46 protein-coding genes and 1 tRNA gene (2 of these 47 only partly in view) are annotated in these 57,671 nt (G+C 71.7%); 29 read left to right on the top strand and 18 right to left on the bottom strand.

Annotated elements, in window-relative coordinates:
- The 3 genes from OG607_RS05540 to OG607_RS05530 all read left to right on the top strand — a co-directional run.
- Positions 1 to 761, top strand: the 3' portion of a protein-coding gene (locus OG607_RS05540) for an aspartate aminotransferase family protein (protein ID WP_405719543.1). The gene continues 637 nt to the left of window position 1, outside the view; the window shows 761 of its 1,398 coding nt (coding positions 638-1,398); the start codon falls outside the window, past its left edge; the stop codon is at positions 759 to 761.
- A 71-nt stretch (positions 762 to 832) separates the two neighbouring features.
- Complete coding sequence (locus tag OG607_RS05535; protein ID WP_405719541.1) at positions 833 to 1,420, top strand: helix-turn-helix domain-containing protein; 588 nt, start codon at positions 833 to 835, stop codon at positions 1,418 to 1,420.
- Positions 1,417 to 1,533 carry a DUF6126 family protein gene (locus tag OG607_RS05530; protein ID WP_405719539.1) on the top strand — a complete coding sequence of 39 codons (117 nt, stop codon included), beginning with the start codon at positions 1,417 to 1,419 and terminating at the stop codon, positions 1,531 to 1,533. The genes OG607_RS05535 and OG607_RS05530 overlap by 4 nt, the downstream gene beginning before the upstream one ends.
- Positions 1,534 to 1,553: 20 nt before the next feature.
- Here OG607_RS05530 and OG607_RS05525 read toward each other — a convergent pair whose 3' ends face one another.
- Positions 1,554 to 2,372: a tyrosine-protein phosphatase gene (locus OG607_RS05525; protein ID WP_405719537.1), complete on the bottom strand. Its 819-nt coding sequence runs from the start codon at positions 2,370 to 2,372 to the stop codon at positions 1,554 to 1,556.
- 153 nt (positions 2,373 to 2,525) lie between these two features.
- On the opposite strand from OG607_RS05525, the gene OG607_RS05520 reads away from it, so the two are divergent.
- The gene (locus OG607_RS05520; protein ID WP_405719535.1) at positions 2,526 to 4,634 is read left to right on the top strand and encodes an alpha-galactosidase; all 2,109 of its coding nucleotides are present in this window, start codon (positions 2,526 to 2,528) and stop codon (positions 4,632 to 4,634) included.
- Between the two features lie 79 nt (positions 4,635 to 4,713).
- Positions 4,714 to 5,508 carry an SGNH/GDSL hydrolase family protein gene (locus tag OG607_RS05515; RefSeq protein WP_405719532.1) on the top strand — a complete coding sequence of 265 codons (795 nt, stop codon included), beginning with the start codon at positions 4,714 to 4,716 and terminating at the stop codon, positions 5,506 to 5,508.
- Between the two features lie 12 nt (positions 5,509 to 5,520).
- On the opposite strand, the gene OG607_RS05510 is transcribed toward OG607_RS05515, so the two are convergent.
- Positions 5,521 to 5,886: an ATP-binding protein gene (locus OG607_RS05510; RefSeq protein WP_405719529.1), complete on the bottom strand. Its 366-nt coding sequence runs from the start codon at positions 5,884 to 5,886 to the stop codon at positions 5,521 to 5,523.
- 241 nt (positions 5,887 to 6,127) lie between these two features.
- Here OG607_RS05510 and OG607_RS05505 point away from each other — a divergent pair, with 241 nt between their 5' ends.
- From OG607_RS05505 to OG607_RS05495, 3 genes are read left to right on the top strand one after another with little or no spacing between them, the layout of a single operon-like run.
- Entirely contained in the window at positions 6,128 to 6,952 is an 825-nt protein-coding gene (locus OG607_RS05505) for a helix-turn-helix domain-containing protein (protein ID WP_405719528.1), read from the top strand.
- A gap of 35 nt (positions 6,953 to 6,987) precedes the next feature.
- Positions 6,988 to 7,227: a DUF397 domain-containing protein gene (locus OG607_RS05500; protein WP_405719525.1), complete on the top strand. Its 240-nt coding sequence runs from the start codon at positions 6,988 to 6,990 to the stop codon at positions 7,225 to 7,227.
- 35 nt (positions 7,228 to 7,262) lie between these two features.
- Positions 7,263 to 8,081, top strand: a complete 819-nt coding sequence (locus tag OG607_RS05495; protein WP_405719522.1) for an SAM-dependent methyltransferase — start codon at positions 7,263 to 7,265, stop codon at positions 8,079 to 8,081.
- Here the strand turns inward: OG607_RS05495 and OG607_RS05490 are convergent.
- Positions 8,069 to 8,980, bottom strand: a complete 912-nt coding sequence (locus OG607_RS05490; protein WP_405719520.1) for a carbohydrate kinase family protein — start codon at positions 8,978 to 8,980, stop codon at positions 8,069 to 8,071. The two genes, OG607_RS05495 and OG607_RS05490, sit on opposite strands and share 13 nt — an antisense overlap.
- A gap of 197 nt (positions 8,981 to 9,177) precedes the next feature.
- Here OG607_RS05490 and OG607_RS05485 point away from each other — a divergent pair, with 197 nt between their 5' ends.
- Entirely contained in the window at positions 9,178 to 10,611 is a 1,434-nt protein-coding gene (locus OG607_RS05485) for an RICIN domain-containing protein (RefSeq protein WP_405719517.1), read from the top strand.
- 122 nt (positions 10,612 to 10,733) lie between these two features.
- Here OG607_RS05485 and OG607_RS05480 read toward each other — a convergent pair.
- The 6 genes from OG607_RS05480 to wecB all read right to left on the bottom strand — a co-directional run bounded on the left by OG607_RS05480 (position 10,734) and on the right by wecB (position 17,329).
- Positions 10,734 to 10,815, bottom strand: a tRNA-Tyr gene (locus OG607_RS05480).
- A 2-nt stretch (positions 10,816 to 10,817) separates the two neighbouring features.
- Positions 10,818 to 11,651, bottom strand: a complete 834-nt coding sequence (locus OG607_RS05475; protein WP_405719514.1) for an alpha/beta fold hydrolase — start codon at positions 11,649 to 11,651, stop codon at positions 10,818 to 10,820.
- A gap of 60 nt (positions 11,652 to 11,711) precedes the next feature.
- Positions 11,712 to 13,871, bottom strand: coding sequence for a glycosyltransferase (locus tag OG607_RS05470; RefSeq protein ID WP_405719512.1), 2,160 nt, complete (start codon positions 13,869 to 13,871; stop codon positions 11,712 to 11,714).
- Positions 13,868 to 15,577 (bottom strand): hypothetical protein, encoded by a 1,710-nt coding sequence (locus OG607_RS05465; RefSeq protein ID WP_405719509.1) that lies wholly within the window; start codon positions 15,575 to 15,577, stop codon positions 13,868 to 13,870. Before OG607_RS05465 ends, OG607_RS05470 begins: the two co-directional genes overlap by 4 nt.
- Entirely contained in the window at positions 15,577 to 16,242 is a 666-nt protein-coding gene (locus OG607_RS05460) for a class I SAM-dependent methyltransferase (RefSeq protein ID WP_405719506.1), read from the bottom strand. The genes OG607_RS05465 and OG607_RS05460 overlap by 1 nt, the downstream gene beginning before the upstream one ends.
- Positions 16,235 to 17,329, bottom strand: coding sequence for a non-hydrolyzing UDP-N-acetylglucosamine 2-epimerase (wecB, locus tag OG607_RS05455; RefSeq protein ID WP_405719503.1), 1,095 nt, complete (start codon positions 17,327 to 17,329; stop codon positions 16,235 to 16,237). The genes OG607_RS05460 and wecB overlap by 8 nt, the downstream gene beginning before the upstream one ends.
- A gap of 218 nt (positions 17,330 to 17,547) precedes the next feature.
- Between wecB and OG607_RS05450 the strand changes: the two genes are divergently transcribed.
- From OG607_RS05450 to OG607_RS05440, 3 genes are read left to right on the top strand one after another with little or no spacing between them, the layout of a single operon-like run.
- Positions 17,548 to 18,849, top strand: a complete 1,302-nt coding sequence (locus OG607_RS05450; protein WP_405719500.1) for a glycosyltransferase — start codon at positions 17,548 to 17,550, stop codon at positions 18,847 to 18,849.
- A 20-nt stretch (positions 18,850 to 18,869) separates the two neighbouring features.
- The gene (locus OG607_RS05445) at positions 18,870 to 20,126 is read left to right on the top strand and encodes a nucleotide sugar dehydrogenase (RefSeq protein ID WP_405719498.1); all 1,257 of its coding nucleotides are present in this window, start codon (positions 18,870 to 18,872) and stop codon (positions 20,124 to 20,126) included.
- A complete protein-coding gene (locus OG607_RS05440; RefSeq protein ID WP_405719496.1) occupies positions 20,126 to 21,274 on the top strand; it encodes a glycosyltransferase in 1,149 nt (382 codons plus the stop codon). The genes OG607_RS05445 and OG607_RS05440 overlap by 1 nt, the downstream gene beginning before the upstream one ends.
- Here OG607_RS05440 and OG607_RS05435 read toward each other — a convergent pair.
- Entirely contained in the window at positions 21,261 to 22,697 is a 1,437-nt protein-coding gene (locus OG607_RS05435) for a hydrolase (RefSeq protein ID WP_405719494.1), read from the bottom strand. The two genes, OG607_RS05440 and OG607_RS05435, sit on opposite strands and share 14 nt — an antisense overlap.
- 187 nt (positions 22,698 to 22,884) lie before the next feature.
- A complete protein-coding gene (locus OG607_RS05430; protein ID WP_405719491.1) occupies positions 22,885 to 23,892 on the bottom strand; it encodes an acetamidase/formamidase family protein in 1,008 nt (335 codons plus the stop codon).
- A gap of 164 nt (positions 23,893 to 24,056) precedes the next feature.
- Here OG607_RS05430 and OG607_RS05425 point away from each other — a divergent pair, with 164 nt between their 5' ends.
- The 6 genes from OG607_RS05425 (at position 24,057) to OG607_RS05400 (ending at position 34,082) form a co-directional block, all read left to right on the top strand.
- Positions 24,057 to 24,293, top strand: a complete 237-nt coding sequence (locus OG607_RS05425; RefSeq protein ID WP_329310492.1) for a DUF5302 domain-containing protein — start codon at positions 24,057 to 24,059, stop codon at positions 24,291 to 24,293.
- Between the two features lie 184 nt (positions 24,294 to 24,477).
- The gene (locus OG607_RS05420; RefSeq protein WP_405719489.1) at positions 24,478 to 26,061 is read left to right on the top strand and encodes an acyl-CoA carboxylase subunit beta; all 1,584 of its coding nucleotides are present in this window, start codon (positions 24,478 to 24,480) and stop codon (positions 26,059 to 26,061) included.
- 34 nt (positions 26,062 to 26,095) lie between these two features.
- Entirely contained in the window at positions 26,096 to 27,853 is a 1,758-nt protein-coding gene (locus OG607_RS05415) for a fatty acyl-AMP ligase (protein WP_405719486.1), read from the top strand.
- Positions 27,850 to 31,782: a type I polyketide synthase gene (locus tag OG607_RS05410; RefSeq protein WP_405719483.1), complete on the top strand. Its 3,933-nt coding sequence runs from the start codon at positions 27,850 to 27,852 to the stop codon at positions 31,780 to 31,782. Before OG607_RS05415 ends, OG607_RS05410 begins: the two co-directional genes overlap by 4 nt.
- A gap of 23 nt (positions 31,783 to 31,805) precedes the next feature.
- On the top strand, positions 31,806 to 32,750 hold the full coding sequence (locus OG607_RS05405) for an alpha/beta hydrolase (RefSeq protein WP_405719480.1): 945 nt from the start codon (positions 31,806 to 31,808) through the stop codon (positions 32,748 to 32,750).
- Positions 32,751 to 32,870: 120 nt separating this feature from the next.
- Entirely contained in the window at positions 32,871 to 34,082 is a 1,212-nt protein-coding gene (locus OG607_RS05400; RefSeq protein ID WP_405719477.1) for a PucR family transcriptional regulator, read from the top strand.
- On the opposite strand, the gene OG607_RS05395 is transcribed toward OG607_RS05400, so the two are convergent.
- On the bottom strand, positions 34,068 to 35,597 hold the full coding sequence (locus tag OG607_RS05395) for a carboxylesterase/lipase family protein (RefSeq protein WP_405719475.1): 1,530 nt from the start codon (positions 35,595 to 35,597) through the stop codon (positions 34,068 to 34,070). The genes OG607_RS05400 and OG607_RS05395 overlap by 15 nt on opposite strands.
- A gap of 216 nt (positions 35,598 to 35,813) precedes the next feature.
- On the opposite strand from OG607_RS05395, the gene OG607_RS05390 reads away from it, so the two are divergent.
- Positions 35,814 to 36,473, top strand: a complete 660-nt coding sequence (locus OG607_RS05390; protein WP_405719472.1) for a cutinase family protein — start codon at positions 35,814 to 35,816, stop codon at positions 36,471 to 36,473.
- Positions 36,474 to 36,562: 89 nt separating this feature from the next.
- Here the strand turns inward: OG607_RS05390 and OG607_RS05385 are convergent, their stop codons facing one another.
- Positions 36,563 to 38,314, bottom strand: a complete 1,752-nt coding sequence (locus OG607_RS05385) for a hypothetical protein (RefSeq protein ID WP_405719470.1) — start codon at positions 38,312 to 38,314, stop codon at positions 36,563 to 36,565.
- 225 nt (positions 38,315 to 38,539) lie between these two features.
- Here OG607_RS05385 and OG607_RS05380 point away from each other — a divergent pair, with 225 nt between their 5' ends.
- On the top strand, positions 38,540 to 39,643 hold the full coding sequence (locus tag OG607_RS05380) for an LCP family protein (protein WP_405719467.1): 1,104 nt from the start codon (positions 38,540 to 38,542) through the stop codon (positions 39,641 to 39,643).
- 453 nt (positions 39,644 to 40,096) lie between these two features.
- Here OG607_RS05380 and OG607_RS05375 read toward each other — a convergent pair whose 3' ends face one another.
- A complete protein-coding gene (locus OG607_RS05375) occupies positions 40,097 to 41,188 on the bottom strand; it encodes a maleylacetate reductase (protein WP_405719465.1) in 1,092 nt (363 codons plus the stop codon).
- Positions 41,185 to 42,054, bottom strand: coding sequence for a dioxygenase (locus OG607_RS05370; RefSeq protein ID WP_405719462.1), 870 nt, complete (start codon positions 42,052 to 42,054; stop codon positions 41,185 to 41,187). The genes OG607_RS05375 and OG607_RS05370 overlap by 4 nt, the downstream gene beginning before the upstream one ends.
- Positions 42,055 to 42,140: 86 nt before the next feature.
- Here OG607_RS05370 and OG607_RS05365 point away from each other — a divergent pair, with 86 nt between their 5' ends.
- The 3 genes from OG607_RS05365 to OG607_RS05355 all read left to right on the top strand — a co-directional run bounded on the left by OG607_RS05365 (position 42,141) and on the right by OG607_RS05355 (position 44,339).
- Positions 42,141 to 42,902 carry a pirin family protein gene (locus OG607_RS05365; protein WP_405719459.1) on the top strand — a complete coding sequence of 254 codons (762 nt, stop codon included), beginning with the start codon at positions 42,141 to 42,143 and terminating at the stop codon, positions 42,900 to 42,902.
- 61 nt (positions 42,903 to 42,963) lie between these two features.
- Complete coding sequence (locus OG607_RS05360) at positions 42,964 to 43,806, top strand: NUDIX domain-containing protein (RefSeq protein ID WP_405719457.1); 843 nt, start codon at positions 42,964 to 42,966, stop codon at positions 43,804 to 43,806.
- A 23-nt stretch (positions 43,807 to 43,829) separates the two neighbouring features.
- Entirely contained in the window at positions 43,830 to 44,339 is a 510-nt protein-coding gene (locus OG607_RS05355) for an O-acetyl-ADP-ribose deacetylase (protein WP_405719454.1), read from the top strand.
- Positions 44,340 to 44,355: 16 nt separating this feature from the next.
- Here OG607_RS05355 and OG607_RS05350 read toward each other — a convergent pair whose 3' ends face one another.
- Positions 44,356 to 46,170, bottom strand: coding sequence for a glycoside hydrolase family 35 protein (locus tag OG607_RS05350; protein ID WP_405719451.1), 1,815 nt, complete (start codon positions 46,168 to 46,170; stop codon positions 44,356 to 44,358).
- Positions 46,171 to 46,261: 91 nt separating this feature from the next.
- Here OG607_RS05350 and OG607_RS05345 point away from each other — a divergent pair, with 91 nt between their 5' ends.
- From OG607_RS05345 to OG607_RS05330, 4 genes are all read left to right on the top strand, one after another.
- Complete coding sequence (locus OG607_RS05345) at positions 46,262 to 47,284, top strand: LacI family DNA-binding transcriptional regulator (protein WP_405719449.1); 1,023 nt, start codon at positions 46,262 to 46,264, stop codon at positions 47,282 to 47,284.
- 141 nt (positions 47,285 to 47,425) lie between these two features.
- Complete coding sequence (locus tag OG607_RS05340; RefSeq protein ID WP_405719447.1) at positions 47,426 to 48,871, top strand: alpha-L-fucosidase; 1,446 nt, start codon at positions 47,426 to 47,428, stop codon at positions 48,869 to 48,871.
- Complete coding sequence (locus OG607_RS05335; RefSeq protein WP_405719445.1) at positions 48,868 to 49,992, top strand: hypothetical protein; 1,125 nt, start codon at positions 48,868 to 48,870, stop codon at positions 49,990 to 49,992. Before OG607_RS05340 ends, OG607_RS05335 begins: the two co-directional genes overlap by 4 nt.
- Positions 49,989 to 52,310: a discoidin domain-containing protein gene (locus tag OG607_RS05330; RefSeq protein WP_405719442.1), complete on the top strand. Its 2,322-nt coding sequence runs from the start codon at positions 49,989 to 49,991 to the stop codon at positions 52,308 to 52,310. Before OG607_RS05335 ends, OG607_RS05330 begins: the two co-directional genes overlap by 4 nt.
- A 289-nt stretch (positions 52,311 to 52,599) precedes the next feature.
- On the opposite strand, the gene OG607_RS05325 is transcribed toward OG607_RS05330, so the two are convergent.
- Both OG607_RS05325 and OG607_RS05320 read right to left on the bottom strand, forming a co-directional pair.
- On the bottom strand, positions 52,600 to 53,628 hold the full coding sequence (locus tag OG607_RS05325) for an LLM class flavin-dependent oxidoreductase (RefSeq protein WP_405719439.1): 1,029 nt from the start codon (positions 53,626 to 53,628) through the stop codon (positions 52,600 to 52,602).
- Between the two features lie 84 nt (positions 53,629 to 53,712).
- A complete protein-coding gene (locus OG607_RS05320) occupies positions 53,713 to 55,662 on the bottom strand; it encodes a hypothetical protein (protein ID WP_405719437.1) in 1,950 nt (649 codons plus the stop codon).
- Positions 55,663 to 55,866: 204 nt separating this feature from the next.
- Between OG607_RS05320 and OG607_RS05315 the strand changes: the two genes are divergently transcribed.
- On the top strand, positions 55,867 to 56,235 hold the full coding sequence (locus OG607_RS05315) for a four-helix bundle copper-binding protein (RefSeq protein WP_405719434.1): 369 nt from the start codon (positions 55,867 to 55,869) through the stop codon (positions 56,233 to 56,235).
- A gap of 173 nt (positions 56,236 to 56,408) precedes the next feature.
- Positions 56,409 to 57,671: the 5' portion of an MFS transporter gene (locus OG607_RS05310; RefSeq protein WP_405736573.1), read on the top strand. It continues 225 nt past the right edge of the window; only the first 1,263 of its 1,488 coding nucleotides appear in the window; its start codon is at positions 56,409 to 56,411; the stop codon falls past the right edge of the window.

Here is a 57,671-nt window from a genome sequence, read left to right as displayed (position 1 = left end):
AGGGCGTACATGCCGCGCCGCCCGGCTATCTGCGCGCGGCCCAGGAGCTGCTGCACCGGCACAAGGCGCTGCTGATCGCGGACGAGGTGCAGACGGGCATCGGGCGGACCGGGGACTTCTTTGCTTACCAGCACGAGGAGGGCGTCGAGCCGGACCTGGTGTGTGTCGCGAAGGCGCTGTCGGGCGGCTATGTCCCCGTGGGGGCCACCCTCGGCAAGGACTGGATCTTCAAGAAGGTCTATTCGTCGATGGACCGGGTGCTGGTCCATTCCGCGAGCTTCGGCGCGAACGCGCAGGCGATGGCGGCGGGTCTGGCGACGCTGTCCGTGATGGAGGACGAGCAGGTCGTGGCGAACGCCCGCCGCACCGGGGATCTGCTGCGCACCCGCCTGGCGGCGCTCGTCGACCGGTATGAGCTGCTGCACGAGGTGCGGGGGCGGGGCCTGATGATCGGGATCGAGTTCGGGCGGCCGAAGTCGCTGGGGCTGCGCGGCCGGTGGACGATGCTGCAGGCGGCGCGCAAGGGGCTGTTCGCGCAGATGGTGGTGGTGCCGCTGCTGCAGAGGCACCGGATCCTGACGCAGGTGTCGGGGGACCACATGGAGGTGATCAAGCTGATCCCGCCGCTGGTGATCGGGGAGCGGGAGGTGGACAGGTTCGTGGAGGCGTTCACGGCGGTGATGGACGACGCGCATGCGGGCGGCAGCCTGATGTGGGAGTTCAGCAGGACGCTGGTGAAGCAGGCGGTGTCGAACCGGTAGCGCGGAAAAGGCGTCTTTGCCTGGGAGGCAAAACTTTTGCCTCCCAGGCCGCACCTACGTATACCTGAGACATGACCGAGTCACTGCCCGCCGTCGCCCCGCGGCTGCGCGAGCTGCGCCGTGAGAGCGGCCTGACCCTGGAGGCGGCGGCCGCCCGGGTGGGGCTGTCGCCGGCGCATCTGTCGCGGCTGGAGACCGGGCAGCGGCAGCCCTCGCTGCCGATGCTGCTGGCCCTCGCGCGGGCCTACGCCACCACGGTATCCCAGCTGCTGGGGGAGACCCCGGCGGACCGGGACCCGGTGGTGCGGGCGGCGCGGATGGAGCCCGTGGAGGCCGGCGGGTGGACGTACTGGCAGGCAGGCGGACCGGGGCGGGCGATGCAGCCGCTGCGGGTCCAGGTGCCGTACGGCCACGGCCCGCAGGAGGGGCTGGTGAGGGTCCATCCGGGCGAGGAATGGCTGTACGTGCTCAAGGGGGAGCTGCGGCTGACCCTGGGCGAGGCGGTGCATGTGCTGCCGCCCGGTGACAGTGCGCACTTCGACTCGCTCACCCCGCACCGCATCGCCGCGGCGTCGCGCCCCGGTGTGGAGCTGCTGTTCGTCCATACGTTGCTGCGCAGCGCCGCGGGTGAGCTGTGCTTCGGAAGGAGTCCGTCGTGACGGAGCGAAACGCCCCCATGGGGTTCAAGGTCCGGGCCTTCGTCTACCTCGTGGGGGTGCACTTCTTCGCGGGCTTCTTCTTCCTGATCTTCCACCTGGCCGGCGCCAAGTAGCCCCTGTCGCCGGCCGGTCGTCAGTCCTCCAGGAACAGCTCGCGCAGCCGCTCGCGGCGGGCCGGGGTGAGGCCCAGGCCCTCGGTGAGGTACGCGTCCACGGAGCCCCAGTGGGCCTCGATCGTGTCGAAGGCGGTGGCCAGGTACTCGGCGCGGGCGTCGAAGAGCGGGCTGAGCAGCTCCATGACCTCGGGCGCGGGCCGTCCGGACGGGTCGGCGCCGTCGGCGCGCTTGACGCGGTAGCGGCGGTGGGCGGCATTGCTGGCGAGGTAGTCGGCCATGATGGCCTCGCGCTCGACGCCGAGGGCGAGCAGGATGATCGCGATCGAGGTGCCCGCCCGGTCCTTGCCGGCGGCGCAGTGCAGCAGGGTCGGCACGGACTCCTCCTCGGTGAGGAGGTCCAGCATCCGCCCGTGCTCCTGGGTGCGGTCCATGATGATCCGTACGTAGGCGTCGGTCATCCGCTTGGCCGCCTTGCCGTCGCCGAGGATCTCCCGCAGCGCCTCGACGTCGCCGCCCCGGACGATGCCCCAGAACTCGGCGCCGGAGGCGGGGTCGCTCAGCGGCATGTTGACATTGCGTACGCCGGGCAGGTCGACGTCGGGGCCTTCGAGTTTGATGTCGGAGGCGTTGCGGAAGTCGATGACGGTGTGCAGGCCGAGCGAGGACAGGAACTCGGCGTCGCTTTCGGTGGTGTGCGCGAGGTGACCGCTGCGGTAGAGCCGCCCGTGCCGTACCCGCCGGCCGTCGGCCGTGGGGAGTCCGCCGACGTCGCGGAAGTTGCGTACGCCGGTGAGCTCGGGCTCGGTCGAGCTGGTCTTCGGCGGCTGCTGGGTCACCGGCGCTCCTTTGGGTCGGATCAGGCTCCTGCCGCCCCGACCATACGACAAGCATTCTCGTGCCGTACCAGGTGGTATGTGTTCCGTTGGTCATTGATATCCGCGCCGTGCGCACCGATGATGTTCGAGCGTGATTGGAAAAGGGGAATTTTGATGATTGATGTAGGCGCGGACGGCCGCGTATGGCTGCTCTCGGGCACCGGCAGCAGCTACGCGCTGCGGCTCACCGAGCGGGACGAACTGCTGCACCTCCACTGGGGGCCGCGGATCACTCTCGCCGACGCCGAGGCGCTCGCTGCCGAGCCGCTCACGGCCTATCGCGGCTTCGAGTCGCAGCTCGACGGCCGGGAGGAGTATCCCGTCGAGGGCGGTCCGCGCTTCGTGCGGCCCGCGCTGATCGCGCGCACGGACGCAGTACGCGGCACCGAGTGGGCTTTCGAGGAGTACGAGATCGCCGCCGGGACCGACGGCGAGGAATTGCGGCTGCACTTCCACGACTCCGTCCACCACCTCGACATCACCCTCCACTACCGGCTCCGTGCGGGCACCGACGTCATCGAGCGCTGGACCACCGCCTCCCACGCCGGAGCCCCCGACGCCGCCCCCGTGGAGCTGCTGCGGGCCGACGCGGCCACCTGGAGCCCGCCCGTACGGGACGCCTGGCGGCTGTCGCACCTGCACGGCCGCTGGGCCGCGGAGAGCCAGCTGGCCCGAACCGACCTGAGCCACGGCGAGCACGTCATCGGCAGCCGGCGCGGCCACACCAGCCACACCCACCTGCCGTGGTTCGCGCTGGACGACGGCGACGCGGGGGAGGAGCAGGGCCAGGTGTGGTCCGCCGCGCTCGCCTGGTCCGGGTCCTGGCGGATCGCCGTGCAGCTGCTGCCCGACGGACGGGTCCAGGCCACCGGCGGCGCCGGGCACGACGACGCCGGGCTGGTGCTGCTCGAGCCCGGCGACTCGTACACCACGCCGGTCTTCGCGGGGCTCTGGACGGACGGCGGCTTCGGCGCGTCCAGCCGTGCCTGGCACGCGTACCAGCTCGCGCACGTCATCCCGGACGCCGCGACCTCCCGGCCGGTGCTCTACAACTCCTGGGAGGCCACCTACTTCGAGGTCAGCGAGACCGGGCAGCGCGCCCTGGCCCGCCGCGCCGCCGACCTGGGCGTGGAGCTCTTCGTCGTGGACGACGGCTGGTTCGGGGCGCGTACCAGCGACAAGGCCGGGCTCGGCGACTGGACGCCCAACACAGACCGCTTCCCCAACGGGCTGAAGCCGCTCGCCGACGACGTGCACGCGATGGGCATGCAGTTCGGCATCTGGGTCGAGCCGGAGATGGTCAACCCCGACAGCGACCTGTACCGCGCGCACCCGGACTGGGTGCAGTTCCAGCAGGGCCGCCGCCGCACCGAGTTCAGGAACCAGCTGATCCTGAACCTGGCCCGCGAGGACGTGCGCGAATACCTGTGGGAGCAGCTGGACACCCTGCTGACCAGCGCCCCCATCGACTATGTGAAGTGGGACTTCAACCGCTGCTTCACCGACGCCGGCTGGCCGGGCGAGGCCTATCCGCAGCGGATGTGGGTCGACCACGTCCACGGGCTGTACGCGCTGCTGGACCGGCTGCGCGAGGCCCACCCGGGGGTCGCCTTCGAGTCCTGCTCGGGCGGCGGCGCGCGGATCGACCTGGGTGTCCTGTCCCGTACCGACGAGGTGTGGACCTCCGACAACACCGACCCGTTGGACCGGCTGGCGATCCAGCACGGTTTCAGCCAGATCCACCCGGCCCGGGTGATGTCCGCCTGGGTCACCGACAGCCCCAATGAGCAGCTGAACGGCCGGGTCAGCTCGCTTCGGTACCGCTTCGTGTCCTCCATGGCCGGGGTGCTCGGGATCGGCGGCGACCTGGTCAAGTGGAATGAGGCCGAGCTCGAGGAGGCCCGGGAGTGGATCGCCCGCTACAAGGCGATCCGCCCCCTGGTCCAGCAGGGTGAGCAGTACCGGCTGCGGCCGCCGAGCGAGGAGCTCAGCGCCGTCCAGTACGTCCGCGGCGACGAGACCGTGGTGCTGGCCTGGCTGCGCCACCAGCGGCACGGCGAGCCCCAGCCCGCGCTGCGGCTGCGCGGGCTCGACCCGGCGGCGACGTACACCGACGTGGAGAGCGGCGAGGTCCACCGGGGGGCGGTGCTGCTGCACCACGGGCTGCGCACCGGACTGAAGGGTGATCTTGACGCCGCTGTATTCCACCTTCGGCGGAACTGACCGAGTGGGATAAGTCACTGCACGTCAACCCCTGGTTACGGTGGCGTAGGTCACTTGCCGAGGGGAAGGATGTGCTCCCGTGGGAGACGATTCGAGAACAAATAAAACCGGAGCGATCGGGTCGTACGCGGCGATCGGCGACAGCTTCACCGAGGGCGTCGGCGACCCCGGCCCCGACGGGAACTTCGTGGGCTGGGCCGACCGGCTGGCGGTGCTGCTGTCCGACCGCAGGCCCGAGCACGACTTCCGCTACGCCAACCTCGCCGTGCGGGGCCGGCTCCTCGACCAGATCGTCGCGGAGCAGGTCCCGCGCGCCGTGGAGCTCGCCCCGGACCTGGTGACCTTCTGCGCGGGCGGCAACGACATCCTGCGGCCCGGCAGCGACCCGGACGCGGCCGCCGAGCGCTTCGAGGCCGCCGTCGTCGATCTCAAGGCCGCCGTCGGCACGCTCGTGGTCACCACCGGCTTCGACACCCGGGGCACGCCGGTGCTCGGCCTGCTGCGCGGCAAGATCGCCACGTACAACCTGCACGTCCGGGCCATCGCCGACCGGCACGGCTGCCCGGTGCTCGACCTGTGGTCGCTGCGCTCGGTCCAGGACCGCCGTGCCTGGGACGCCGACCGGCTGCACCTGTCCCCCGAGGGGCACACGCGCGTCGCGCTGCGGGCCGGCCAGGTGCTCGGCCTGGATGTGCCGGCCGATCCGGACCAGGCGTGGCCGCCGCTGCCGGCGCGGGCCCCCGGGGAGGTCAGGCGGGACAACATCCAGTGGGCGCGCGAGTATCTGGTGCCGTGGATCGGACGCCGCCTGCGCGGCGAGTCCTCCGGCGACAACGTGGAGGCCAAGCGCCCGGATCTGCTGCCGCTGGACTGAAGCGGGACCAGGTCACAGGGTCAGCTCTGCCCACACCGTGCGGCCCCGTCCGATGCCGCGGGGCCGTACTCCCCAGGCCCGGGACAGCAGGCCGACCAGGAGCAGTCCGCGTCCGCCCTCCTCGTCGCAATGGGCGGTGCGCTGCTGGGGCTCTGTGGGGCCGTTGCCCTCGTCGGTGACCTCGATGTGCACCCGGCCGTCGGCCAGGCGCAGCTCGCAGCTGATGAGTTCGCTGGCGGTGTGCCGCACGGCGTTGGTGAACAGCTCGGAGATCACCATCTCGGTGTCGTCCCGCACCTCGTCCGCCACCTCCCACTCCCGCAGGATCGTGCGCACACGGCGCCGGGCCTCGGCGACCGAGGCGCCGAGAGCGGGCAACCCGAAGGCGCCACGGCGCTCTAACCGGAGGGGGAGAGCGTCTTGGGAAGCAGCCACGCCGCAACTATGCGTGTGCAGTTGAAGCTTTGGCAAGATGCGATCTGTAAATTACAGAATTGACCTGACAGGCTGTTCCTTGCGCTGATGGCGTGCCACACTTCTGTGCTGTGACGGCAGTTGGAGGGATCGGTTCGTGATCGACGGGCGGCCGGCAGGCGGGGGTGGCCCCACCCTGCTGCGAGTGGTGCTCGGAAAGCGGCTCCAGGACCTGCGGGAGAAAGCCGGCCTGACCTACGAGCAGGCGGCGCAGGCCCTGTACGTCACCCATGCCACGATCCGCCGCATGGAGAAGGCCGAGGTCAGCCTCAAGATCCCGTACGTGGAGAAGCTGCTCCAGACATACGGGGTCACCGACCCCGCCGAGGTCGAGTCCTTCCTCTCCCTCGCCCGCCAGGCCAACCAGCCCGGCTGGTGGCACCGCTACCGGGATGTCCTCCCCGACTGGTTCAGAGCCTTCGTGAGCCTGGAGGGCGATGCCGCCAGCATCCGCGTCTACGAGCCGCACTACGTCCCCGGGCTGCTCCAGACCGAGGACTACGCCCGCGCGGTCCTCAAGGCCGGTCTCCCGCACGCCCCGGACGAGGAGATCGAACGCGGAGTCTCGCTGCGCATGGAACGCCAGGCGGTGCTGGACCGCAAGGACGCGCCACTGCTGTGGTGTGTGCTCGATGAGACGGTTCTGCGAAGACCCATCGGGAGCCCCGGCATCATGCGCGCCCAGATCGCCAAACTGATCGAGGCCGGCGCACGGCCGAACGTACGACTGCAGATCATGCCCTTCGCCGTGGGACCGCATCCCGCGATGTACGGGCCCTTCCACATCTTCCGGTTCCACGTCCAGGAACTCCCGGACATCGTCTACACCGAGAGCCTGGTCGGCGCGGTGTACTTCGACGACCGCGACGACGTCACGACCTTCCTGGAGGCGCTGGACCGGATGTGCGCGCAGGCTGCGCCTGCACAGAACACCGAGGCCATACTCGGTGAGATCCACGGGGAGACCTGACCATGAGCACAAACGGTTCGAACAGCACAAACAACATGAACAAGCGGATATACAACGGCATGCCGGCCGGGGAACTGGGGAACGAAGGCTGGCGCAAGCCGTGGAGCGGCGGCAACGGCGGATCCTGCGTCGAGGCCCTCAAGCTCAACGACGGCCGGGTGGCGCTGCGCCAGTCCACCGACCCGGACGGCCCCGCCCTGATCTACACCAACCACGAGATCACCACCTTCATCCAGGGCGCCAAAGCCGGAGAAGCCGACTTCCTGCTGTCCTGACAGCGTTGTCCTGACCAGAGATACGGAGTAGTTCGTTGAGCGACGAGGGCTTCCCGGTCGAGCAGATCGACACCAGCCGCCCGCACCCGGCCCGGATGTACGACTACTACCTGGGCGGCTGGGACAACTACGAGGTGGACCGGGAAGCCGCCGAGCAGGTCATCGAGCTGTTCCCCTCGATCCGCCCGTCGGCCCGCGCCAACCGCGGCTTCCTGCAGCGCGCCACGCGCTTCGTGACCGAGCAGGGCATCCGCCAGATCATCGACATCGGCACCGGCATCCCCACCTCGCCCAACACCCACGAGACCGCCCAGGCCGTCTCGCCCGAGGTCAGGGTCGCCTACGTCGACAACGACCCGATCGTCGCGGCCCACGCCGGCGCCAGACTCACCGGCGCCGGCAACACCGGCTTCTTCCTCGGCGATGTCCGCGAGCCCGAGACGATCCTGGACCACCCCACGATCCGCGAGCTCATCGACTTCGACCGGCCCGTGGCGCTCCTCCTCGTCGCCGTCCTGCACTTCGTCACCGACAAGGAGGACCCCGCCCGGCTCGCCCGGACCCTGGGCGACGCCCTCCCCGCCGGGAGCTACCTCGTGCTCTCCCACGGCACCGCGGACTTCTTCCCCGACGGCTCCCAGACCAAGGCCGCCAAGGTCTACGAGGGCGCCACCGCCACCGTCAACCTCCGCCCGCACGCCGAGATCCTGCCCTTCTTCGAGGGCTTCGACCTGCTGGACCCCGGCCTCGTCCAGGTGCCGCTCTGGCGTCCGGGCCCCGGCAGCCCGCTCCCGGACGCCGACGAACTGCGCCGGACCGGCACCTTCTACGGCGGCGTCGGCTACAAGGCCTGAGCCAGGAGTTCTGCGTCCGCCAGCGCGGAACTCCCCTCGCCCGTACAGGCGTACGCCCCCGCGACGGCGCCCAGCCGGGCGCAGTCCTCCAGGTCCCGGCCCGCCCGGCGGCCGTACAGGAAGCCCGACACGAACGCGTCGCCCGCGCCGTTGGAGTCCACCACCGGCCCGGGCGGCGCCACCGCCGGCACATGGCGCGGGGTGCTGCCGCCGCCGTCCCGGCTCAGCACATACGAGCCTCCGGCCCCCGCTGTCGCGATCACCGCCTCGGCCCGTCCGTCACGGAGGATGTCCCGCATCACCCCCGCGATCCTCTCCCCGGCCCCGGCCGCGCTGAGGAACACCAGGTCCGAGCGGAGCGCGAACTCCTTGTGGTGGTCCGCCACGCCGTCCCAGTCGTGCAGATCGGTCGAGACGGGGACGCCGAGCTCCTCGATGTCGTCGTAGAGGAATCGCGCGTAGTGCATGATCGACAGGTGCACGTGCCGTGCCCGGCGCAGATGTGGCAGGTAGAACTCGCGCGGCATGCGCAGGTCGAGCGGATCCCGTGCGTCGTAGAACGACATCCGCCGGCCCGAGGCGTCCACGAGGTTGACTGCCCGCCGCGTCCCGGCGGGCGAGATCACGGCCTCGAAGTCCACCCCGCCCTTGGCCAGGTGCTCGCGCACCATCGCGCCGATCCAGTCGTCCCCGATGACATCCAGGAACTTCACCGTCATCCCGAGCGCCCGGCAGCCCAGCGCCTTGTAGCCACCGGTCTGCCCGGGCATCTCCCTGATCGGCGGCGCCCACACCGAATCCGCCACCGGCACCGGCAGCGAGTCGACGCGGACGACGGTGTCGACGCCGGCTCCGCCGACGACGAGCACGTCGTACTGCGGCTGTTGTCGTCCGGTCATCCTGTGCTGCCTCCGTTCCCACCCCGCCGCCGATCCTAGGGGCGGGTGCGGGGCGGCGGGGCCGGACTCAGACGATCCGGTCGAGACCGACGTCTTGTTAGAGGTGTCGGTCGCCCATACCATCCCACACGTCACCTCCAAGTAAGCCCCTTCTTCGAAGGGGTGTGAAATGTCCCGCACGGCATGGGAGGAAACGTATGAGAGCTCGTTCCTGGGCTTGGGTGCTCGCCGTCTGTATCGGCCTGGTCGCCCAGTTCTTCACGGCGGGAGCGGCGCACGCCGCGACCGTCACCGTCACCAACGCGACGCAGTTCACCGACACCGACGGCGACGTGGTGCACGCGCACGGCGGCGGGGTCATCAAGGTCGGTTCCTACTACTACTGGTTCGGCGAGGACCGCAACAGCGACAACACCTTCAAGTACGTCTCCGCCTACCGCTCCACGGACCTGAAGACCTGGGAGTTCCGCAACCACGTCCTCACCCAGTCCACCGACTCCGAGCTCGCCACCGCCAACATCGAGCGCCCCAAGGTCATCTACAACGCCTCCACCGGCCAGTACGTGATGTGGATGCACAAGGAGAACGGCAGCGACTACACCGAGGCCCGCGCCGCCGTCGCCACCTCCAGCACCGTCGACGGCAACTACACCTGGCAGGGCAGCTTCCAGCCGCTCGGCTACATGTCCCGGGACATCACCCTCTTCAAGGACGACGACGGCACCGCGTACATGATCTCGGCCGCCAACAACAACGCCGACCTCCACGTCTACCGGCTCTCGGCGGACTACCTGAGCGTCGAGAGCCGCGTCCAGCTGCTCTTCGCCGGCTCCTCCCGCGAAGCGCCCGCAATGTTCAAACGCAACGGCGTCTACTTCCTGCTCACCTCGGCCGCCACCGGCTGGAATCCCAACCAGCAGAAGTACGCCACCGCCACCAGCATCACCGGCACCTGGTCCGCACTGGCCAATGTCGGTGACTCCACCGCGTACAAGTCCCAGACCGCGTACGTCCTCCCGGTCCAGGGCACCTCCGGCACGTCGTACCTCTACATGGGCGACCGATGGGGCAACTCCTTCGGCGGCACCGTCAACGACTCGCTGTACATCTGGCTGCCGCTGACCTTCCCCACCAACACGACCCTGAGCCTGCAGTACTACCCGAGCATCAGCATCGACACCGCCACCGGCTCCGTGGCCGGCGTCGGCGGGCCCTGGGAGACGCTCAAGGCCCGGCACAGCTCCAAGTGCGCCGACATCGCGAGTGCCTCGACGGCCGACAGCGCCGGTGGCATCCAGTACACCTGCAACGGCGGCCTCAACCAGCAGTGGTGGTTCAAGGACCTGGGCACCGGCTACTACCAGGTGATCTCCCGCAACAGCGGCAAGTGCCTCGACATCACCGACGCCTCGACGGCGAACGCCGCCCGGGTGATCCAGTACACCTGCGGCAGCGGCACCAACCAGCAATGGCAGGTCGTCGACGCCGGGAGCGGGTATGTGAAGCTCGTCGTCCGGCACAGCGGCAAGTGCCTTGACGTGAACGGGGCTTCGACGGCCGACGGGGCCTATCTCATCCAGTACACGTGCGGGACCGGCACGAATCAGCAGTGGACGCGCACCACGGTGTGATCCATCGCGTACACGGCGCGGCCCCTCGCATGCGAGGGGCCGTTCGCCGTGGTGGTTCATCCAGAGATCGGAGTCGGTGACGGAACCGGAATGCTAGGCCGCTGCACCACAGCCCGGCCGGAGCCGGACCGCCGGGATTCGAACCCGGGTCGCTGTTTTTACAGAACAGAAGTATCCGTCGCCTGCGCACCTGGACACGGCCGAGCTTAGCGACCGGTGATCGCCCGCACGAACCAATTAGCGTCGTCCAGCCACGGGAAGTGCCCGGCTCCCGGCTGCACCACGACCTCCCCCTTGGGGAACACCGCCGCGAACTCGGCCGCGACGGCCGGGGTCGGCCCGCTGTCCAACTCGCCCGCGATGATCAGCACGGGTGCGTCGAGCGCTGCCAGCGCGGCCCGGGTCGTGGGCGGGTCGAAGGCGGCCGGATCGGGGTAGAGCGCTTGGGCCTCCTCATTGGACTGGGCGGCGTCCTCGGCGGCGTGGGCCCGCGCGACCGCGTCCCAGCGGCCGTAGTAGAAGGGCACGACGGCATCCCAGTCCGCCTCGGTCCCCTTGCCCGCCCAGATCCTTTCCAGCGCCGCGTACACCTCCGGGAACCACGGCTCGTCCGCCCGCAGCGCGGCCGTCTCACGCCGGTGCTGTTCGGTGAAGTCGATGCCGGCCGCGCGGGCTCGCGGGGTGACCAGGATCAGCGCGCCGACCCGCTCCGGGTACGCGGCCGCGTAGAGCGTGGCCAGATCGCCCGCCGCCGAGTGACCGAGCACGTCGACGCGGTCCAGGCCGAGGTGCGCGCGCAGCGCTTCGACATCGGGGACCAGCCGGTCGCAACGGTACGTAGCCGGGTCTTCCGGTATACCGGAGTCCCCTGTGCCGCGGAGATCCAGCAGCACCAGCTGCCGGTGCGCGGACAGCCCGCCCAGGTCGCCGAGGTAGGCGGAGGCGCGCATGGGCCCGCCGGGGAGGACGATCAACGGCGAACCCTCGCCCCGGAGGTGGTAGGCGAGTTCGGTCCCGTCGTACGAGGTGAAGGTAGGCATGCGGCGATCCTTGGGGACCGCCGGGGCAGAGCGCAATCCGGTTTCCCGGAGGGGAAGAGCCTAGCCGTGGAGCAGCTCGGTCCACGCGGAGCGGACCGCGTCCAGGGCGAAGGAGGAGCGCAGCTGGTCGCGGGCCAGGGCGGCGGAGGCCTCCCAGCCGTCGGCCGCGGTGGCGGCGATCGCGTCGGCCATCGCCGCGGGGGAGTCGTGGATCCAGCGGGGGTCGTAGATGGAGTCGGAGCCGGGCCAGGGGAGGAGGGCGGGGACGGCGCCGGAGGCCATGCCTTCGGCGGGGGAGAGGTGGAAGGACTCGTCGTCGGAGGTGGACAGGACGAAGCCGATGCGGCGGAGCCAGACGGCGACGTCGGGGCCGAAGCCGTCGAAGACGACGGCGCCGTCCAGCAGTGGGGAGGTCTGGACGCGGCGCAGGACCGCGTCGTAGTGGGCGCGCTCCTCCGGCTTGTTCCAGATCCACCAGTACTCCCAGGGCATCTTGGACTTGACGGAGAGCTGCCAGCGCGGATCGCGGGCGCGCAGCGCCTCCAGGACGTCCAGGCCGAGGTCGAGCCGCTTGCGCGAGGGGGCGATGCCGATCATGCCGAGGCGGTAGCGCGCGTCGGGGGTCTTGGGGCGGTCGAGCTGGCGGTCGTCGACCCAGTTGGGGACGACGGTGATCTTGTTCTCGGGCCAGCCGGTGCGCTCGCGGGTGAGGCGGGCGTAGTGCGGGCTGACGCAGATGACCTGGTCGACGGCGTCGATGTCGACCTGCGACGGCCAGTCCGCGTAGAGCTCGAAGCGGTGCAGGCGTACGACCAGGCGGCTGCCGCGCCGCTTGTGGCGGCTGTAGAAGACGGCGGCGGGCCCGCACCACTCGACGACCACGACATCGGCCCAGGCGGCGAGTTCCCGGCCGGCGGCGGGATCGTGTTTGGCGAGGGCCGGCCAGTGGTCGACACGGACCTCCAGGCCGGGGAGGGCCTGGAAGTGCTCCAGCAGCCGGGTGAAGAACTTCAGGTCGTGCCCGGCGACGGCGACCCGCAGGGGGCGGGTGCGGCCGTCGAGGACGGCGGGCCGGTCGGGGAAGGCCCGTTCGAGGTGGCCGCGCAGGCGGTCGGCGGCGCGGTCCAGGGAGAAGTGCGCGGCGGCGTCGCGGCAGCGGGTGGCGGCGAGGCGGAAGTCGGAGGGGGATCCGGCGGCGCGGGCGACGGCTTCGGCAGCGTCGTCGAGAGCGCCGGAACCCGCGACGAAGAGCGGATAGTCGGCGCCCAGGAGGGCCTCGTGGGCGGGGGTGCGGTTGAGGACGACGGGCAGCCCGAGGGTGCCGAACTCCAGGACCTTGGTGGAGAGTTCGAGACTGGCGTCCAGCTCCGGGTGCCGCCAGCCGAGGCCGAGGTCGCAGCCGGCGGCGATCCGCATGGCCTCCTGGCGCGGGGTGCCGCCGTGGTGGACGACGCCGGGCGCGCTGCGCAGGGCGCGTGTCATGCGGTCGTGGAACTCCGGGTGGTGCCGATCGTCGTGGACTTTGTCGCCCACGGTGTGCAGCTCCGCCTTGATGCCCCGTTCCGCGAGCGTGGCGGGCAGCCGGGTCATCTCCAGGGTGTTCCAGCGCGGTGCGAACTTGCCCGTGTAGACCAGCCGTACGGGATCACCCGCCGCGTCATGCGCAGGCAGCTCGAAGTCCGGGACCGGCACGCTCGGCTGGTACAGCACAGCCTTGCCGCAGGCGGCCGGCACCCAGGCCTCGATGAAGCAGCGCAGCTCCTCGGTCTGGCAGAGCAGATGGCGGCAGGCCTGCGCGATCCGGCCCAGCTCCTCGGCGGCCTCGCCGGTCATCTCGGCCGCCGACTGCGGGATGTCGGTCAGATACGCCCAGATCCGGCCGTCGAAATGCCCGTCCGAGACGACCTGCGCCACCAGCTTCCGCCCGCGCAGCACCAGCAGATCGCAGCTCTCCCGCTCGTCCAGCTCGCGCAGCACGCGCGCGGCCCGCACGGGAGAGAGCACCCGGTCCGTACGCACCACCGACACACCCGGCAGCTCCGCCAGCGGGTCCACCAACCGCCCCGTGCGCACCGGCGCCTTGAGCGCGAGCCGGGTCCGGCACCCGGCCAGGGACAGGACCTGGACCATGGACTGGGCCCAGACCGCCGAGCCGTCGATGAGGTTGAGGTCCACGTCGCCGTAGACCAGGGCGTTGACCGTGCGTCGCGTGCGGGTCATCGGAGGGCCTCCTTCGGCACGAGGCCGGGCTGGGCTGCGCCCGAGCACTCCTGCGCGCACATGAGGTCGAGCAGATAGGCGGCGGGCCGGTCCTGGTCCGGATCGGCCGTCCAGTCCGACACCCAGGGGGCGGTCGGGCCGTCGGCGGACGCGCGTACGGCGATGCCGCTCGCGGTGAGCTCCTCGAAGGCCGGCCCGGGCCGGGGGACCAGGACCTCGACGGGCGGGTGGAGCTGAGCGAGCACCTGCTTGATGAGCAGGGCGGTCCCGTCGGGGCCGCGCGGATCGGCCAGCACCGCCACCCGTCGGGCGTCGAGAGGATCGGGAGCGCCCGCGATCCGGGCCAGCTCCGACAGGCGTACGCGGGTGGCCCGGGTGGTGAACAGCTCGCGCAGTCCGGCCGGGTCCATGGCGGCGTGCTCCGGTCGGCCGGGCCGGACGCCGGTGTCGCCGTCGAGGAAGGCGTCCCAGGGGAGGCGGGCGAGGCCCGGCGCGGCGGAGACGGGGGCGTCCCGCCACAGGACCGTCCTGCGGCCCAGGGCACGGGCGGTGGCGAGGACCTCGGCCAGCCGCCGGTCCAGGTCGGGGGCGGCGCCGGTGCCGGTGTGGGCCCAGGGCCCGGAGGCCGCGGCGATGCAGGCGCTGAGCTGAACCACGACGGCGTCCGGATCGGTCCGTTCGGTGACGATCCGGGCGTCGTGCGGGAGCAGCCTGCTGACGGCCGCGTCCACGGCGAAGTCCCGGGCCGTCCGGGCGTCCAGCACCCCGGCGATCACCAACCGGTCGCGGGGCCCGGCGGTGAAGGCGCGGTGTGCCAGGTGCAGCCGGGCGTCGCCCTCGGCGGCCTCCTCGCGGCCGGGCCCGGCCGCGCCCGGCGGGGCCGTCACGGGGCCCCGGCGGCGGCCGCGCCACATCCCGTACAGCTCGCCCGGCAGCCGAGCCGACCCGCGCAGCGGCGAACGGGCCGCGCCGATCAGCACCTGGCCCACCCGCAGCGAGGTCGAGCCCTGCAGCATCGTCACCCGGGTCTCCAGCAGGTCGATGCGCTCCCGCGCCGCCCGCAGGTCGGCTGCCAGCCGGTCCCGTTCGCGCAGCACCTCCGCCGCCTGCCGTGCACCGCTGTTCTGGCGCAGCGTCTCCAGCGCGCGGGCGTCGGCCTCCCGTTCCCGCTCCAGGTCGAGCAGCCGGGCCCGCTGGGATCGGGAGACGAAGTCGGCCAGGACGTACTCGCCGGCGATGCGCAGGGCGGTGGACGTGCCGTCCTGGCCGGGCGCGGGGCGGCCGTCGCCGTCGTGCAGCGGCAGCAGTTGCTCCGTACAGGTGAACGCCATGCCGCCGTGCAGGTGGACGTAGTCCAGGCCGCCCGCGCGCAGTGGCTGGCAGCGGTGGGCGACCAGGGCGTCCATCAGCCGGTGCCAGGGCAGCAGATGGGCCCGGTAGCCGAAGAGGATCAGGCCGCGGCCGCCGGTGCGAAGGCGTCCCAGGGCCGCGAGACAGGCGTCGAGGCCGTCGTGGCGCTCGGGATCGGGGCCGTAGGACAGCAGGGCGAGGGCGCCCTCGCCGATGACCGTCGTGTCGTCGGCGCGGCGCAACGCGGTGCCCTCGGGGAGCTGGAGGTAGGGCTCCAGGGCGATGCCGCCGCCGGTGGTGTCGACGACCTCGGTCACCCCGCCGAGGTGGGGGTGGAGCAGATCGAGGAGGCGCATCAGGAAGTCCTCGTGAAGAGATGGAAGCCGACCCGGTTCTCCCGGAAACCGTACGGCGTGAACCCGCCGTAGTGCAGGCCGAGCGGCTCCACCACGGCCCGGTACTCGGCGGCGGTGCGGTGCAGGATGTAGTCGCCGCGCGGCACGCGCGCGGGCGGATCCTCGTCGGTGACCAGGAGCCGGCCGGTGAGCCGGACGAGGGAGGCGAGGTTGGCCAGCGAGGCCGCCCAGACGGCGTCGTCCAGGATGTGGAAGAGGACGTCCACGCTGAGCACGGCGTCGTAGAGCCAGGCGCTGTGCCATTGCGCCAGCTCGCGGACCGCGTAGCGGGGGCCGCCGCCCTCCTCGCGGCAGTGGGCGACGGCCGCCGGGCTGGCGTCGAAGGCGTCCACGCGGTGCCCGCAGCGGGCCAGGGCGCGGGCGAAATGGCCCTTGCCGCAGCCCGCGTCGAGGACGAACAGCGGGTCGCGGGGGCTGGCGGTGTCGCCGATGAGGCGGAGCAGGGAGCCCACCCGGAGCGCGTAGAAGATCTCGTTGCCCGCCCGGTCGAGGCCTATGTGGCCGCCGGAGGCCAGCTCGTCGTGGCGGCGGTGCCGGGTGTCCCAGTACGCCTGCGTGGACTCCTGAGCGGACTCCCGCGTGGATTCCTGCGTGCGCTCAGGCATGGTCCCTCCGGTCCCTTCGCCAGTCCGTCACGATGCGTGCGATCCGCTCGCCCGCCCGGCCGTCCCACAGCGGCGGGCCCTCGGGGGCCGCGGCGGACCCGTCCAGCGCCTCGATCAGCGCGGACACCAGGCCCTCGGGGGTGACCAGGCGGTTGGTGCCGTGGGTGACCGTCACCGGGCGCTCGGTGTTGGGGCGCAGCGTCAGACACGGCACGCGCAGCACGGTGGTCTCCTCCTGCACCCCGCCCGAGTCGGTGATGACCACCGCCGCCCCGCGCAGCAGCCCCATGAACTCCAGATAGCCCAGCGGTTCCAGGATCCGTACGCGCCTGGCCTCGCCGAGGCCCGCCGCCTCCAGCGCGGCCCGGCCCCTCGGGTGCAGCGGGACGGCCAGCTCGATGTGCTCGGCCGCCTCGCGCAGGGCCTTCACGGCCGCCGAGGCCGCCGAGGGATCGTCGACATTGGCGGGGCGGTGCAGGGTCACCACGCCGTAGCGCTCCGGCAGGCCGTGCGTCTCGCGGGCGGCCCGCGCATCGAAGCGCGGCAGATGGGCCATCAGAGTGTCGATCATCGGATTTCCGACGAAGTGGACCCGGTCCGGGGCCACGCCCTCGCCGGCCAGATGGCCGACCGCCTCCGCGCTCGTCACGAAGAGCAGCTCGGCCAGCTGGTCGGTGAGCCGCCGGTTCACCTCCTCGGGCATCGTCATGTCGAAGCTGCGCAGCCCCGCCTCGACATGAGCCACCGGCAGCCCGAGCTTGGCGGCGACGAGGGCCGCCGCCAGCGTGGAGTTGACGTCCCCGTAGACCATGACCAGCCCCGGGGGGCGGGCGGTCAGCTCCTCCTCCAGGGCCGTCAGCAGCGCGGCGGTCTGCCGGGCATGGCTGCCCGAGCCGACGCCGAGGTCGACATCCGGCTCCGGCAGGCCCAGCTCCCGGAAGAAGATGTGCGACATGCGCTCGTCGTAGTGCTGCCCGGTGTGCACGACGGACTGCGGCTGCCCGGCCGCGCGCAGCGCCGCCACGACCGGGGCGGCCTTGACGAAATTGGGCCGGGCACCGACCACATGGACTACGTGGTCCAGCACGTTGCCTCCCGTTCACCATGCCCACTTAGGGTTGGAATGTGCGCCGACGTACTTTTCGTTCCCTGATTCTTGCCGTCTCCGTGGCGGTCCGTCATGTGCGCGGCGATCCGGTACGGGCGGCCGGCCTGGCTCTGCGCCTCGCTCCGGGACCCCTGCGCGGGCCGGCCGCGCGAGCGCTGGCACGGCTGCCGGAACGGGACCCGCACCAGGTTCGCGGCATGCGCACGACGGGTTACGGGCCGGCGGCGGTGACCGTGGCCCCGCCCGCGCCGCATGCGCATGCCGCAAAACCCGCCGCCCGCCCCGTCCCCGGCCGGGTCCTGCACGTGGTCACCAACTCCCTGCCGTACAGAAACGCCGGATACACCGTCCGTACGCACGCCATCGCCCGCGCGCAGCGCGCGGCGGGCCTCGACCCGCAGGTCGTCACCCGGCTGGGCTTCCCGGTGGCCCAGGGAGTGTGGGACGGCCGCCCGGTGCAGTACGTGGACGCCGTGCCCTACCACCGGCTGCTGCCCGCCCTCATGCCCGCCGCGCCGGCCGCCGCGCTGGCCCGCAACGCGGAGCTGGCGGCCCGTCTGGTGGAGCGGATCCGCCCGGCGGTGCTGCACGCGGCCACCGATCACCCGAACGGGCGAGTGGCTCTGGCCCTGGGCAGGTCGTTCGGGCTGCCGGTGGTCTACGAGGTGCGCGGCTTCCTGGAGGAGACCTGGCTGACGCAGGGTCCGGGGCGCAGCGCCGACTCGGCGTCGTACCGGGAACGGCGGGCCCTGGAGACGTACTGCATGCGCGAGGCGGACCTCGTGCTGACCCTCGGTGAGGCGATGAAGCAGGAGATCGCCGGGCGCGGCATCCCCGAGGAGAAGATCCGCGTCGTGCCGAACGCCGTCGATGACGTCTTCCTGGAGCCGCTGCCCCCGGCCGGGGAGCTGCGCGCCCGCCTGGGCATTGCCCCGGACGAGGTAGTGGTCGGCACGGTGTCCACGCTCGCCCCGCACGAAGGCATCGGCACCCTGCTGGAGGCAGCCGCCGAGCTGCGCCGCCGGGGGGTGCGGCTGCGGCTGCTGATCGTCGGCGACGGGCCGCTGCGGCCGGCCCTGCAGCGGCAGGCCGCGGGGCTGGGTCTGGCGGAGACAGCGCTGTTCACAGGGCGTGTGCCGCATGCGCAGGTGAGGGCTCATCACGCGGTGCTGGACGTTTTCGCGGTGCCGCGCACAGGGGAACGGGTGTGCCATCTCGTGACCCCTCTCAAGCCGGTCGAGGCGATGGCGAGCGGTCTTCCCATCGCGGCAAGTGATGTCAAGGCAATGGGAGAACTGGTGGAAGACGAGGTGAACGGGAGGCTAATTCCGCCCGAAGACCCATTTTCCTGGGCAGACGTGCTCGAAATGCTCCTTTATAGTCCAAATCAACGGCGGACTATGGGCGACGCTGCCCGCACTCGAGTGGCCCGGGACCGGACATGGGCTCACATCGCAGAGCGGACCCGCGAGGCCTACCGCCACCTGGGGGCCGTGTAAAGCGCTCTGGATGGTGCGGCATGACGGTGGATCTCGCAGTCGTGGGCCTCGGATACGTGGGCCTGCCCCTCGCCCGTGAAGCGGCGGCGGTCGGTATGAGCGTCGTGGGCCATGATCTGGACGCGGACGTGGTGGCCGGTCTCAACGCCGGCCGCTCACATGTGGACGATGTCTCCGACGACGACCTCGCGCGCATGCTGGCGGCCGGCTTCACGGCCAGTGCCAGCCGGGAGTGGCTCTCCGAGGCGCAGACCGTCGTCATCTGCGTACCGACGCCGCTGTCCCCGGACGGCGGCCCGGACCTCGCCGCCGTCACCGGCGCGGCCCAGGCCATCGCGGCCGGGCTGCGGCCCGGGGTCCTGGTCGTCCTGGAGTCCACGACCTATCCCGGCACCACCGATGAGATCCTCCGGCCGATCCTTGAGGAATCCGGCCTGCGCGCAGGCACGGACTTCGCGCTCGCCTTCTCCCCGGAGCGCATCGACCCCGGCAACAAGACGCACGGCCTGCGCGACACCCCGAAGATCGTCGGCGGGCACACCCCGGAATGCGCCGCACGCGCATGCGCCTTCTACGGCAAGCTCGTCGACACCGTCGTCCGGGCCAAGGGCACCCGCGAGGCCGAGATGGCCAAGCTGCTGGAGAACACCTACCGGCACGTCAACATCGCGCTCGTCAACGAGCTGGCCATCCTCTGCCGCGAACTGGGCGTCGACATCTGGGACGCCATCAACTGCGCCGCCACCAAGCCCTTCGGCTTCCAGGCCTTCCACCCGGGCGCCGGGGTCGGCGGCCACTGCATCCCCATCGACCCCAACTACCTGTCGTACAAGGTGCGCACCCTGGGCTACGAGTTCCGCTTCGTGGAGCTCGCCCGCGAGATCAACCACCGGATGCCCGAATACGTCGTGCGCAGGGCGCAGGACATGCTCAACGAGGCCGAGAAGCCGCTGCACGGCTCCCGGGTGCTGCTGCTCGGCGTCACCTACAAGCCCGACATCGCCGACTGCCGCGAGAGCCCGGCCGTCCCCGTGACCCGGCTGCTGCGCAAACTCGGCACCGCCGTCGCCTACCACGACCCCTTCGTCCCGGAGTGGGAGCTGGACGGGGAGCGGGTCCCCCGGGTGGGCGATCTGACGGCCGCGCTGCGCGAGCACGACCTGACGATCCTTCTGCAGGACCACAGCGCCTACGACCTGCGGGCCGTCGCCGATGACGCGCGGCTGCTGTTCGACACCCGCGGACGCGTCTTCCGGCCCGATGTGGAGGTGCTGTGATGCGCGTACTCGTCGCCACAGTGGTGCACCACCCCGAGGACGCGCGCATCCTGCACCGCGAGATCGCGGCGCTCCTCGAACACGGCCACCAGGTCACCTATGCCGCGCCCTTCGCCGCGCGCGGCGTACGCCCCCGTCCCCGGCCGCGCCTGGAGAGCGTCGACCTGCCGCGCGCCGTCGGACGGGACCGGCGCACCGCGCTGCGCGAGGCCCGCCGGGTTCTCATCCAGCGAGGCGCGCAGGCCGATGTCGTACTGCTGCACGATCCCGAACTGCTGCTCGCCCTGCCCGGGCTGAGGCGCCGCTGGCGGGCCGGCGGCGGACCCGGGCCCGCGGTCGTATGGGATGTGCACGAGGACACTGCGGCGGCGATCGCCATGAAGCACTGGGTGCCGCGAGCGCTGCGGCCGCCGGTGCGGGCGGTCGTACGGGCGGCCGAGCGGATGGCCGAGCGCCGGATCCATCTGCTGCTGGCCGAGGACGCCTACCAGCGGCGGTTCCGGCGCACCCATCCCGTTGTGCTCAACCTGGCGACCGTCCCTGTCTCGCCGCCCAAGCTGCCGGGCGCGGACCGTGCCGTCTATCTGGGCCAGATCTCCCGGGGCCGGGGCGCCGAGGACCTGATCGCCATGGCCCGGCTGCTGTACCCGGAGGTGCGGGTGGAGGCGATAGGGGCCGCCGACGGCGACGTCCGGGGGCTGCTGGAGGCCGCCGACCGGGACGGGGTGCTCCGCTGGCACGGCTTCCTGCCCAACGACGAGGCCCTGGCGCGGCTCGACGGGGCGCTCGCCGGGCTGTCGCTGCTGCGCGACGAGGCCAACTACCGGCACTCGCGGCCGACGAAGGTCGTGGAGTACATGGCGTACGGCATCCCGGTGGTCACCACCCCCACCCCGCTCGCGGCCGCGCTGGTGCGGGCGAACGACTGCGGCATCGTGGTGGACTTCCGGGATCCGCGCGCGGCCGCCGACGCGGTCCGCCGGCTGCGGGAGAACGCCGGACTCCGGCGCGCCCAGGGCCGGCGGGGCCGTGCGGCCGCCGCGGCGGGGCTCAACTGGCCTGCCCAAGCGGAGGTGTTCGCCGGTCACCTGGAGGGCTGGGCGAGCGCCCAGGCCCTCCAGAGCGACGCGGCGGTCAGCTCACGTTGAGCGCGGTGTCGTCGATGACGAACGAGGTCTGCAGGGTCGAGCCCTCGACGCCGGTGAAGGTGATGGTGGAGGTGGTGCCGGCCAGGGAGGCGAGGCTGAAGCTCTTGAGGACGTAGCCGCTGGCGGCGTTGAGGTTGGAGTAGGTGGCCAGGGTGGTGGATCCGGCGGTGACCGTCAGCTTGTCGTACGCGGTGCTGGTGGTGGTCTCCGCCGTGTCTATGTGCAGGTAGAAGCTGAGCGTGGCGGTGGTGCAGCCGCTCGGGATGGTCACCGACTGCGACAGCGTGTCGGTGTGGGCGGAGCCGTAGCCGTCGAGCCAGGCCTTGTACGAGCCGGTGCGGGCGGCCTCGCTGCTGGAGCTGGTGATGACCCCGCTGGTGGCGGTCCAGGTGGTGTTGCCGGACTCGAAGCCCGGGTTGCCGAGCAGCTGGGCGGCGGTGCAGGTGCCGTCGCCTCCGCCGTCGTCACCGCCGCCGCTGTCGGTGGCGCCGGAGAGCCACTCGGTGGCGTTGAGGGCGAGGGCGGCGTTGGTGGCGCCGGTGTCGTTCCAGCCGTCGTAGAGGGTGTTGCCCGACTGGCCGGTGCCGTCGTCGATGGGGGAGCTGTCGCCCCAGAAGGCGACGCGGCCGCTGCCGAAGGTGCTGGTGGCGAAGAAGGCCCCGGTGTTGCCGGAGTAACCGGTGCGGTAGAGCAGGCCCTTGACGTTGGAGTTGTCGGCGGGCTTGAGGGTGGCCGTCGTGCCGCTGGCGATCAGGGACTTGGTGACGGTGCCGAAGGAGCCGTGCAGCACGGCGTTCGTGCTGTCGCTGATCGCGCTCGGGTAGTCGGAGCTGATGCTCAGCGAGTCGATGGAGAAGCCGAACGGGTCGGTGCTGTCGACGCTGTTGTTGGTCATCAGGTCGTTGAGGATCTCGACCGCGTCCTCGCCGTCGCTGTTGCGGTCGGCGCCGGTGTGGTCGGAGATCATGAAGAGCCCGCCGCCATTGCTGACGAAGTTGATGATGGCCGTCTTCTCGGCCGTCGTGAACAGCGTGTTGGGCTCGGGCAGCACGAAGGTGTCGAAGTTCGACAGGTCGGTCGCGGCGGAGGTGCCGTAGGTGATGGAGCTTCCCGAAGGCAGCGTCTTGAGGCTGTAGTTGCCGGTCTTCTGCAGGGCGACGCCCCACGAGGAGAGGGCGCCGGTCCAGTCCGTCTCGGAGGAGGGCGAGGAGTCCTGGCTCAGCGGGTCGGGCTGGCTGGTGGAGATGATCCAGTCGGCGTTGCCGGCCGTCTCCGCGTGGGCGTTGTCGAACAGCACCCGGTTGGTGGTGGCGGCGCCCGCTGCGGGGGCCGCCTGGATCTGGGCCGCGGCGCCCCCGAGCAGGGTGCCGAGGACGGCCAGCGTCCCGACAACTCTGCGACGGGCCCTGGGTGATACGAGCATCCGTGGTACCTCCGTGTGGGGGAGTGGTAGAGGTAGTGCGGCGATCATTCTGCGCGCGTAGACTCTGCGCTGAGGTTGCCTACGGGTAACGGTGTTTTGAAATGTACATGTCGACCTACGGCCCGGCAACGGGCCTCCGGTCAAGGAAGTCCTAACTCCTGCCCCGCCCGCCCCCGCCGCCTGCCCGTCACAGGAGCGCCGCGGTCTCCCTCAACTGCTGGTGCAGCCCACGGTTCGGGGTCCCCGGCGGCAGCCACGCCTTGCGGAATTTCGCCACCGCCGTGTAGTTGGTGTCGCACACATTGGCCAGCGGCGACTCCACCCCCTGGCTGGCCAGTTGGTACGCATCCATCTGCGACAGCCCGTAGTCGCGGGCCAGCCACTGGACGAGGTCGAGCTGTGCGATCCGGAATGCGTCCTCCAGCGGGCGCGCCGAGCCCGTCGACATGATGTACGCATCCGACTCCAGGCGGGGCCAGGGGGTCGCCAGCCCCTTCAGCAGCTCCACGACCACCACCGTGTTCATGGCGCATTCCACCGCCACCCCACAGGTCTCGCCCTCGCCCTGCCGCGCGTGCCCGTCGCCCAGGCTCAGCATCGCGCCCTCGACGTTCACCCCCAGATAGCAGGTCACGCCGGCCCGCATCTCCGGTGTGTCCATGTTGCCGCCGTGCGCGTCCGGGACCAGGGCGGAGCGCACTTCGAGGTTGGCCGGCGCGACCCCGATGGTGCCGTGCATCGGGTCCATCGGCAGCTCGATGCGGATGTCGCTGTCCCGGGCGGCGAATTCGCACACGCGCCGCTCCCGGTCCAGCTGCCACATCCACACCACCTCGGGCAGCGGCGGCTGCAGGGTCGCCGTCGTATGCGTCGAGGTCAGCGCGCCGAACAGCGGCACGGTGGTGGACGCCGCCCAGTCCCGGGCCGGCTCGATCGACACGAAGTGCACCGCCACCGTGTCGCCGGGCTCGGCCCCCTCCACGTAGAACGGCCCGGTCTGCGGGTTCAGGAACGGGAACTCGCACACCTCGGACACCAGGTCCCGTACTGATCGCACCCGCCCCGCGAAGCAGTCCTCGGTGTACAGGTCCAGCACCGTCCCGGGCGCGATCCGCGCCACGGGCGGCGCGCCGCCGAACGTCCAGGCGTACTCGCCCGGCCCGGGCCGCACGGTGATGATCCTCGGGTCGCTCATTTCCGGTCCGCTCCGCTCTCGTCGTTCTCGTGACTCTCGTCCGCCCGCACAGTATTCAAACGGGCTCGCGCCGATCGCCGGCCTGCAGTCGCCCGGCGGCGGCTGTGAACGGGCCGCCGACGTGCGAGGCTGTCCCCATGACTCACCCAGACCAGGAGGCGGCCATGGAAGCGGAAGCTTCGGACCAGACGCGCGAGGTGCCCGAGGTCGACAACGCGGTGCCCGAGGCGCCCGAGGCGGCGGAGGACGACGTCAAGCGCAAATTCCGGGAGGCACTGGAGCGCAAGCGCAACGGAGGCGCGGCGGCCGCGGCCGGGGGCGCGGGCCGGGACGGCTCGAAGATCCACGGGGCGCACGGGCGGGCCGGCGGGCAGCGCGAGTTCCGCCGTAAGAGCGGCTGAGCCTGAACCCGGCACCGAGCCGCACGCAGGCCACGGCCCCACGTGCCCCTCGGGGCGGGTGGGGCCGTTGTCATGCGGTGACGAAACCAGGGCTCGGGAGGCTCAACTAACCCACAGCGCGGGGTGAATCACCCGGCAGGCATCCCAGGGGCTGCGATATTCGAAAGCCCCTTCGGAGGTGGCTGTGACGAGTATCGCGGAAACGTCCCGTGCGGACAGCACGGCGCGGCGCGTGGACGATCTGGCGCGTCGCCGGGAACAGGCGGGCGCTCCCGGATCGCCCCGGGCAGTGGCACGGCAGCGGGAGCGCGGGCGGCTGACCGCGCGGACCCGGATCGAGCGGCTCATGGACGCGGGGTCGTTCACGGAGACCGATGTCTTCGTACGGGCCAGGCCCACCGGGGATGAGGGGATCCGGCCGTACGGCGACGGTGTGATCACCGGCTACGGCACCATCGACGGGCGCCAGGTCTGCGTGTTCGCGCAGGACGCCACCGTGTTCGGCGGGAGCATGGGTGAGGCCTTCGGCGAGAAGGTCGTCAAGATCATGGACCTGGCGCTGAAGACCGGCTGCCCGGTCATCGGCCTCAACGACTCCGGGGGCGCCCGAATCCAGGAGGGCGTCGCCTCGCTCGCCCTCTACGCGGAGCTGGTTCGCCGCAATGTGCAGGGCTCCGGGGTCATCCCGCAGATCTCGGTGATCATGGGTCCGTGTGCGGGCGGGGCCGCGTACTCGCCGGCGATCACCGACTTCACGGTCATGGTGGACGGCACCTCGCACATGTTCGTCACGGGACCCGACGTCATCGAGGCCGTCACCGGCGAGCGCACCACCGCCGAGGAACTGGGCGGCGCCCGGGCCAGCAACGAGGCCAACGGCAACGCGCACTTCCTCGCCGAGGACGAGGACGACGCCCTCGACACCGTGCGCGACCTCCTGTCCTATCTGCCGGCCAACAACCGTGAGCGGCCGCCCGAATACGCCCCGCCCGCCTCCGCCGACCCCCTCGCCCACGCCGATCCACGGCTGGACGGCCTGGTCCCGGACCGGCCCGGCCTGGCCTACGACATGGGCGACATCGTCCGCGCGGTCGTCGACGACGGCGAACTCCTGCAGGTGCACGAGCTGTTCGCCCCCAACATCCTCTGCGCCCTGGCCCGGGTGGAGGGCAGGTCGGTGGGCGTGGTCGCCAACCAGCCGCTGCACGCCGCCGGAGTCCTGGACATCGACGCCTCCGAGAAGGCGGCCCGCTTCGTGCGCTTCTGCGACGCCTTCGGCATCCCGCTGCTGACCTTCGCCGATGTCCCCGGCTATCTGTCCGGGGCGAGCCAGGAGCAGGCCGGCATCATCCGGCGCGGCGCCAAGCTGCTGTACGCGTATGCCGAGGCCACCGTCCCCAAGGTGACGGTCGTCATCCGCAAGGCCTACGGCGGCGGCTATGCCGTCATGGGCTCCAAACACCTCGGCGCCGACGTCAACCTCGCCTGGCCGACCGCCCGGATCGCCGTGATGGGCGCCGAGGGCGCGGTCAGCGTGCTGCACCGCCGCGAACTCGCCGGGGCCGCGGACCCCGAAGCCCTGCGCGCTCGCCTGATCGAGCGTTACGAGACCACCTACGCCACCCCGTACGCGGCCGCCGAGCGCGGCTACATCGACGCCGTCATCGCGCCGCGCGACACCCGGGCACACATCTGCCGCGCGCTGCGCGCCCTGCGCACCAAGCGTGCCGCTGTCCCCGACCGGCGGCACGGCAACATCCCGCTGTGACCGCTGTGACTGCTGTGACATGAGGAGCCGCCCCATGCCCACGAACTCCCTGACCCTGCCCGGCCATCTGCGGCACTGGGCCGAGACCACGCCCACCCGCCGCGCCTTCACCTTCGTCGACCACCCCACGTACGACTCGCGCGGCGTCCATCGCACCCTCACCTGGCGGCGCCTGCACGTGCGGACCAGGGCCGTCGCCGCCCGGATCGCCCGGACGACCGCCCCCGGCGACCGGGTCGCCCTGCTCTGCCCGCAGGGCCCGGACTTCGTCATCGGCTTTCTCGCCGCGCTGAGCGCGGGCCGCGTCGCCGTCCCCATGTTCACCCCCGACCTGCCCGGGCACGGCGACCGGCTCGCCGCCGTACTCGCCGACGCCCATCCCTCGGCCGTGCTCACCACCCGCGCCCATCTCGACGCCGTACGGTCCTTCCTCGCGGACCGGCGGATACCGGTCCCCGTCCTCGCCACCGACCTCGTCCCGGACGACGAGGCCGACGAGGCAGAGGAGGCCGACGGCCGGCAGCCGCCGGAGCTGGAGATCGGATCCACCGCCTACCTTCAGTACACCTCCGGATCCACCCGGGTTCCGGCCGGCGTCGAGATCTCTCACGCCAATGTCGTGGCCAACGCCCGCCAGGCGCTGACCGCCTACGACGCCGACGAGCAGCCCATCACCACCGTCGGCTGGCTGCCGCTCTACCACGACATGGGCCTGGTGCTCAGCATCGCCGCCCCCGTCGTGCGCGGACTGCTGTCCGTCCTCATGGATCCCGCCGACTTCCTCCAGCGCCCCGCCCGCTGGCTGCGCCTGCTCGCCGCCCACCCCCGCGCCACCAGCGCCGCGCCGAACTTCGCGTACGACTACTGCGCCTCTGCGATCGGCGAGGAGGAGAAGGCCGGGCTGCGCCTCGACGGCGTCCACGCGCTCCTCAACGGCAGCGAGCCGGTACGCCCCGCCACCGCCGAGCGCTTCCACGCCGCCTTCGCCGCGCAGGGACTGCCGGGCACCGCGCACTGCCCCTCCTACGGACTCGCCGAAGCCACCGTCTTCGTGTGCGCCGCCCGCCCCGGCGAACCGCTGCGCCGTTTCGTGCTCGACCGCGAGGCGCTGGCCGCCGGCAAGGCCCTGCCCGTCGCCCCCGGCGACCCGGCGGCCGTCGACCTGGCGGGCTGCGGCGAGCCGGCCGACCAGCGGGTGCGGATCGTCGACCCGGCGCGGAGCACCGCGCTGGGGGAGGGCGAGGTCGGCGAGATCTGGGTCCAGGGCCCCAACGTCGGCCGGGGCTACTGGAACCGGGCCCCGCAGACCCGCTGGGCCTTCCACGCCGGCCTGCGCGGGGCGTCGGGCACCTGGCTGCGCACCGGCGACCTCGGCGTGATGCTGGACGGGCAGCTCGTGGTCACCGGCCGCCTGAAGGACCTGGTCATCGTGGACGGCCGCAACCACTACCCCCAGGACCTCGAAGCCACCGCCCAGAACGCCCACCCCGCCGTCCGCCGCGACCGCCTCGCCGCCTTCGCCGTCGCCCTCGACGACGGCACGGAAGGCCTCGTCCTCGTCGCCGAGCACGGCCGCACTATGGCCGCCGCCGACCGTGCCCCCGAGGAGGTCGCCCGTGCGGTCCGCGCCGCCGTCTCCGGCCGCCACGGCCTGCGCGTCAGCGACTTCGTCCTCGTCCCGCCGGGCACGGTCCCGCGCACCTCCAGCGGCAAGGTGTCCCGGTCGCTGACCCGGACGCGCTATCTGGACGGGGCATACGCTCCCGCCCACGCGGGAGGTGACGCCGCGTGAGGGCCGCAGGCGCCACCGGCGCCGCCGCGCTGCGACGGCTGATCACCGAGCGGGTCGCGTCCTGGGGCGGGACGGCCGCCGCCGAGGTGGCGGGGGGCCGGCCGCTGGTGGACTACGGCATGTCGTCACGGGACGCGGTCGCCCTCACCGGCGAGCTGGCCCGCGCGACCGGGCGGGCGCTGCCCGCCACCCTGCTGTGGGAGACCAGCACCGTGGACGGCCTGGTACGGCGGCTGAGCTCGGCCGAGCCGGCGCCGCTGATCATGGGGGCGACCCTGCCCGAGCCGTCCGACGAGCCGATCGCGGTCGTCGGGATCGGCTGCCGGCTGCCGGGCGGGGTGCGCGGACCGGACGACTACTGGCGGCTGCTCGACGAGGGCGCCGACGCCGTCGGCACCGTACCCGCCGACCGCTGGAAGGACTTCACGGTCCCACCCGGCACCGCCCGCCGCGGCGGCTACCTCGGCTCACTGGACGACATCGCGGCCTTCGACACCGAGTTCTTCCGGATCAGCCCGAGCGAGGCCGCCGCGATGGACCCGCAGCAGCGGATCCTGCTCGAAGTCGTCCACGAGGCGCTGGACCACGCCGCCATCCCGGCCCCCTCCCTCGCCGGGAGCGCGACCGGCGTGTTCGTCGGCATCTCCTCCAACGAATACGGCGGGCTCACCGGCGCCGACCCGGCCGCAGTCGATCCCCGGGCCCCGACCGGCGCGGCACCGAGCATCGCGGCGGGCAGGCTCAGCTACGTACTCGACCTGCGCGGACCCAGCGTGGCGGTCGACACGGCCTGCTCGTCGTCGCTGGTCGCCGTCCACCAGGCCTGCGTCAGCCTGCGCACCGGCGAGAGCGACGTGGCGCTGGCCGCCGGGGTCAACCTTCTTCTGGCCCCGGCCGTCACTGTCGCCTTCGGCCGGGCGGGGGCGCTCGCGCCGGACGGCCGCTGCAAGGCCTTCTCCGCCGACGCCGACGGGATCGGGCGGGCCGAGGGCTGCGCGGTCGCAGTGCTGAAGCGGCTGCCCGACGCGCTGCGCGACGGCGACCGGGTGCTCGCCGTCATCCGGGCCACCGCCGTCAACTCCGACGGCCGCTCCAACGGCCTGATGGCGCCCAACCCGCAGGCCCAGCGCGCCCTCCTGGAAGCCGCCTACGGCCGGGCCGGAATCGACCCCGCCACCGTCGACCTCGTCGAGGCGCACGGCACCGGCACCCCGCTCGGCGACCCCATCGAGGCGGGCGCGCTCGCCGCCGTACTCGGCCGGGGCCGCGACCCGGACCAGCCGCTGCTGCTCGGCTCGGCCAAGAGCAACCTCGGCCACCTGGAATCCGCCGCCGGTATCGCGGGCCTGGTCAAGACCGTGCTCGCGCTGCACCACGACCGGATCCCGCCCTCCCTGCACTGCGACACCCCGGCCCTGGACGACCCCCGGCTGCGCGTCGTCACCGAGCCCGAGCCCTGGCCCCGCTACGGCGGCACCGCTGTGGCCGGGGTCTCCGCCTTCGGCTTCGGCGGCACCAACGCCCACGCCGTACTGGAGGAATGGCAGCAACTCGCCCATCAGCCCTCCCACACCCCCCAGGCCCCCGCCCTCCTGCCCCTCAGCGACGCCGACGCCGGGCGCATCCGCGTCACCGCGGCCCGCATCGCCGACTGGCTCGACACCCCCGACGGCCGCGCCGCCCGCACCGAGGACCTGGTCCGCACCCTCGCCGGCCGCACCGGCCGAGGCCCGGCCCGCGCCGTCGTGACCGCCCGCGACCGCACCGGGCTCGCCGCCTCGCTGCGCGCCCTCGCCGCAGCACGGCCGGACCCCGGCGTCTTCACCGGCGACCGCGACCGCATCGGCCCCGGCCCGGTCTGGGTCTTCTCCGGCTACGGCGGCCAGTGGCCCGGCATGGGCCGCGAACTCCTCGACCGGGAACCGGCATTCGCCGCCGCCGTCGAAAAGCTCGAACCCGGGATCGCCGCCGCCTGCGGCATCTCTCTCCACGAGTGCCTTGAACGCGGCACCGGCCTCGGCCACCTGGCCACCGCCCAGCCCGTCCTGTACGGCATGCAGGTCGCCCTCGCCGAGCTCTGGCGCGCCCACGGCGTCGAACCCGCCGCCGTCATCGGCCACTCCATGGGCGAGGTCGCCGCCGCCGTCGCCTCGGGCGCGCTCGATCCGGAGGACGGCGCCCGTGTCATCGCCGTACGCTCCCGGCTCCTCAGCACGCTCAGCGGCGGGGCGATGGCCGTCCTCGACCTCGACGACACCGAACTGGCCGCCCTGGCCGCGGACTTCCCGGGCGTACACATCGCGGTGCACTCCTCGCCGAGGCAGCAGATCGTGACCGGCGCCGCCGCTGCCGTCGCCCGCCTCGCCGACCACCTCACCGCGCTCGGCCGCGCGGTCCGCACCATGCCCGTCCAGGGCGCGGGCCACTCACCCCAGGTCGACCCGCTGCTGCCGGAGCTGCTCGCCCAGCTGGAGGACATACGCGGGAAATCAGCCCCCGTACGCGGCTATTCGACCGTCCATGACGACCCGCGCGCGGTCCCGGCCTACGACGCCGCGCACTGGGCGGCCAACCTCCGCCGCCCCGTCCGCCTCGCCCAGGCCCTCGCGGCCGCCGCCGAGGACGGCCACACCGCCTTCATCGAGATCTCCCCGCACCCGACTCTCCTCCATCCCCTCGCCGAAACACTCCCCGACGCCCTCGCCCTCCCCACGCTACGCCGGGCCACTGACAGTCCCCTCACCTTCCGCACCCAGCTCGCCGCCCTCCACGCCGCCGGCCACCCCATCCCGCTCCCGCCCGGCCGCGTCATCGACGTCCCCGGACCCAGCTGGCGCCACACCCGCCACTGGTGGACCGACCACCGGCTCGCCCCTGCTCCGGCGCCGACGGCCGCCGTGGCAGGCGGCGCGGGGGAGGCGCCGTCGGCTGTGCGGCGCCTCCTCCACCACGTCTCGGTCGTGACCGGCCACCTGCCGGACCAGCTCGGCCCCGGCACCGCGCTGGCCGGCCTCGGCCTGGACTCGCTGATGGCGACCCGCATCCGCACCGCCGTCGAGGACGAGTTCGGTGTGCGGCTTCCCCTGCGCGACCTCCTTCGCGCTGCCACCGTCCAGGACGTGGCCGACCACATCGCCGCCCTGCGCAGCGGCCCCCTGCGCGTCCTGCGCAGGGGCGGTGACCAGCCGCCCCTGTTCCTCGCGCATGCCGCCGGCGGGCCCAGCACCGTCTACCGGGCTCTCGCCGGGCTGCTCGGACCCGGACAGCCCGTCATCGGCCTGGAGCGGATCGAGGAGGCCGGGACCGTCACCGCCAAGGCGCAGGCCTATGCGCAGGCCATCCGGGCGGCGTACCCGGGCGGCCCCTACCGGCTCGGCGGCTGGTCCTTCGGCGGCTTCGTGGCCCAGGAGACCGCACGGCTGCTCACGGCCGCCGGAGAGCCGGTGGACGCCGTCGTGCTCATCGACTCCGTACGCCCGCTGCCCGTCCAAGGCGACCGGACGCGGGCGCACTTCGAGGGCTTCGCCCAATACGTGGAGCGGACCTACGGCGCACGGCTCGACCTGCCCTACGAGCTGCTGGCCGGGATGGACGAGCGCAGCCGCATCGAACGCGTCCTGCGCATGCTGCAGGAGGCCGCCGACATCCCGCCCGCCGCGCTGGAGCACCAGCGCACCTCCTACCTCGACCTGCGCATCGGCGAGGCGCACACCCCCGGCCGCTACGGCGGCAGGGTGATCCTCTTCCGGGCCACCGAGCCCGCACCGCACACCGTGCGCGACCGGGCGTACGAGCGCGGGGACGACACGCTCGGCTGGGACGAGGTGTGCCCGGACCTGCACGTCGTGCGCATAGCGGGGCACCACCTGTCGCTGCTGGACCCGCCTCATGTCAACGCCATCGCCGACCACTTGAACCGAGCGTTCTGAACCGAGCGTTCTGAGGAGCCGCAATGCACCACCCCACAGCCACCCCTGTCACCCCCTCCAGAAGGACCGTCGCCAAAGCCGCGGCCGCCGCCGGCTTCGCCGCGCTCTTCGGCGCCGCCACCACGGCCCGCGCGCAGGCCGCCACCCAGATCAGCGCGCGCACGCTGGACATCTCCGTCACCTCGGCGGCGCTGGGCCGCAGCGCGCCCGTCCGCGTCATCCTGCCCACCGCCCACGCCACGCAGCCGAACCGCACCTGGCCCGTGCTGTACCTGCTGCACGGCGCACACGACGACTACACCTCCTGGACCCGCGAGACCGACATCGAGGCCTTCACCGAGGGCCTGGACCTCATCGTCGCCATGCCCGACGCCGGCCCCACCGGCATCCCCACCAAGTGGCTCGACGGCACCGACTACGAGACCTTCCAGCTCACCGAGGTCCCCGCCGTCCTGCGCGGCACCTACCGGGCGTCCACCGTCCGCGCCGTCGCCGGCGTCTCCACCGGCGGCTACGGCGCGATGGCACACGCCGCCCGCAACCCGGGGGCCTTCACCGCGGCCGCCTCCTACAGCGGCATCCTCGACACCACCCTGCTCGGAGTGCCGCCGATCGTGGACGCGATCGTCTCCCGGGAGAACCTGTCCGCGTGGTCACTCTGGGGCAACCCGATCCTCCAGCTCCTCACCTGGAACTCCTTCAACCCCCGGGCCCGCGCCACCGGTCTGCGCGGCACCCCGCTGTACGTCTCACAAGGCAGCGGCCTCGCAGGCGGCCTCGGCGACTGGCTTCCCGAGGCCCTGGAGAGCGCGCTGTGGCCCAGCGCCCACAGCTTCACCGCCCTGCTGGGCCTGCTCGGCATCCCGGTGACGACCCACTACTACTCCGGCGGCGGCCACAGCTGGGAGTACTGGCAGAAGGAGTTCACCACGTCCTGGCCGATTCTCGCCGCCGCGCTGGGCGTTTAGCCTGACGTTGTCACCATCGGACAAATGGCGGTGATGGGGCTGTGTGTCCGGTTCGGCATCGTCGCGCCGCTTCTCCCGATAGTGTCGACGGCCCCGCCAAGCGGAAAGGAGCCGTCCGCCATGGTGATTCCCACCCCACAGGGCATCACGAGCGATCCCTTCGCCGCGATACCGGTCGAGCTGGCCGAACTGCTGCGCGCCCAGCTCGAGGATGTCGCGGACGAAGTGGAACGCGAAGTGCGCAGCAGCGTCCCCGAATACGCCCGGCCCGCCGATGACACCTACGTGAGAATGGTCAGAGCCGGCGTCGTCCAGGCCCTGACGCTCTTCGTCGACCTGATCGCCGACCCGCTGCGCGACTGGGAGTCGGTCGCCGCGACGTACTACGAGATCGGCCGCGGCGAGGCCCTCGAGGGCCGCAGCCTCGACGCCCTGCAGTCCGCGCTGCGGATCGGCGGACGGGTGGCCTGGCGCCTGCTGGGCGTCACGGCCGAGGAGCAGAAACTCGACGCCGTGGTGCTGGCCGGGCTGGCGGAGGCGGCGATGGTGACCATCCACGAGGTCGCCGAGGCCGCGACCGCCGGTTACACCGAGGCACAGCTGCGCAGCACCGGCGAGCTGCAGCGGCGCCGCAAGCGCCTGCTCGACCTGCTGCTCGCCGACCCGCCGGCCTCGGCGGAGGCGGTCCAGGATCTCGCGCACAGCGCGCAGTGGCCGATGCCGGGGCAGGTCGCCGTCGTCGCCCTCGCCGCGTCCCCCGAAGGAGACGACGAGGACCGCCTCATGGTCCCGGCCGGTGTCCTGGTCGACATGGACACCCGCCCGCCCCGCCTCGTCGTCCCCGACCCCGAGACCCCCGGCCGCGCGCGGGGCCGCAGCCTCGCGCTCGCGCTGCGCGGCCGCCCCGCCGCGGTCGGGCCCACCGTGCCGCTCGGCGAAGCCGCCGATTCGCTGCGCCTCGCCACCCGTACGCTCGCCCTGATGGGGCGCGGCATCCTGCCGGGGCGTGGCATCGTCCGGTGTACGGATCACCTGTCCACGCTGCTGCTCTACGGGGACGAAGCGCTGATGCGGCGGCTCTCCGAGCAGGTGCTCGCGCCGCTCGAATCGGCGGCGGGCCCGCAGCGGGACCGGCTCGCGGAAACGCTCCTCGCGTGGCTGCAGAGCGGCAGCAGTGTCGGCGACGTGGCCGCGCGACTGCACATCCACCCGCAGACGGTCCGCTACCGCCTCCGTCAGCTGGACAAGCTCTTCGGTGACCGCCTCCGCGACCCCGAGGTCCGCTTCGACCTCGAACTCGCCCTCCGCACGGCGTCCTTACGGCCCGGCTAGCAGCGGCAGAGCCGCGAACACATGGTCGCGCCACAGCACGCGGGAGGCCTCCTCCGGGTACGGGACGACGGCCGGGTCGGTGTCCCAGACGCGGGTGAGGCGCCGGTCGGGGTCGTAGGGGGGCCAGCCGGGGTCGCCGTGGGTGGCGAAGGAGGTCCAGGCGGTGCGTATGCGCTCGGACAGGGCCGCCGCCTCGGGCGGGGGCGTGTCGCCGAGGAGGAGAAGGGAGAAGCCGACGCCGAAGGTGCCGAAGGTGAGGGGGACGTCGAGGCCGTGGCAGGCGCCGAGGATGCCACCCATGGCGGGGGAGGACCAGGTCAGCTCGTACAGGTGGGCACGGCCACCGGCCGAGGCGTGGGCGTGGGCGAGGTGCAGGGAGGGCGCGGAGAAGAGCCAGTCGGAGTGGACGCGTTCGTGGAGCTCGCCGGGGCCGGCGCCGGGGTGGGCCGCGCGAAAGGCGTCGGGGTCGGGCGCGAAGGCGCGCAGCGCCGTGTCCGCCTGTTCGCCGGTGATCCGGCCGAGCTGACCGGCCAGGCCTGTGAAGAGCCGGTATTCGTCACGGGTGTGACCGGTGATCAGCTCGACATCGCGCGCCCATGAGTTGCCCCCGGCGAGGGCCTGCCACGGCGTGAGCGGCAGTACGTCGCCGTCGACGACCGGGGAGAAGGGGCTGGGGGTGTGCGCGACCTGGCCCCAACGTCCCTCGTACTGGAGCATTTTGGCGGCTGTCGCGTCCCCCGCGCCGACCAGCCGGGCCGGGTCGACCCGTGACAGGTCGGTGGCCGTCGGGCGCAGCCCGAGTTCGGCGGCGGCCGCGGTGGCGATGTCGGAGGCCAGCTCGGCCGAGAAGAAGGTGCCGGGCACGCTCTGGGCGATGGCCCGGTGGAAGAGCCCGGCGGCGCGGGGCATGGCCAGGAGTGACGCGAGGGAGCCGGCGCCGGCGGACTCGCCGAAGACGGTGACGCGCCCGGGGTCGCCGCCGAAGGCGGAGATGTTGTCCCGGACCCATTCGAGGGCGGCGACCTGGTCGAGCAGGCCGCGGTTGGCGGGGGCGCCCTCGATGTGCGCGAAACCCTCCATACCGACGCGGTAGTTGAAGGTCACCACGACCACGCCTTCGCCGTGCCGGGCGAGCACCGCCCCGTCGTACGTGGCATCACCGGCCTCGCCCGACATGTACGCGCCGCCGTAGATCCACACCATGACCGGCAGGCCGCCCGCGCCGCCGCCCGAAATCTCCGGCGACCAGACATTCACCGTCAGCCAGTCCGCGTCCCCGTCGGCACAACCCGCCGGGCCCGGCCCGCCCAGCGCGGCGGACTGCGGGGGCGCCGGCCCGAACACGGCGGCCTCGCGCACCCCGTCCCAGCCGTGGGCGGGGCGGGGCGCGGCGAAACGCAACTCGCCCACGGGCGGCTGCGCGAACGGAATGCCACGGAAGACGGCGAGGCCGTCCCGCGTCCGCCCGCGCACAATCCCCCCGGCGGTGCGGACTTCAGGTTCAGCAGATCTCATCGTGGATCTCATCGGTTTTCCCATCCCTGTCATGAAACGCCGCCCACCTGTGACAACTCTGCCAAAGACGGCACGGTTCCCCTACTCAACAACGGAGTGAATTCCGTCATTGCTTTGTCATTCCCTTCGCTAACACCTTCAAATGCGGGGCGGTTAGCGTCGGGCCGTCCATTCGCCGCGCTTGCCATGCGCATTACATTCGGAGGATTCCCCCACATGTTCCCCCACATGAAGAACTCGATAATACGGCTGGCCGTCGCCGCCGCGACCCTGGCCGCCGGCGCCGGTCTGGTCGCGGTGACCGCCCCGGCCGCGTCGGCGGCCTGTGCGGACCTCGACGTCGTCGCGGCCCGCGGCACCTTCGAGCCGGGCACCCTCGGGATCGTCGTCGGCGACCCGGTCTACGCGGCGCTGCAGAAGAAGATCACGGGCAAGAGCCTCACGAGCTACGCCGTCGACTACCCGGCCAGCCTGGACCTGACCTCGGCCGCTCAGGGCAATGCCGACCTGGTCGACCACGTCAAAAGCCAGGCGGCCTCCTGCCCGAACCAGCGCTTCATCCTGGTCGGCTACTCGCAGGGCGCCAATGTCGTGGACAACTCGATCGGCATCAGCAGTGCGGGCGCGGTCGTCGGCAGCCCCATCGTCGCCACCATCCCCGCCGCCCTGGAGCCGAAGGTGGCCGCCGTCCTCCTGTTCGGCAACCCGATCCGGGCTCTGGGCAAGAGCGTCACGGGCACGTACCAGAGCCGCACCATCGACTTCTGCGCGACCGGTGACCCGATCTGCCAGAACGGCGGGAACGACGTCCTGGCGCACCTCACGTACACCAACAGGGCGGATGAGGCAGCCGCCTTCGCCGCGGGCAGGGTGTGACCGGAGCGAAGAGCCGCAAGAGGAGCCGCACAAGGAGGCCCGGGGAGCCGCGACTCCCCGGGCCTCCTTGTGCGGCTCCTGTCCGGACGTCAGTGCTCCACCGCGAACTGCGCCAGATGCGCGGAGACCGTCTCCGGCTCGCCGTTGTTCTGCACCGGCGCGGCGGTCAGCACGTCCAGGTGCTGGTAGCCGGGCGCGACGACCGGGTCGAGGCCGGCCGGCGGGTGGCCCGCCAGCAGGCCGTCGCCGGCGAGCACCGTCAGGTTGGGGTTGGCCGTCAGCCCGTCCGGATGGACGACGAACCTGCTGATCTGCGGCGAGGTGCCGAGCTCGATGTCGGTGACCAGCTTGGTCGGGAAGTAGTCCTCGGTGAAGTCCAGCGGCTGCTCGGACAGGCTGCGGGCGAGCTCCTGGATGTCGGTGACCTCCTTGGAGGCGTCGGTGAAGGGCGTGCCGTCGGCCGAGGTGTAGCCGGGATCGCCGGCGGCGCCCACCTTGTCGTAGTTGCGCCAGGTGTAGAGCGGGCCGTGCGGCAGCGCCGGGATGGCCTTGTACTCGGTGCCGGTGATGGACGAGAGACTGTCGTCGCCGTTCGCGACGGGGAAGTTCTTGTCGGTGATGCTTCCGCCGTCGTAGAAGCCGACGCTGGACTGGATGAAGGACACCGGCACCGAGTTGTCGTCCATGAGCGTGCCGAGCGCGGCCTCGTTGGTGAGCCGGAAGTCCTCGACCGTCGGCGTCCCCAGGAGGAAGGTCGCGGCGTCCTTGGAGAACAGCAGCCGGTTCGTCGTGTCGACATTGGTGTTCGGCGGCACCGACAGAGCGAGATCCGACTCGGCGTCCGGGGCGGTCGTGGCCCACAGCCCGGCCAGGGACAGCAGCGTCATCGTCTCCGCGTTGATCACGGCGGGTGCCGATACCGAGCGCGGCAGCAGGCCGCTGTCCAGACCTGCCTGTACGGCGGCGTAGCCGATGCCGACGTCAGGGATGTCGAGGTCGGCCGGCATGCTGCCCTGCAGGTCGGCGAGGGAGGTGGAGATGGTGGTGTCGAGGGCGAAGTAGCCCGAGCACTGGTTGTATCCGGCGTCGGCGGTGGTGGCTGCCCTGCCGTCGAAGTCCCAGGCGGCGAAGTAGCCTGTGAGGACCCCGCCGAGGGAGTGGCCGCCGCACAGCACCTTCTGCTTGCGCAGGCTCTGGGACGGCAGTTCGGCCGCCAGCAGATCGTATTCGTCGCGGACGGTCTGCTCCAGACCGATCTTCGACAGCCAGCCGATCTGGCTGTTGTCCAGGTAGCCGGCGAAGCTCCTACCCTCCACCGACGTGCCGTTGTAGTAGTAGTCGACCGCCTCGTGCGGATCGCCCGAGTCCAGCCCCGCCTGGATCCCGGTGCGGTCCTCCAGGCAGTTCGAGCGCCGGTCCAGTGCCCAGAACTCGATGTGCTCCCCCTTCTTCGCCGCCTGCACGACGGTGTTGCGGGCGACACTGTCGAAGGCCCCGGCGCCCTCCAGGATGCCCGGATGGGCGACCAGGACCTTGTCGGCGTCGGCCGAGGCAGCCGGGCCCGCGCTGTCGCGGTAGCGCAGATACGACAGCCAGTCGCACCCGGCCGGATGGCTCCCCACGGACGCGGGCAGCGCGATCTTCACCCGCACCACGGATTCGGTCACACCCGTGACCGGTGATTTGGACACGACCGCAGTCTCCACACGCGTGGCAGCGGTCTGCGCCCGCGCGGTGCCGGAGACCCCGGTCAGTGACCCGGCGGCGAGCAGTCCCGCCAGCGCGGCGCTCCGCCATATCCGACGTTGACCTGTCTGACCTCTCTTGCGGCTCTCATTCATCTACCGGACGGTAGGGGCGGGGTGGCCGGGGCGTCAGGCGGCGCTGAGCAGATTGCGCAAGACCCGTCGCGCGCTTGTCACCGACGCACAGCGCGGGCCCCGGCCACAGCCGTCGCACAGCCTCGGACCTGCGCTTTATGAAATCTTCCCAACGTTTATGAGATCTTCCCAAGAAAGGGGGATCGTCGGCGCTGAACGCAACAATCCGCACCTAAGTTCGTCCGCATGACCGCAGACCACAAGGTGCCGACGGGCGACGAACCCGGCGCCGCACCCCGACGACGACGCAGATCCCGCGTCCTCATAGCGTCCGGTGTCGCCCTCGCGTGCGTCCTCGCCGCCGGCGGCGCCGCGGCCGGTATCGCGTACTGGCACCTGGACAACAACATCAAGAGCGTCGACATCAACAGCGCGCTCGGCACCGACCGCCCCTCCAAGGTCACCGCCGGTGCGTCTGCGTCCGCGTCCGCCTCGGCCTCGGCCTCACAGACACCGGTCGCCACCGGGGCGATGAACATCCTCGTCCTCGGCTCGGACTCGCGCAGCGGCAAGAGCAACTCCAAGCTCGGCGGCGGCACCAGCAGCGGCGCCCGCTCCGACACCGCGATGATCGTGCACATCAACAACGCGCACACCAAGGCCACGGTCGTCAGCATCCCGCGCGACACGCTCGTCTACCGGCCGTCCTGCCCCACCTCCAGTGGCGGTACGACCTCTGCCGCCTACAGCGCCATGTTCAACAGCGCCTTCTCGGTCGGCGGCGCGGTCTGCGCGGTCAAGACGGTGGAGACACTCACCAACGTCCGCATGGACCACTACATCGAGATCGACTTCAGCGGCTTCGCCAAGCTCATCGACGCCCTGGGCGGCGTAACCGTCACCACGACCCAGGACATCGACGACGACCAGAGCCACCTCCACCTCAAGGCCGGTACGCACCACCTCTCCGGCACCAAGGCCCTCGCCTTCGCCCGCACCCGCCACGGCGTCGGCGACGGCAGCGACCTCGGCCGCATCAAGCTCCAGCAGCAGCTCATCAAGGCGCTCCTCAAGCAGGTGTCCTCCGCCGACCTCCTGACCAACCCGGCCAAGCTCTACGAGGTCGCGGTCACCGCCACCGGCGCCATCACCACCGACACCGACCTCGACTCCCTGAGCGAGCTCATGAGCCTCGGGTCGAGCCTCCGCGAGATCGGCTCCGACAACCTCACCGCCATCACGATGCCGGTGACCACCGCGCCCTCCGACCCCAACCGGGTCGTGGCCACGAGCGCGGCGACCAAGGTCTGGACGGCGCTGAGGAACGACACGGCCCTGCCCAAGGGCTGACGCCCTGGCCCGGTCGGGGTTGGCGGTTCCGTCCTCAAGCGCCGGACGGGCTGGGTTGGCCGTGGTGCGCCTGGTTGTGTTGTGGGGTCGGTGCCACCATCGGGGATCTCTCCTCGGCGCTCGCGACTCTGGCGCCTTCATGTCGGACCCGGGATCCTCGCTCGTCGCGCTGCGGGAGAACCCCGGCGTGTCCCCTCCCACGTCGATCCCGCGACCGCGCCCCGGTCCGAAGCAAGCGCAGCGCCCGCGAGGACCGCACGAGGGATAGGGGCCCCCGGCGTGTCCCCTCCCGGCCGGACGGCAAGTTCAGCCCGTCCGGCGTTTGAGGACACGCCCGCAGGGCGTTCGGGGGTCCGGGGGCGAAGCCCCTGGCGGGTCCGGGCGGAGCCCGCCACGCGGCGCCAGCCGCTGATCGGGTGCAGCGGGAAGGGGCGGGGTGGGGGGGAAGCCCGCTCACCCACCTGACGGGGGCGGCGGAGCCCCGTCGTACGCGGCGGTGAGGATGGCCTGGAGGTCGTCGGGGGAGGCGGGGCGGGGGTTGGCGTAGGGGGCGGAAGCGGCCAGGTGGGCGGCGCGGGCGATGCCGTCGGGCGGGAGGCCGAGGTCGGCGAGGGAGCGGGGGGCGCCGAGGCGGCGGGCGAGGGAGTGGAGCTCGGCGGCGGGGTCGGGGACGCCGCCGAGGGCGCGGCGGAGGGCGGCCGAGGCGGCAGGGGTGGCGGGGGAGTTGAAGGCGAGGACGTAGGGCAGCAGGACGGTGTGGGTGGCTGCGTGGGGGAGGTTGAACGTGCCGCCGAGGACGTGGCAGAGCTTGTGGTGGAGGCCCATGGTGGTGGCCCCCAGGCAGGCGCCGCAGAGCCAGGCACCGTAGAGGGCCTGGGCGCGGGGCCCACCGGCGGAGCCGGGCGCGCCCGGGGGAGCGGTGATGGCGGGGAGCGCGGCGGCGATGGAGCGTACGCCTTCCTCGGCCATGAGGGAGATGACGGGGGAGGCGTCGGGGGCGTAGAGGGCCTCGGCGGCGTGGGCGAGGGCGTTCATGGCGCTGGTGAGGGAGAGGGCGGGCGGCATGGACAGGGTGAGCTCGGGGTCGTAGACGACGCTGCGCGGCAGGACGCGGGGATCGCGGCCGGTGCGCTTGACGCCGCCCTCGGTGAGGCCCCAGACGGGGGTCATCTCGGAGCCCGCGTACGTGGAGGGCACGGCGATCAGCGGCAGGCCGGCGCGCAGCGCGATCGCCTTGCCCAGGCCGATGGCGGAGCCGCCGCCGACGGCGACGCAGCCGTCGGCGTCGAGCTTGCGGGCCACCTCGACCGCCTCGTCCGCGACCTCGACGGGGACGTGCATCACCGCGCCGGGGTGTACGCCGACGCAGGACCCGCCGAGCGAGTCCGCCACGGCCTGCGCGGTGCCGAGGCCGCGGGCGCCCGAGAGCACCAGCAGCCGGCGCAGGCCGAGGCGCTCGGCCTCCTGCGCCACAGCCGTGGTCGAGGAGCCGGGGCGGAAGACGACCCGCATCGGAAGCGCCTCGTAGACGAAGTCGCCGCTCATGACGAGGCCTGCAGGACGATGTCGAAGTTCGCCAGCCGGAAGGGGTTCGCCACCCCGAACTCGGCCGCCCGCTCCGGGTCGTCCATCGCCGTGAACTCCTCGACCAGGCTCTTCTTCACCGCGAACACCGCGTCCGACTCCAGGTAGGGGCTGCCCGCCACGAAGATGTGCGTGGTGACCGGTGTGTGCCCGGCCGCCCCGGCGATGAAGTGGATGTGCGCAGGGCGGTACGGATGCCGTTCGCTCGCCCTGAGCAGATCGCCCACCGGCCCGTCGGTCGGAATCGGATAGTGCGAGGGCACGACCGTACGGAAGCGGAAGGTCCCGGCGTCATCGGCCGTGAACAGCCCGCGGCCGTTGCCGGGCGGCTGGACATCCGGCTGCTGCACGTCGTAGAAGCCCTGCTCGTTGCACTGCCATACGTCCACCAGCGCCCCCGGCAGCGGCGTGCCGTCGACCGACAGGACCCGCCCGGTGACCACGCAGGGCTCACCCGTGCCGAGCAGGTCGATCGACTCGCCCGGCTCGCGGGCCGGGGACTCCACGACGTGGAAGGGGCCGAGCACCGTGGAGTCGGTGGCGGCGGCCGCCTTGCGGTCGTTGACGGTCTCCACCAGCATCGAGACGCCGAGCACGTCCGACAGCAGGATGAACTCCTGCCGGACGTCGTCGCACGTGTGCCCGGTGGCGGTGAGGAAGCCGATGGCCTGCTCCCACTCCTCGATCGTCGGCTCGATGTCCCGTACGAAATCGTGCAGATGGCGGGTCAGGCTGCCCAGGATCTCCCGCAGCCGCGGGTCCGGGGTGTTCTCGAAGCTCTCGACGACCGCGGCGGTCGCGGTCTCCTCGGTGAAGTCGGTGGCCATCGTGTCTACCTCGTTCGCTTCTCGGAATATAGTTCGAGATTCAACATGTTACGTTGGAAGCAGAGACCACCGAGGCAAGGAGTGACATGAACACCCAGCTGGACATCCGCCGGGCGGACGACCGCTTCCACACCCGTGCCGGCTGGCTCGACTCCCACCACTGCTTCTCCTTCAGCCGGCACTACGACCCCGCCAACACCCACTTCGGGCTGCTTCTGGTCTCCAACGACGACATCGTCGCCCCCGGCACCGGATTCGACACCCACCCCCACCGTGACATGGAGATCGTCACCTGGGTGCTCGACGGGGGCCTGGTCCACCAGGACTCCGAGGGCCACAACGGCGTCATCTACCCCGGCCTCGCCCAGCGTATGAGCGCAGGCACCGGCATCCTCCACAGCGAGAAGAACGACTCCTGGACGCTCACGGGCGAGCCCGAGCACCAGCAGCCCGTCCACTTCGTCCAGATGTGGGTCTTCCCGGACGAGCAGGGCATCAAGCCCGGCTACGAGCAGCTCGACATCAACGACGAGCTCGCCCGGGGCGGCTGGACCACGGTTGCCTCCGGCATGGCCAAGCACCGTGACGTCCGGGCGATCTCCATCGCGCAGAAGCACGCCGCCCTCCAGGCGGCGCGCATGGGTGCGAACGAGACCCTGGTCCTTCCTACGGCTCCGTTCGTCCACCTCTACGTGGCCAAGGGCGAGGCCGCGCTCGAAGGCACGGGCCTGCTGCGTGCCGGTGACTCGGTCCGCGTCACGGCGGCCGAGGGCCAGCGGGTCACCTCCGGTGCGGATGGTGCGGAACTGCTGCTGTGGGAGATGGACGCCACCGTCCAGTTCGGCTGATCCGGCAACGGCCCGGAAACAACTCGCCCCGGCACCAGGGGTGATTGATAGCGTCCGGAGGATGTCCTCACTGCATGCCGGAGTCATCCTCTTCCACGACGGACGGCTTGCCGTCCAGGACCCCTGCAACCTGCCGGGAGCCCCCGTACCGCCGTGCGGCGACCCCGCCGCCACGGCGGTCGACGCGGCCCGCACCGCGCTCGGCTGCGAGATCGAGGTCGAGCCCGAGCCCAGGCTGGAGGTGCGCACCGTTTCCGGTACGCACCTGTACTTCCGGGCTACCGCCGAGCACGCCGGCCGGGCCCGGCTGCTGACCCGCGAGGAGGCCGTCCACCTGCCGATCACCCCCTGGACGGCGAGCGAGGCGATCCTGCGCTCCTGGTCCGGCGATCCGTGGTGGGACGGCCGGCTGGTGCTGGAGGACCCGGACGGGAGGCCGCCGAAGCGGTCGAGGGCGGGCGCGATCGTCATCCGGGACGGCAGGATCCTGCTCATCAAGTACTGGGACCGCCCGCAGGACATGTACGAGATCCCCGGCGGCGGCATCGAGCCGGGGGAGACCCCGCAGGACGCCGTACTGCGCGAACTCACCGAGGAGACCGGGCTGACCGGCACCATCATCCGCGAGATCGCCCAGGTCAACCGCAACCTGTGGGGCGGCTCCCACCCGGGCCACTACTTCCTGGTCGAAGCGGCCGGCGAGATCGGCCCCCGCGCCACGCTCGACCTCGACGTGGAGCAGGCGTCGCCGGTGTGGGTGCCGGTCGCCGACCTGCCCGGCCTGACGCTCTGGCCGAAGCGGCTCGGCTGGCGCATCGCCCACTGGTACCGGCACGGCTGGCCGCGGACGCCGGCCGTTCTGTGCGACTCCCTCAAGGACCTGACCGTGCCCTGCGACTGGTAGCGGGCAGTGGCAGGATCGCGTGCATGGCACACATCACCCTGGTCCGCGGAGACATCACCGAGCAGGCCGTCGACGCGGTCGTGAACGCCGCCAACTCCTCCCTTCTGGGCGGCGGAGGCGTCGACGGCGCGATCCACCGCCGCGGCGGCCCGCAGATCCTCGCCGCCTGCCGCGACCTCCGTGCCTCCCACTACGGCAAGGGTCTGGCCACCGGCCAGGCGGTCGCCACCACCGCCGGCCGGCTGCCCGCGAGCTGGGTGATCCACACCGTCGGCCCGGTCTGGGGCGCTTCCCCGGACGGCCCGGCCCTGCTCGCCTCGTGTTTCGTCCGGTCACTGGCGGTCGCGGACGAGCTGGGCGCACGGACGGTCGCCTTCCCGGCGATCTCCACCGGCGTCTACCGCTGGCCGATGGAGGACGCCGCCCGCATCGCCGTCGAGACGGTGCGGGACGCGGAGACGGCGGTGGAAGAGGTGCGGTTCGTGCTCTTCGACGAAGCGGCCTACGAGGCCTTCGCCGCGCTGGTGAACTGACGGTCCCTTCCTTACGTCAGTCGAACTCCTCGACGTACTCCTCCGGCGGTCCCAGCTCGGGGCGGTCCCGCAGCTCCAGGACTGCGCCGAGCCGCTCCAGCTCCAGGACCGTCACGGTGTTCTCGCCCACGCGCAGCAGCGGTGCCGGGCAGTACAGCGTGACCTGCGGCCCGATCTCCCAGTGGCGGCCGAGCAGGAACCCGTTGACCCAGACGAGGCCACGGCTCGACCCCGGCAGCGCGAGGAAGGTGTCCGCGGGCGTGTCGACGTGGAACGTCGCGACGGCGAACCCGGCGTGCGTGGTCGCAGGGCCGGCGGCGACCGCCCCGGCCAGCTCCGTGGCGGACCACTCCTGCAGCGCGACCGGCGTGCTGTCCCAGCCCTGCACGATTCGCCGGTCGACGAGGACGGGACCGAGCAGGCCCTTGTGCCGGCCGATGCCGGGCCCGTAGTTCACCCGGCCGAGGCTCTCGACCAGGACCTCCAGCCGTACCGCGTCGCCGGTTCCGCGCACGGGGAGTTCCGGGCCGTCGGGGTCGCCGACGCCGAGGAGGGCGCCGTCGGCGAAGACCAGCGCCCGGTCGCGTACGTCGGTGAGGACGAGCCGGTGCTCGCCCGCCGGGATGCGCGGGTGCGCGGTGTGCAGGACCATTCCCGCGTCGAGCCCGAGTCGCTCGAACGAGGCGGGGCGCGGGCCGGTCGAGGTCGGGGCCGGAACGGCGCGGAGGCCGGCGAGCAGGTCGGCGCGGTGGACGAGGGGGACGCGGGCCGGCGGGAGCGTCGGCATCCGCGCGGGCGACCGGACGGGCCCATGTGCGTCGAGCGCCTCGCGCACGGCGAAGAACTTGGCGGTGAGGCTGCCGTCCTCGGCGATCGGCGCGTCGGAGTCGTAGCTCGTCACAACGGGCCGCAGCCGGCCCTCGTGGTCGTTGGCGCCCGCCCACAGCCCGAAGTTGGTGCCGCCGTGGGCCATGTAGACGCTCACGCTGCCGCCGTCGGCGATGATGTCGCGGAGTGTGCCGACCGCGCTTTCCACCCCGCGGACGTGGTGCCGCTTGCCCCAGTGGTCGAACCAGCCGTTCCAGAACTCGGCGACCACGAACGGTTCGTCCGGCCGCCGGGCCGCGAGGAGCTGCCGGGCGGCGTCGGGCCTGGAGCCCAGGGTGACGGCCGTAAGCGTCCCGGGCAGGGTGCCGCCGTCCAGCATCAGCTCGGTGGGTCCGTCGGCGGTGAACAGCAACTCCCGGATGCCGCGTGCGGTCAGGGCCTCGCGATTCCAGCGCAGGTAGGCATGGTCGTCGCCGAAGCTGCCGAACTCGTTCTCCACCTGCACCGCCACGACCGGCCCGCCCTCGGCGGCCTGGAGCGCGGCGATACGCGGGACCAGCTCGTCGAACCAGCGGCCGACGGCCGAGGTGAACGCCGGGTCGGAGCTGCGGATTGCGATGTCCCGGCCGGTGAGCCAGCTCGGCAGGCCGCCGTTGGACCACTCCGCGCAGATGTACGGGCCGGGCCGGACGATGACGTCCAGGCCCTCCTCGCCCGCCGTGCGGATGAACCGCTCGACGTCCCGCCAGCCGTCGAAGCGTGGCGCCACGCCCTCGTGGGGCTGATGGAAGTTCCAGGCGACGTACGTGTCGATCGTGTTGAGCCCGAGGTCGGCGATCCGGCGGATCCGGTCCCGCCAGAGGCCGGGATGGACGCGGAAGTAGTGGACCGCTCCGGACAGGACGCGATGGGGGACGCCGTGCCGGTACAGCCGGCGTCCGTGCCAGGTGAGGGCGCTCGTGGCCGGGGCCGGAGAGATGGGTTTCGTGGGCAGCTGACTCACAACGTACAGCCTATGTTATCGATGCCATACGTAACATCCTCGATATGATCTGCTCGACGACGTCGCGGGCCCTCCGCGGGACAGGAGCGCCATGACCGAAGGTGCCGCACGGCCAACGAGGCAGCCGAGCATGGCTGACGTGGCCCGGACCGCCGGGGTGTCGGCGCAGACCGTCTCGCGCGCGCTGCGCGGCTCGCCGAACGTCGACCCCGAGACGAAAAGGCGCGTGCTCGCCGCCGTGCGACAGCTCGGCTACCAGTTCAACAACGCCGCCCGGGCGCTCTCCTCCGGGCGCAGCCACACCATCGGACTCGTGCTGCTGCGGACCGGCGGGTACTACTCGCGCTCGGCGGTGACCGCCGGCGTCGAGGCGGCCGCGGACGAGGCCAGGTACGCGGTGACCATCGCGACCATCGCCGCGCTGGACACCGGCCTGATGGAGCGGTCCCTGTCCAAGCTCGCGGACCAGGGCGTCGACGGCATCGTCATCGCCGTGCCGCTCATCTCCGTGACGCAGAAGATGGAGGACATCACCCGGAACATCCCGACCGTCACCCTCGACGGCTCGCGGACCGCGGGCGCCAGGGTGCTCGGGATCGACCAGCGGGAGGCGGGCCGCGTCGCCACGCAGCACCTGCTCGACCTCGGCCACCGCCAGGTCTGGCACGTCTCCGGGCCGGACGAGTGGATCGAGGCGCGCCAGCGGCGACAGGGCTGGCAGGAGTGCCTGGCCGCCGCCGGGATCCAGGCGCCGCCGCCCCTCGAGGGCGACTGGTCGCCCGACTCCGGATACCGGCAGGGGCAGATCATCGCGATGATCCCCGAGGTGACCGCGGTCTTCGCCGCCAGCGACGAGATGGCCTTCGGGGTGATCCGCGCCCTGCACGAGCGCGGCCGGTCGGTGCCCGGCGACGTGTCCATCGTGAGCGTCGACGACATCGCCCTGGCGGCCCACTGCTCTCCGCCGCTGACCACCGTCCGGCAGGACTTCTACCGCTACGGCGCGGCGGCCGTCGCCCTGCTGCTGCGGGGCGACGACGCCGGCGTGGAGGAGTCCGTGGCTGCCGCGTCGCTGTCGGTACGCGGCTCCACGGCGCCGCCGCGTCTTCCCTGAGATCCGTTTCAGTCGTTCGGTGAGTGCCTCTTGCGCGTCCATGTTATCGATGCCACCGTAACAACCCGGATCGCCATGTGACCCAGAGATCGACGTCGTGGCTGACCGCTCCCGCCCCCCGCATCAGTGGAAGGGAACCGCATGAACGAATCGACGCGCACGGCGCCGCTCGTCACCGGACGGGCGCTGGCGGCGGTCCGGCCGAGCGCCCGCCAGGTCGCGTGGCAGGCCATGGAGTTCTACGGATTCGTCCACTTCGGCATGAACACGATGACGGACCGGGAGTGGGGCGAGGGACACGACGCCCCGGCCGCCTTCGACCCGGCCGGTCTCGACGCCGACCAATGGGTCGCGGCACTCAAGAGCGCCGGGATGACCGGCGTGATCCTCACCTGCAAGCACCACGACGGGTTCTGCCTGTGGCCGAGCGACGTCACGGCCTACTCGGTCGCCTCCTCGCCCTGGCGGGGCGGCCGGGGCGACGTGGTCGCGGAGGTCGCCGACGCGGCCCGGCGGCACGGCCTGCGGTTCGGGATCTACCTGTCCCCCTGGGACCGCACCGAGGCGTCCTATGGTTCCGGGACCGCGTACGACGACTTCTACATCGCCCAGCTCACCGAACTGCTCACCCGGTACGGACCGGTGTTCTCCGTGTGGCTGGACGGCGCGAACGGCGAGGGCCCGAACGGCAAGGTCCAGGTCTACGACTGGGAGCGGTACTACGCGGTCGTACGGGAGTTGCAGCCGTACGCGGTCATCAGCGTGTGCGGGCCCGACGTCCGCTGGTGCGGCAACGAGGCCGGGGACACCCGCCCCGACGAATGGAGCGTGGTCCCGCGCGCCCTCCAGGACGCCGAACGGACCGCGGACCGCTCGCAGAAGGCGGACGACAGAGCCTTCGCCCGGCTCGTGCGCAGCGAGGACCGCGACCTCGGCAGCCGCGCCGCGCTGGCCGGGCACGAGGCCGACCTGGTCTGGTATCCGGCCGAGGTCAACACCTCCATCCGTCCCGGCTGGTTCCACCACCCCGCCGAGGACACCGAGGTCCGCTCGGTGGACGAGCTGTTCACCGTCTACCTGCGTGCAGTCGGCGGCAACTCCTGTTTCCTGCTCAACGTCCCGCCGGCCCGGGACGGGCGCGTACGGGACCCCGACGTGGCGGTGCTGGAGCGGCTCGGGCGGCGCATCGAGGACTTCCGGGCACGGCGGATCGAGGCGACCGCGACGGTCTCGTCCGGCACTCCGGGCGACGTCGCGACCGCATGGCCCGGCAGCGGGCACACGCCCTGGCGGCCGGACGACGCGGACCCCCTGCCTGCCGTGACACTCGCGTTCGCACCGCCCCGCCCGGTCGAGGCGGTCCTCCTCGGCGAGGACATCACGCAGGGGCAGCGCATCGAGCACGTCGTCGTCCGGGGCCGCCACCGGGACGGCCGCTGGACGACGCTCGCCGAGGCACACGCGGTGGGCCACCAGCGCATCCTTACGTTCCCGCCGGTCGAGGTCGACGCCGTACGGATCGAGGTACCCCAGGTCCGGGACACGCCCGTCGTCGCCCGGGTGGCCGCGATCGGAGCGGCCTCATGAAGGGCACCCTGCCCAGGCCGGGCACGTCGCGTAAGCCGGGTACGTCACGCAGGCCGTCGCGTACGTCACGCAGGCCGTCGCGCCGGGCCGTCGTCCTGTTCACCGGCGTGTGCGTCGCCCTCGCCGCGCTGCTGGTCACCGGCCTGACGATGCTCAACCACCGCACCAGCGACGAGGTCGCCTCCCTCGACGGGCACCCCGTGACCCGCGACGAAGTGCTCTTCCACATGCGGCGGCTCGCCCCGACCGTGCAGAACGAGCTGCGCAACACGTACCACCTGCGGGGCGCGATCGACTGGAACACGAAAGCCGGCGACCAGACCGCGCTCCAGCGGCTCGAAACCCGTGCGCTCGACGAGATCTGGCGGGACAAGACCACGCTCGTCCTCGCGAAGGAGCAGGGGCTCACCGACTCCGTGGACTACGCGGACTTCGTCGCGGACCTGGCCACCGAGAACCAGGACCGAGCAGATGCCGTCGCCGCCGGCCGGACCGTCTACGGCGTCACGCGGTTCTCCCCCGAGGAGTACTACACGCACCGGCTCACCGAGCTCACCACCGCTCTGAAGGAGCGGCTCGGCGAGGGCGCCGACGCGCCGCTCCAGGTCACCGACGCCGAGGTCCGCAAGGCGTTCGACGCAGACAAGGACGCCTGGAGCGCCAACGCGACGACGTACAAGTACGCGCAGCTCGTCGTGCCGGTGCCCGCCGGCGCTGCCCCGGACTACGCCACCGGCCTGCAGCGGCGGGTCAAGGCCGCCGGGCGTCTCGCGGCCGTCGCCGCCCGCGAACCCGGTGCCAGGTTCACGACCGCCACGTACGAGGGCAGCGGCACCGCCGGGCTGACCGCACACGACCAGGACCTCATGGCGGTGCTCGGAAAGCTCGCACCGGGCCGGATCTCCGCCCCCGTCACGGGCACCGGCCAGATCACCTACTACGAGCTCGACAGCAGATACGTCGATGAGGACAAGGCCTTCGCCGACTACCGCCAGCGGATCCGGCAGTCGCTCGTCGAGGAGAAGTTCGACCAGTTGATCCAGCGCCGGGTCGATCACGGCGACATCGATATCGACGCCTCGGCGATGGACGCCGTCAACGCAGAGGATGTGCAGCAATGAGACCTTTCGGTACCGAACCACCTCCCATACGGTCGCTGTACGCAGGCTTCATCGCCCTGCTCGCCGCGCTGCTGGTCGGATCGCTCGTTCCGCCCGCGCACGCCGCTGTGGCCCCGGACCGCGCCCGCCCCGCCCTCAAGGCGTCCTGGCCGGGCAACACCCCGAACACCACCGGCGGCAAGGACTACTTCATCGACGCCACCCTCGGCCGGGACGCCTCCGCCGGGACCTCCCCGGCGACCGCCTGGCGCACCCTGGCCAAGGCCAACGCGACCACGTTCGCACCGGGCGACCGCATTCTGCTCAAGGCCGGTGAGCAGTGGCAGGACCAGCAGCTGTGGCCGAAGGGCTCGGGCAGCTCCGGCAAGCCGGTCACCATCTCGGCGTACGGCGACCCGAACGCCGGCCGGCCGTACATCGCGACCAACGGCAAGGTGCCGAGCCCGTTCAACGCGGACGGCACGAAGAATCCCGCCACCGTCGGCCTGACCGGTGCCATCGTGCTGCGCAATCAGCAGTACTGGGAGATCAACAACGTCGAGCTGTCCAATGACGACGACTTCGCGACCGACATCACCGCGGGGTCCTACGTCCGCGACGGGATCATGGTGTCGATCAACGCCGACCTCCTGAACAGCGGCGCGGACAGCATCATGGACCACTTCCGCATCTCGGACGTGTTCGTCCACAACCTCGACGGCCCGAGCTACTGGCAGAAACTCCACTACGGCGCAGTCGACTTCCAGGTCTTCGGCAGCCGCAGCTACAAGGCGTACGGCACCGGCGGCTATTACTTCAAGGACGTCCGGATCGAGAACAACACCTTCGAGAACGTAGAGCTGCACGCCGTCCAGTTCGCGTTCAACTGGTTCGCTGCCGATGGCGCGGACGCCGGCCAGTACGACGAGAACGGCAAGTGGCACGAGGGCTGGGAACAGCTGTGGGTGCGCACCCGCGACCTGTACAGCCGTGACGTCTACATCGGCCACAACTACGCCGAGAGCATCGGCCAGGGCGCCATCCAGCTCGCCGACACCAAGAACATGACGGTCGAGTACAACGAGGTGAACGGGTTCCTCAAGCGCTACGACGCGGTGTCCTGCGCGCTCTACCTGTGGGCGGGCGCCGACTCGGTCATGCAGTACAACGAGGTCTACGGCGGTCCGGACAACGAGTACGACGGCACCCCCTGGGACCTGGAGTACACCAACTTCAACGTCACTTACCAGTACAACTACTCGCACGACAACTCGGCGGGCTGGATGGCCTACATGGGCAACAGTTCCAACTCGGTGGCCCGTTACAACCTGAGCGTCAACGACAACGGCGTGCTCGTGAAGAACATGCTGTCGACGAACTACTCGCCGACCTATTTCACCAACAACACCTTCGTCTACGACGGCGCGGACCTCGACTACGTCCACGACGAGACGTTCCTGAGCCGCGTCTACTTCCTCAACAACATCTTCTACAACACCTCGACGACGACTCCGACGCCCTGGTACCGCCGGACCGGCGCCCTGCGACAGGCCGTGTTCTCCAACAACGACTACTACGAGTCCGGCGGCACCCACTCCAGCCAGGAACCGGCCGACCCGAGGGGGCTGCGGGCCGACCCGCGGTTCGTCGCAGACCCCGCCGACTACGTCACCGGGGCGGGCGTGGCCCGGATCCGGGAGGCCGCGGCGCACTTCGCGCTGCGCGACGACTCACCGCTCATCGACGCCGGCCGGTACAACCCGCACCTGGGCACAGCGGACTTCCTCGGCACGCACATCTACTACGGTGACGCACCGGACATCGGCATCGCCGAGAGCCGCATCGGTCCACAGGTCACCAATCCGGTCGACGACGATCCCATCGAGGAGGAGACGGACAACCGCGTCGACCTCGCGCTCGGCAAACCGGTCACCGCGAGCTCGACCCACCCCGGGGCGAACGGGACGCTGACCGCGGACAAACTGACCGACGGCGACCTCACGACCCGCTGGGCCGCGGCCGATGACGCGGCCTACCCGATCACGCTCGACGTCGACTTCGGCGCGGACACCACCTTCGACGAGGTGTACCTCGACGAGTACACCGACTCGGGCACCAACCCACGGGTGCAGTCCTTCGCGCTGCAGCGCTGGGACGCCGGGACCGGTGCCTGGGTGACCTTCACCAGCCGCGACGACGGTATCGGGCACGACCGCACCGTGACCGGCTTCGGCAGCGTCACGACCTCCCGGCTCCGGGTGGCGCTCACCGGGCAGATCGCGACGGAGCAGTACACCCCGACCATGACCGAGATCGCCGTCTACCGCACCGCCGAGTAGGCCCGGCCGGAGCTCAGGCCTAGGGCCTGTCCGGGGGCTGTTCTCCTTTAGCCGCTGGCGCGGCGCGGCCGTGGCGTCGCATGGCCTGGCACCTGGGGGCACCTCCCAGCCCCCAGGGGCTGGGGGAGCTCGCGGCGTTGCCGACTGCGACATCAGCCGCTGGCGCGGCGGGCCCACAGGAAACCACCCTGTGGGCGCTCCGGCGCCTTGCGATCGCAGGCACCGCTGTGACATCAGCCGCTGGCGCGGCGGGCCGCTCCTTCTCCCACGGAGATCCCCCGGACAGGCCCTACTGCCAGCCCAGTTCGGGGCCGAGCTTGGTGGCGATGTCGGTGAGGATCTGCACGTAGTCCTCGTGGTCGAAGGTGAAGGGCAGCGCGAAGGTGACCTCGTCGACCTCCCGGAACGCGGCGTGGGAGTAGAGCTGTTCGGCGATCTCGGCGGAGGTGCCGACGAGATCGGGCGCGAACATCAGGCGGGCCGGCCCCTGCGGGGTGAGGGTGCGTGGTGTCCGCTTCCGGGCGTATTCCTCGTACTTCGCGCGCTGCTCGGGCGAGGCGCTGTCCGTGGGGATGACGACGAGCCCCTGGGAGACGCGGGCGCGGTCGCCGTCGGGGTGGTGGGCGCGGAAGGCCCGGATGTGCGAGAGCTGGATCTGCGCGAAGTCCTCGGACCCGGACCCTGACCCGGACTCCTCGGCCTTCACTACGCTGCTGGTCAGGAGGTTCATTCCGTTTTCTCCGGCCCATTGGGCCGACCGCAGGCTGCCGCCGCCGTACCACATGCGGTCGCCCAGGCCGGGGGAGTGCGGCTGGACGCGGTCGGAGAACACCTCGAAGCCCTCGACGCCGCTGAAGTCCGTGGCGGGTTCGCCGCGCACGAAGTCCAGCAGCCGCCGTACGCGTTCGTAGCTGAAGTCCTCGGTGTCGGCGGTGTCGGGGTAGAGGGCGCCTTTGACCTGGTCGTAGTGCATCGGGGGGCCGACGCTCACGCCCGGATTGAGGCGGCCGCCGGACAGGACGTCGACCGTGGCCAGGTCCTCGGCCAGCCGCAGCGGATTCTCCCAGCCCAGGGGGATGACGGCGGTGCCCAGCGCGATGCGGGTGGTGCGCTGCGAGGCCGCCGCCAGGACGGCGACGGGGGAGGAGATGCCGTACTGCAGATGACGGTGCCGCAGCCACGCGCTGTCGAAGCCCAGCCGCTCGCCCAGTTCGATGATCTCCAGCGTCGACTCGTGGCCCCGCCGGGGGTCGGCTCCGTCGAACAGCCCGATGGTCAGGAAGCCGAGCGTGCGCAGTGGTTGGGTGGGCAGCGGCACAGGTCTCCTCCATCGTTCGGCGCTGTCCCGATTGTGGCAGGTGGCCGCCGGTGTGGAGCGGGCGGCCCAGGGTGCCCTGGACGCTCAGTCCGGGAGGTGGATGCTGACGAAGTGGGCCCAGTTGCGGCCGGTGCGCGCCCAGCGGTGGTTCGGCCGCTCGACGGTCCTGGGGCCGCCGGGCAGCCGTCCGGTGAACAGCGGACGCAGATCGGAGTCGCGTTCGGCCCAGGCGGAAGAGAACTGGCTGCGGCTGACCCGGAGGCTGTTGTTCAGCTGGACGATGGCCGCCCGGGCGCAGTCCTCGCGCCACTCGTCGACGGCACCGGTCCTCTCGAAGTCGCCGGGGATGCCGGAGGCGTCCACGGAAAGGGCCAGGCTGAGAAAGCACGCGGCGTTGTAGTAGACCAGGTAGCCGGCGGAGGCCCGGTTGGGGATCCGGCTCGGCTCGGATCCGGACTTCAGGGCCTGCTCGTGGTCGAGCCCGGCGTGGGCGTGGCGGTGGTGGTGGTCGGCGTAGAGCAGGCGGCGCATCCCCCACCACGGGCGGGCCCACAGCCATCGCCACCGCCGCCAGAAACCGCCGGTGACCTCCTTGGCGACGGTACGGAAGGCCTTCTCCACCGTGTCCGGCGCGGGCCGGCGCTCCCGGCCCGGCCGGCCGGGGTCGGCCGCCCCGGGCTGGGCGGCGCGCAGCACCTCGGCCGCCTCCGCTATCCGTACGGCCCCGAGGAAGGCCCGGCGATGACTGCGCAGCGACGGCAGCGGCCGCTCAAGGGCCATCCACTGACGCCAGTAGCGGCGCTCGCCGAGATTGCGGCGGCCCGGCAGCCAGGTGCGGGCCCAGCGGCGCAGCACGCGCCGCCGGGTCAGCCGCAGCCGGAGCCACCTCAGATGGGTGACCGAGTCGCGCTCGTAGTCCTCGGGCAGGTGCGTGTCATGACCGTCGTCCGATCCGGGCACCTGTGGCTGCGTACCGGCGCCTTTCTCGGCGCAGGCGATGGACAGGCGGTAGGCCGTCTCGATGTGCTCGGGCCAGAGCTGGACGCAGTCCTCGTAGATCCGGATCGCGTTCTGCAGATGGCCGGCCCGCTGCCGGGCCTGTTCCCCGGACTCGTTTCCGGGGACGTCATGCTGGCCGATCAGTTCCAGCACGCCTGCCTGGTGCAGCCGCACCGTCAGATTGCCCGGCACCAGCGCCGCCGCGTCCGCGTAGAAGCCGCCGGCCATCAGATACAGGTCGCGTTCCCTGTCCGGCTCGCTGTTCTTCTTCGCGGCCAGCGCCGCTTCCTGGGCGGTGATGCCCATGCGGTAGAAGCGGTACGCGTCCGGGTCGTCGCCCCAGCTCTCCCAGCGCGGAATCCGGTCCTGGGTGCGCGGGTCGCTCAGGATCTTGACCGTGCAGTAGCACGCGATCCGCTCGTACAACTCCTCGCGGCGCTGCGCCTCCGTCCGCCTTGGACCGCCCTCCGGGTCGGGCACCGCCTCCAGGACCGTGGCGGCGACGACCGTGTTCCTGGGCACGAACAGGATCCTGACGGAGAACCGTGGACGCTCGCCCTCGGCCGACAGCGAGCTCAGCAGGACGTGATAGGCCCGGGGCCGGAAGAAGGCCAGCCGTTTCAGCACGTCCACCCACCCGTGCGGGGAGGAGGTGGTCTCCGGCGCCGGGTCCGGGCCCGTGGTCGTGCCGCTGCCGGGGGTGAGCACGCGCGGCCCGAGCGAGTCGGCCGCGAGATGCGCCGTGATGTACGCGGCGAGCTCGCCCGTGTGCGTCGGCTCGTGGTGGCGGGGATGCGGGCCCCCGCCGGTGTCCGTGCCGCCGTTGGCCTGCCCGCCCAGCAGCGTGTGGTCCTGCCGGATCACCACGGGCAGCAGCCGGTTGGCTCGGTACCGCAGGTGCAGCGCGGACGGCAGCCGCAGGGCCCCGATCACCGCGACGACCCCGAGGATGGACAGCACCCATACGGCTGTGCCGCCGGACTGGTCCCAGAAGCCCCCTGCGTTCAGGGTCGCAGCGACGCTCGCTGTGTTCACGCGGATCCCCCCACGTCGCGTCCATCATCGGACAACCCTATGGATCCCCTTCGTCACGGATATCCATGCCTGTCATGTCCTGTACCGCGCGACGGTGGAGGGCGTGCCCGGGCGCGGATCTGCGATGGCGCGAGGCGGCGGGCGGGCGTAGGACGGAGGCGTAGGGGCGGCCGCAGCGGCCGCCCCCGTCCACGAGGAGGCATCATGACCCAGGCCGGAACCATGGCCCCGATGAGCAAGGCGATGCAGGACTGCGTCGAGGCCTGCATGTCGTGCCACACCATGTGCGAGGAGACGATGAGCTCCTGCATGTCCATGGGCAGCGGCGGCCAGGACCGGATGCAGATCATGCGCGCGCTCATCGACTGCAGTGAGATGACCCGAATGTGCGCCGACATGATGATGCGCCGGTCGCCGCTGGCGGCCGAGATGAGCGCGATGTGCGCCCGGGCCTGCGAGATGTGCGCGCAGGCGTGCATGTCCATGCCCGACGACCCGCAGATGATCCGCTGCGCCGAGTCCTGTCGCCGCTGCGCCGAGATGTGCCGCGCCATGGCCGGCGCGACCGCCTGACGCGAACGACGGGGAGCCCCGGGCCGGCCTGCCGCCCCGGGGCTCCCCGTCACCCGCCCGGCGCACCGGGTGGTGAGAGATTGCGATCAGTGAGGTGCGGTTCTAGCGTTGAACGAGTGAACGCCGTCGTTCACTGAAAGAGGGTCGCCATGACGACCTCGGACCGCAAGGGCGTGGCGCTCGCCGTCATCGCGTCGTGTCAGTTGATGGTGGTGCTCGACATCACCATCGTCAATATCGCGCTCCCGCACATCCAGACCTCGCTCGATTTCTCCACCACCGGCCTTTCCTGGGTCCTGAACGCCTACACCCTCACTTTCGGCGGCCTGCTCCTGCTCGGCGGCCGGGCCGGCGACATCCTCGGCCGCCGCCGCGTCTTCATCTTCGGCGTCCTGCTCTTCGCTCTGGCCTCACTGCTCGGCGGACTCGCCCAGAATTCCGCCGAACTCCTCGCCGCCCGCTCCCTCCAGGGCGTCGGCGGGGCCATCGCCTCGCCCACCTCGCTGGCCCTGATCACCACCACCTTCACCGAAGGCCCGGAGCGCAACCGCGCCTTCGGCGTCTTCGCCGCCGTATCGGCGGGTGGCGGCGCCATCGGACTGCTGGCGGGCGGAGTGCTGGTCGAATGGCTCAACTGGCGCTGGATCTTCTTCGTCAACGTGCCGATCGCGGTTCTCATCGCCCTCGCCACGCCCCACGTCATCAGGGAATCCGCCCGCCACCCGGGCCACTTCGACCTCGCCGGGGCGCTCACCTCGACACTGGGAATGGTCTCTCTCGTCTACGGATTCATCCGCGCCGCCCAGGAAGGCTGGCGCGATCCGCTGACGATCGCCGCATTCGGCGCGGCCATCGCTCTGCTCACGGCGTTCATCCTCATCGAAAGGACCACGTCCCAGCCGATCACGCCATTGAAGTTGTTCGCCGACCGCAACCGGGCGGGAACGTACGGAATCATGCTGAGCCTCGCCGCCGCCATCTTCGGCATGTTCTTCTTCCTCACCCTCTTCGTCCAGGACATCCTGGCTTTCAGCCCGCTCCAGGCCGGTCTCGGATTCCTCCCGGTGAGCCTGGTCGTCGCCGTCGGCGCCGCGATCTCCTCCAAACAGCTGCCCAGATTCGGCCCCAAACCCCTGATGGTGGGCGGCGCCCTCTTCTGCGCCTCCGGGCTCATCTGGCTGACCTTCACCGACATCGACAGCACCTACCTCGGCAGCATCCTCGGCCCGCTTCTGCTGTTCGGCCTGGGCATGGGCCTGCAGTTCGTCGCCCTTACCCTGATGGCGGTCTCCGGGGTCGCCGCGAAGGAGTCCGGCGCGGCCTCCGGCATGCTCAACGCCACCCAGCAGGTCGGCGGCTCGCTCGGCCTCTCCATCCTCGTCACAGCCTTCGGCACGGCCAGCCGCAACGAGGCGGTCGACCAGCTGCCGGCCTTT

Source organism: Streptomyces sp. NBC_01537 (assembly GCF_045040445.1).
Lineage (GTDB): Bacteria > Actinomycetota > Actinomycetes > Streptomycetales > Streptomycetaceae > Actinacidiphila.
Note: the sequence above shows the minus strand (reverse complement) of the source record. Positions and strands in the feature narration are given on the sequence as shown.

What these genes read in the sequence shown, in the direction of transcription:
- OG607_RS05535 (WP_405719541.1), top strand. Translation starts at nt 833, where the DNA reads ATGACCGAGTCACTGCCCGCCGTCGCCCCGCGGCTGCGCGAGCTGCGC.
- OG607_RS05520 (WP_405719535.1), top strand. Translation starts at nt 2,526, where the DNA reads ATGATTGATGTAGGCGCGGACGGCCGCGTATGGCTGCTCTCGGGCACC.
- OG607_RS05500 (WP_405719525.1), top strand. Translation starts at nt 6,988, where the DNA reads ATGAACAAGCGGATATACAACGGCATGCCGGCCGGGGAACTGGGGAAC.
- OG607_RS05490 (WP_405719520.1), bottom strand. Translation starts at nt 8,980, where the DNA reads ATGACCGGACGACAACAGCCGCAGTACGACGTGCTCGTCGTCGGCGGA.
- OG607_RS05485 (WP_405719517.1), top strand. Translation starts at nt 9,178, where the DNA reads ATGAGAGCTCGTTCCTGGGCTTGGGTGCTCGCCGTCTGTATCGGCCTG.
- OG607_RS05475 (WP_405719514.1), bottom strand. Translation starts at nt 11,651, where the DNA reads ATGCCTACCTTCACCTCGTACGACGGGACCGAACTCGCCTACCACCTC.
- OG607_RS05470 (WP_405719512.1), bottom strand. Translation starts at nt 13,871, where the DNA reads ATGACCCGCACGCGACGCACGGTCAACGCCCTGGTCTACGGCGACGTG.
- OG607_RS05465 (WP_405719509.1), bottom strand. Translation starts at nt 15,577, where the DNA reads ATGCGCCTCCTCGATCTGCTCCACCCCCACCTCGGCGGGGTGACCGAG.
- OG607_RS05460 (WP_405719506.1), bottom strand. Translation starts at nt 16,242, where the DNA reads ATGCCTGAGCGCACGCAGGAATCCACGCGGGAGTCCGCTCAGGAGTCC.
- OG607_RS05450 (WP_405719500.1), top strand. Translation starts at nt 17,548, where the DNA reads ATGCGCACGACGGGTTACGGGCCGGCGGCGGTGACCGTGGCCCCGCCC.
- OG607_RS05445 (WP_405719498.1), top strand. Translation starts at nt 18,870, where the DNA reads ATGACGGTGGATCTCGCAGTCGTGGGCCTCGGATACGTGGGCCTGCCC.
- OG607_RS05440 (WP_405719496.1), top strand. Translation starts at nt 20,126, where the DNA reads ATGCGCGTACTCGTCGCCACAGTGGTGCACCACCCCGAGGACGCGCGC.
- OG607_RS05435 (WP_405719494.1), bottom strand. Translation starts at nt 22,697, where the DNA reads ATGCTCGTATCACCCAGGGCCCGTCGCAGAGTTGTCGGGACGCTGGCC.
- OG607_RS05430 (WP_405719491.1), bottom strand. Translation starts at nt 23,892, where the DNA reads ATGAGCGACCCGAGGATCATCACCGTGCGGCCCGGGCCGGGCGAGTAC.
- OG607_RS05425 (WP_329310492.1), top strand. Translation starts at nt 24,057, where the DNA reads ATGGAAGCGGAAGCTTCGGACCAGACGCGCGAGGTGCCCGAGGTCGAC.
- OG607_RS05415 (WP_405719486.1), top strand. Translation starts at nt 26,096, where the DNA reads ATGCCCACGAACTCCCTGACCCTGCCCGGCCATCTGCGGCACTGGGCC.
- OG607_RS05405 (WP_405719480.1), top strand. Translation starts at nt 31,806, where the DNA reads ATGCACCACCCCACAGCCACCCCTGTCACCCCCTCCAGAAGGACCGTC.
- OG607_RS05400 (WP_405719477.1), top strand. Translation starts at nt 32,871, where the DNA reads ATGGTGATTCCCACCCCACAGGGCATCACGAGCGATCCCTTCGCCGCG.
- OG607_RS05395 (WP_405719475.1), bottom strand. Translation starts at nt 35,597, where the DNA reads ATGAGATCTGCTGAACCTGAAGTCCGCACCGCCGGGGGGATTGTGCGC.
- OG607_RS05390 (WP_405719472.1), top strand. Translation starts at nt 35,814, where the DNA reads ATGTTCCCCCACATGAAGAACTCGATAATACGGCTGGCCGTCGCCGCC.
- OG607_RS05385 (WP_405719470.1), bottom strand. Translation starts at nt 38,314, where the DNA reads ATGAATGAGAGCCGCAAGAGAGGTCAGACAGGTCAACGTCGGATATGG.
- OG607_RS05380 (WP_405719467.1), top strand. Translation starts at nt 38,540, where the DNA reads ATGACCGCAGACCACAAGGTGCCGACGGGCGACGAACCCGGCGCCGCA.
- OG607_RS05375 (WP_405719465.1), bottom strand. Translation starts at nt 41,188, where the DNA reads ATGAGCGGCGACTTCGTCTACGAGGCGCTTCCGATGCGGGTCGTCTTC.
- OG607_RS05370 (WP_405719462.1), bottom strand. Translation starts at nt 42,054, where the DNA reads ATGGCCACCGACTTCACCGAGGAGACCGCGACCGCCGCGGTCGTCGAG.
- OG607_RS05365 (WP_405719459.1), top strand. Translation starts at nt 42,141, where the DNA reads ATGAACACCCAGCTGGACATCCGCCGGGCGGACGACCGCTTCCACACC.
- OG607_RS05360 (WP_405719457.1), top strand. Translation starts at nt 42,964, where the DNA reads ATGTCCTCACTGCATGCCGGAGTCATCCTCTTCCACGACGGACGGCTT.
- OG607_RS05355 (WP_405719454.1), top strand. Translation starts at nt 43,830, where the DNA reads ATGGCACACATCACCCTGGTCCGCGGAGACATCACCGAGCAGGCCGTC.
- OG607_RS05345 (WP_405719449.1), top strand. Translation starts at nt 46,262, where the DNA reads ATGACCGAAGGTGCCGCACGGCCAACGAGGCAGCCGAGCATGGCTGAC.
- OG607_RS05340 (WP_405719447.1), top strand. Translation starts at nt 47,426, where the DNA reads ATGAACGAATCGACGCGCACGGCGCCGCTCGTCACCGGACGGGCGCTG.
- OG607_RS05335 (WP_405719445.1), top strand. Translation starts at nt 48,868, where the DNA reads ATGAAGGGCACCCTGCCCAGGCCGGGCACGTCGCGTAAGCCGGGTACG.
- OG607_RS05330 (WP_405719442.1), top strand. Translation starts at nt 49,989, where the DNA reads ATGAGACCTTTCGGTACCGAACCACCTCCCATACGGTCGCTGTACGCA.
- OG607_RS05315 (WP_405719434.1), top strand. Translation starts at nt 55,867, where the DNA reads ATGACCCAGGCCGGAACCATGGCCCCGATGAGCAAGGCGATGCAGGAC.